General features: G+C 65.3%; 52 protein-coding genes (2 of these 52 cut by a window edge). 29 read left to right on the forward strand and 23 right to left on the reverse strand.

Annotated elements, in window-relative coordinates; genetic code table 11:
- A protein-coding gene (gene ftsE, locus EAH75_RS12130) for a cell division ATP-binding protein FtsE (protein ID WP_140648955.1) crosses the window boundary here: on the reverse strand, positions 1-330 show its beginning. Its footprint begins 348 nt before the window's first position; only the first 330 of its 678 coding nucleotides appear in the window; its start codon is at positions 328-330; its stop codon lies off the left edge, out of view.
- Positions 331-564: 234 nt separating this feature from the next.
- Positions 565-2,325, reverse strand: a complete 1,761-nt coding sequence (gene rhlB / locus EAH75_RS12135) for an ATP-dependent RNA helicase RhlB (RefSeq protein ID WP_140805579.1) — start codon at positions 2,323-2,325, stop codon at positions 565-567.
- Between the two features lie 394 nt (positions 2,326-2,719).
- Between rhlB and trxA the strand changes: the two genes are divergently transcribed.
- From trxA to EAH75_RS12160, 5 genes are all read left to right on the forward strand, one after another.
- Complete coding sequence (gene trxA, locus EAH75_RS12140; RefSeq protein WP_077515629.1) at positions 2,720-3,046, forward strand: thioredoxin TrxA; 327 nt, start codon at positions 2,720-2,722, stop codon at positions 3,044-3,046.
- Positions 3,047-3,233: 187 nt separating this feature from the next.
- Positions 3,234-5,099: a transcription termination factor Rho gene (gene rho / locus EAH75_RS12145; RefSeq protein WP_140648950.1), complete on the forward strand. Its 1,866-nt coding sequence runs from the start codon at positions 3,234-3,236 to the stop codon at positions 5,097-5,099.
- 116 nt (positions 5,100-5,215) lie between these two features.
- The gene (locus EAH75_RS12150) at positions 5,216-5,983 is read left to right on the forward strand and encodes an ankyrin repeat domain-containing protein (RefSeq protein WP_140648948.1); all 768 of its coding nucleotides are present in this window, start codon (positions 5,216-5,218) and stop codon (positions 5,981-5,983) included.
- A gap of 147 nt (positions 5,984-6,130) precedes the next feature.
- On the forward strand, positions 6,131-7,498 hold the full coding sequence (locus tag EAH75_RS12155) for a glutamate--cysteine ligase (RefSeq protein WP_140805581.1): 1,368 nt from the start codon (positions 6,131-6,133) through the stop codon (positions 7,496-7,498).
- A gap of 78 nt (positions 7,499-7,576) precedes the next feature.
- On the forward strand, positions 7,577-7,957 hold the full coding sequence (locus EAH75_RS12160) for a tautomerase family protein (RefSeq protein WP_140805583.1): 381 nt from the start codon (positions 7,577-7,579) through the stop codon (positions 7,955-7,957).
- Between the two features lie 171 nt (positions 7,958-8,128).
- Here EAH75_RS12160 and pyrC read toward each other — a convergent pair whose 3' ends face one another.
- The 3 genes from pyrC to hemB form a co-directional block, all read right to left on the reverse strand.
- Positions 8,129-9,181 (reverse strand): dihydroorotase, encoded by a 1,053-nt coding sequence (pyrC, locus tag EAH75_RS12165; RefSeq protein WP_140805585.1) that lies wholly within the window; start codon positions 9,179-9,181, stop codon positions 8,129-8,131.
- Positions 9,182-9,972: 791 nt separating this feature from the next.
- Positions 9,973-10,680, reverse strand: a complete 708-nt coding sequence (locus EAH75_RS12170; protein ID WP_140805587.1) for a hypothetical protein — start codon at positions 10,678-10,680, stop codon at positions 9,973-9,975.
- A 160-nt stretch (positions 10,681-10,840) separates the two neighbouring features.
- The gene (gene hemB, locus EAH75_RS12175; protein ID WP_140805589.1) at positions 10,841-11,833 is read right to left on the reverse strand and encodes a porphobilinogen synthase; all 993 of its coding nucleotides are present in this window, start codon (positions 11,831-11,833) and stop codon (positions 10,841-10,843) included.
- 198 nt (positions 11,834-12,031) lie between these two features.
- Here hemB and glk point away from each other — a divergent pair, with 198 nt between their 5' ends.
- The 4 genes from glk to EAH75_RS12195 all read left to right on the forward strand — a co-directional run bounded on the left by glk (position 12,032) and on the right by EAH75_RS12195 (position 15,535).
- The gene (glk, locus tag EAH75_RS12180; RefSeq protein ID WP_140648933.1) at positions 12,032-13,048 is read left to right on the forward strand and encodes a glucokinase; all 1,017 of its coding nucleotides are present in this window, start codon (positions 12,032-12,034) and stop codon (positions 13,046-13,048) included.
- 60 nt (positions 13,049-13,108) lie between these two features.
- A complete protein-coding gene (locus EAH75_RS12185) occupies positions 13,109-14,350 on the forward strand; it encodes a hypothetical protein (protein WP_140805591.1) in 1,242 nt (413 codons plus the stop codon).
- Positions 14,351-14,426: 76 nt separating this feature from the next.
- Positions 14,427-15,110 carry an HAD family hydrolase gene (locus EAH75_RS12190; RefSeq protein ID WP_140648929.1) on the forward strand — a complete coding sequence of 228 codons (684 nt, stop codon included), beginning with the start codon at positions 14,427-14,429 and terminating at the stop codon, positions 15,108-15,110.
- 107 nt (positions 15,111-15,217) lie between these two features.
- The gene (locus tag EAH75_RS12195; RefSeq protein WP_140805593.1) at positions 15,218-15,535 is read left to right on the forward strand and encodes a hypothetical protein; all 318 of its coding nucleotides are present in this window, start codon (positions 15,218-15,220) and stop codon (positions 15,533-15,535) included.
- A 50-nt stretch (positions 15,536-15,585) separates the two neighbouring features.
- On the opposite strand, the gene EAH75_RS12200 is transcribed toward EAH75_RS12195, so the two are convergent.
- From EAH75_RS12200 to secB, 3 genes are all read right to left on the reverse strand, one after another.
- The gene (locus tag EAH75_RS12200) at positions 15,586-18,603 is read right to left on the reverse strand and encodes a DEAD/DEAH box helicase (RefSeq protein WP_428993511.1); all 3,018 of its coding nucleotides are present in this window, start codon (positions 18,601-18,603) and stop codon (positions 15,586-15,588) included.
- Positions 18,604-18,712: 109 nt separating this feature from the next.
- Positions 18,713-19,738, reverse strand: a complete 1,026-nt coding sequence (locus EAH75_RS12205; protein ID WP_140648922.1) for an NAD(P)H-dependent glycerol-3-phosphate dehydrogenase — start codon at positions 19,736-19,738, stop codon at positions 18,713-18,715.
- Between the two features lie 8 nt (positions 19,739-19,746).
- The gene (gene secB / locus EAH75_RS12210; protein ID WP_140648920.1) at positions 19,747-20,253 is read right to left on the reverse strand and encodes a protein-export chaperone SecB; all 507 of its coding nucleotides are present in this window, start codon (positions 20,251-20,253) and stop codon (positions 19,747-19,749) included.
- 318 nt (positions 20,254-20,571) lie between these two features.
- On the opposite strand from secB, the gene rpmB reads away from it, so the two are divergent.
- The 4 genes from rpmB to EAH75_RS12230 all read left to right on the forward strand — a co-directional run bounded on the left by rpmB (position 20,572) and on the right by EAH75_RS12230 (position 22,145).
- Positions 20,572-20,808 (forward strand): 50S ribosomal protein L28, encoded by a 237-nt coding sequence (rpmB, locus tag EAH75_RS12215; RefSeq protein WP_140648917.1) that lies wholly within the window; start codon positions 20,572-20,574, stop codon positions 20,806-20,808.
- Positions 20,809-20,818: 10 nt separating this feature from the next.
- Positions 20,819-20,986 carry a 50S ribosomal protein L33 gene (gene rpmG / locus EAH75_RS12220; RefSeq protein WP_072759007.1) on the forward strand — a complete coding sequence of 56 codons (168 nt, stop codon included), beginning with the start codon at positions 20,819-20,821 and terminating at the stop codon, positions 20,984-20,986.
- A 210-nt stretch (positions 20,987-21,196) separates the two neighbouring features.
- Positions 21,197-21,745, forward strand: a complete 549-nt coding sequence (locus tag EAH75_RS12225; RefSeq protein WP_140649647.1) for a DUF4166 domain-containing protein — start codon at positions 21,197-21,199, stop codon at positions 21,743-21,745.
- Positions 21,735-22,145 (forward strand): thiol-disulfide oxidoreductase DCC family protein, encoded by a 411-nt coding sequence (locus EAH75_RS12230; RefSeq protein ID WP_140648915.1) that lies wholly within the window; start codon positions 21,735-21,737, stop codon positions 22,143-22,145. The genes EAH75_RS12225 and EAH75_RS12230 overlap by 11 nt, the downstream gene beginning before the upstream one ends.
- A gap of 6 nt (positions 22,146-22,151) precedes the next feature.
- Here the strand turns inward: EAH75_RS12230 and EAH75_RS12235 are convergent, their stop codons facing one another.
- Both EAH75_RS12235 and EAH75_RS12240 read right to left on the reverse strand, forming a co-directional pair.
- Complete coding sequence (locus EAH75_RS12235) at positions 22,152-23,261, reverse strand: saccharopine dehydrogenase family protein (protein ID WP_140648913.1); 1,110 nt, start codon at positions 23,259-23,261, stop codon at positions 22,152-22,154.
- 132 nt (positions 23,262-23,393) lie between these two features.
- The gene (locus tag EAH75_RS12240) at positions 23,394-24,587 is read right to left on the reverse strand and encodes a DesA family fatty acid desaturase (RefSeq protein ID WP_140648911.1); all 1,194 of its coding nucleotides are present in this window, start codon (positions 24,585-24,587) and stop codon (positions 23,394-23,396) included.
- Between the two features lie 175 nt (positions 24,588-24,762).
- Between EAH75_RS12240 and EAH75_RS12245 the strand changes: the two genes are divergently transcribed.
- From EAH75_RS12245 to mutM, 6 genes are all read left to right on the forward strand, one after another.
- On the forward strand, positions 24,763-25,527 hold the full coding sequence (locus tag EAH75_RS12245; RefSeq protein ID WP_140648909.1) for an ABC transporter ATP-binding protein: 765 nt from the start codon (positions 24,763-24,765) through the stop codon (positions 25,525-25,527).
- Entirely contained in the window at positions 25,524-26,294 is a 771-nt protein-coding gene (locus tag EAH75_RS12250; RefSeq protein WP_140648907.1) for an ABC transporter permease, read from the forward strand. Before EAH75_RS12245 ends, EAH75_RS12250 begins: the two co-directional genes overlap by 4 nt.
- On the forward strand, positions 26,294-27,649 hold the full coding sequence (locus EAH75_RS12255; RefSeq protein WP_140648904.1) for a GldG family protein: 1,356 nt from the start codon (positions 26,294-26,296) through the stop codon (positions 27,647-27,649). Before EAH75_RS12250 ends, EAH75_RS12255 begins: the two co-directional genes overlap by 1 nt.
- 4 nt (positions 27,650-27,653) lie before the next feature.
- A complete protein-coding gene (locus EAH75_RS12260; protein WP_140648902.1) occupies positions 27,654-28,145 on the forward strand; it encodes a hypothetical protein in 492 nt (163 codons plus the stop codon).
- 146 nt (positions 28,146-28,291) lie between these two features.
- Positions 28,292-29,701 carry an NADP-dependent phosphogluconate dehydrogenase gene (gene gndA / locus EAH75_RS12265; RefSeq protein WP_140648900.1) on the forward strand — a complete coding sequence of 470 codons (1,410 nt, stop codon included), beginning with the start codon at positions 28,292-28,294 and terminating at the stop codon, positions 29,699-29,701.
- 6 nt (positions 29,702-29,707) lie between these two features.
- Positions 29,708-30,535, forward strand: coding sequence for a bifunctional DNA-formamidopyrimidine glycosylase/DNA-(apurinic or apyrimidinic site) lyase (mutM, locus tag EAH75_RS12270; RefSeq protein WP_140648898.1), 828 nt, complete (start codon positions 29,708-29,710; stop codon positions 30,533-30,535).
- 95 nt (positions 30,536-30,630) lie between these two features.
- Here the strand turns inward: mutM and EAH75_RS12275 are convergent, their stop codons facing one another.
- The 3 genes from EAH75_RS12275 to EAH75_RS12285 all read right to left on the reverse strand — a co-directional run bounded on the left by EAH75_RS12275 (position 30,631) and on the right by EAH75_RS12285 (position 33,492).
- Positions 30,631-31,398, reverse strand: a complete 768-nt coding sequence (locus EAH75_RS12275; protein ID WP_140805595.1) for a hypothetical protein — start codon at positions 31,396-31,398, stop codon at positions 30,631-30,633.
- Between the two features lie 39 nt (positions 31,399-31,437).
- Positions 31,438-32,070 (reverse strand): thymidine kinase, encoded by a 633-nt coding sequence (locus EAH75_RS12280; protein ID WP_140648894.1) that lies wholly within the window; start codon positions 32,068-32,070, stop codon positions 31,438-31,440.
- Positions 32,071-32,151: 81 nt separating this feature from the next.
- The gene (locus EAH75_RS12285; RefSeq protein WP_140648892.1) at positions 32,152-33,492 is read right to left on the reverse strand and encodes an NAD(P)/FAD-dependent oxidoreductase; all 1,341 of its coding nucleotides are present in this window, start codon (positions 33,490-33,492) and stop codon (positions 32,152-32,154) included.
- 104 nt (positions 33,493-33,596) lie between these two features.
- Between EAH75_RS12285 and EAH75_RS12290 the strand changes: the two genes are divergently transcribed.
- Positions 33,597-35,579 carry a UvrD-helicase domain-containing protein gene (locus EAH75_RS12290; protein ID WP_140648890.1) on the forward strand — a complete coding sequence of 661 codons (1,983 nt, stop codon included), beginning with the start codon at positions 33,597-33,599 and terminating at the stop codon, positions 35,577-35,579.
- 69 nt (positions 35,580-35,648) lie between these two features.
- Here the strand turns inward: EAH75_RS12290 and gltS are convergent, their stop codons facing one another.
- The 8 genes from gltS to EAH75_RS12330 form a co-directional block, all read right to left on the reverse strand.
- Positions 35,649-36,869, reverse strand: a complete 1,221-nt coding sequence (gltS, locus tag EAH75_RS12295) for a sodium/glutamate symporter (RefSeq protein ID WP_140805597.1) — start codon at positions 36,867-36,869, stop codon at positions 35,649-35,651.
- 66 nt (positions 36,870-36,935) lie between these two features.
- Positions 36,936-37,922 (reverse strand): N-acetyl-D-Glu racemase DgcA, encoded by a 987-nt coding sequence (gene dgcA, locus EAH75_RS12300; RefSeq protein WP_140648886.1) that lies wholly within the window; start codon positions 37,920-37,922, stop codon positions 36,936-36,938.
- The gene (gene dgcN / locus EAH75_RS12305) at positions 37,907-38,950 is read right to left on the reverse strand and encodes an N-acetyltransferase DgcN (RefSeq protein ID WP_140648884.1); all 1,044 of its coding nucleotides are present in this window, start codon (positions 38,948-38,950) and stop codon (positions 37,907-37,909) included. Before dgcN ends, dgcA begins: the two co-directional genes overlap by 16 nt.
- Before the next feature lie 257 nt (positions 38,951-39,207).
- A complete protein-coding gene (gene ggt / locus EAH75_RS12310; protein WP_140648881.1) occupies positions 39,208-40,980 on the reverse strand; it encodes a gamma-glutamyltransferase in 1,773 nt (590 codons plus the stop codon).
- A gap of 199 nt (positions 40,981-41,179) precedes the next feature.
- The gene (locus tag EAH75_RS12315; protein WP_140648878.1) at positions 41,180-43,669 is read right to left on the reverse strand and encodes a TonB-dependent receptor plug domain-containing protein; all 2,490 of its coding nucleotides are present in this window, start codon (positions 43,667-43,669) and stop codon (positions 41,180-41,182) included.
- The gene (locus tag EAH75_RS12320) at positions 43,666-43,851 is read right to left on the reverse strand and encodes a hypothetical protein (RefSeq protein ID WP_140648876.1); all 186 of its coding nucleotides are present in this window, start codon (positions 43,849-43,851) and stop codon (positions 43,666-43,668) included. The genes EAH75_RS12315 and EAH75_RS12320 overlap by 4 nt, the downstream gene beginning before the upstream one ends.
- Before the next feature lie 223 nt (positions 43,852-44,074).
- A complete protein-coding gene (locus EAH75_RS12325; RefSeq protein WP_140648874.1) occupies positions 44,075-44,977 on the reverse strand; it encodes a LysR family transcriptional regulator in 903 nt (300 codons plus the stop codon).
- 196 nt (positions 44,978-45,173) lie between these two features.
- On the reverse strand, positions 45,174-46,205 hold the full coding sequence (locus tag EAH75_RS12330; protein ID WP_140648872.1) for an AI-2E family transporter: 1,032 nt from the start codon (positions 46,203-46,205) through the stop codon (positions 45,174-45,176).
- A gap of 124 nt (positions 46,206-46,329) precedes the next feature.
- On the opposite strand from EAH75_RS12330, the gene EAH75_RS12335 reads away from it, so the two are divergent.
- The 7 genes from EAH75_RS12335 to EAH75_RS12365 all read left to right on the forward strand — a co-directional run bounded on the left by EAH75_RS12335 (position 46,330) and on the right by EAH75_RS12365 (position 53,666).
- A complete protein-coding gene (locus tag EAH75_RS12335; RefSeq protein WP_140648870.1) occupies positions 46,330-47,232 on the forward strand; it encodes a 5'-nucleotidase, lipoprotein e(P4) family in 903 nt (300 codons plus the stop codon).
- Between the two features lie 282 nt (positions 47,233-47,514).
- Positions 47,515-48,438: a hypothetical protein gene (locus EAH75_RS12340; RefSeq protein ID WP_140648868.1), complete on the forward strand. Its 924-nt coding sequence runs from the start codon at positions 47,515-47,517 to the stop codon at positions 48,436-48,438.
- A gap of 25 nt (positions 48,439-48,463) precedes the next feature.
- The gene (plsB, locus tag EAH75_RS12345) at positions 48,464-51,175 is read left to right on the forward strand and encodes a glycerol-3-phosphate 1-O-acyltransferase PlsB (RefSeq protein WP_140648866.1); all 2,712 of its coding nucleotides are present in this window, start codon (positions 48,464-48,466) and stop codon (positions 51,173-51,175) included.
- Positions 51,176-51,205: 30 nt separating this feature from the next.
- A complete protein-coding gene (gene ubiE / locus EAH75_RS12350; protein WP_140648864.1) occupies positions 51,206-51,976 on the forward strand; it encodes a bifunctional demethylmenaquinone methyltransferase/2-methoxy-6-polyprenyl-1,4-benzoquinol methylase UbiE in 771 nt (256 codons plus the stop codon).
- A gap of 73 nt (positions 51,977-52,049) precedes the next feature.
- Positions 52,050-52,703, forward strand: coding sequence for a TMEM175 family protein (locus tag EAH75_RS12355; protein WP_140648862.1), 654 nt, complete (start codon positions 52,050-52,052; stop codon positions 52,701-52,703).
- A 68-nt stretch (positions 52,704-52,771) separates the two neighbouring features.
- Positions 52,772-53,038, forward strand: coding sequence for a DUF2249 domain-containing protein (locus EAH75_RS12360; RefSeq protein ID WP_140648860.1), 267 nt, complete (start codon positions 52,772-52,774; stop codon positions 53,036-53,038).
- 13 nt (positions 53,039-53,051) lie between these two features.
- On the forward strand, positions 53,052-53,666 hold the full coding sequence (locus EAH75_RS12365; protein ID WP_140648858.1) for an FmdE family protein: 615 nt from the start codon (positions 53,052-53,054) through the stop codon (positions 53,664-53,666).
- Between the two features lie 46 nt (positions 53,667-53,712).
- Here EAH75_RS12365 and EAH75_RS12370 read toward each other — a convergent pair whose 3' ends face one another.
- Both EAH75_RS12370 and EAH75_RS12375 read right to left on the reverse strand, forming a co-directional pair.
- A complete protein-coding gene (locus EAH75_RS12370) occupies positions 53,713-54,012 on the reverse strand; it encodes a cupin domain-containing protein (RefSeq protein ID WP_140648856.1) in 300 nt (99 codons plus the stop codon).
- Positions 54,013-54,022: 10 nt separating this feature from the next.
- Positions 54,023-54,943, reverse strand: coding sequence for a DMT family transporter (locus EAH75_RS12375; RefSeq protein ID WP_140648854.1), 921 nt, complete (start codon positions 54,941-54,943; stop codon positions 54,023-54,025).
- A gap of 82 nt (positions 54,944-55,025) precedes the next feature.
- Here EAH75_RS12375 and EAH75_RS12380 point away from each other — a divergent pair, with 82 nt between their 5' ends.
- Positions 55,026-55,577 carry an Lrp/AsnC family transcriptional regulator gene (locus EAH75_RS12380; protein WP_428993513.1) on the forward strand — a complete coding sequence of 184 codons (552 nt, stop codon included), beginning with the start codon at positions 55,026-55,028 and terminating at the stop codon, positions 55,575-55,577.
- A 191-nt stretch (positions 55,578-55,768) separates the two neighbouring features.
- A protein-coding gene (gene acpA, locus EAH75_RS12385) for an acid phosphatase (RefSeq protein ID WP_140648849.1) crosses the window boundary here: on the forward strand, positions 55,769-56,852 show its 5' portion. 623 nt of this gene lie beyond the right edge of the window; the window shows 1,084 of its 1,707 coding nt (coding positions 1-1,084); the start codon lies at positions 55,769-55,771; its stop codon lies off the right edge, out of view.

A 56,852-nucleotide genomic window follows, 5' to 3' on the forward strand; every position in this document is an offset into this window, starting at 1 on the left:
GGCGATGCCGCCAATCACCAACGGAAGTTCGACGTTCGCGAATACCGTGCGCTCCATCAGCAGCCGGTGATCCTGGAACACCATGCCGATCTGTCGGCGCCACTTGGGGATGCCGCTGCGGCGGATCTTCGCGAGACTCTTGCCATCCATGCTGATCAGGCCATGCGAGGGCCGCTCGATCAGTCCCAGCAGCTTGAGCAACGTGCTCTTGCCGGCACCGGAATGACCGGTGATGAAGGCCATCTCGCCAGTCGGCACTTCGAACGAAAGCTGCGAGAGCGCCTCATGGCCGCCCTCGTAGCGCTTGCTGACTTGATCAAACTGGATCACCGAGTATCCCCGAGCCTGCGTGCAGTCGTATCAACGGCAAGGATAAGGGAAGCCGGCATCAAGATGCGGACTTCGTGCGTCGCTCGATCGCGCCGATTCAGAACGTGGTGGGCGGGTCATGGATGATCCGCCGCGAATCAAGCACCCAAGTGCTTGATTCGGCGTAGCCGAGTCCGGACATGTGCCGGACTCGGCGCGATGAGAAAGTGCAGGACGCGCTTTCCCCACCGGCGGCTACCGGCCGGTGAACAACCGGGTCAGCCGACGGAACAGGCCGGGCTTCTTCGGATGGGCATGCTCGGTCTTGCCGGAGGTTACCGCCACCTGCCGCGATGGCCGGCTGTGGGTACTGCCGGTGGACTCGGCCGCGTTGCGTTCGCGCGGCGGGCGACGCTCGCCCCGCGGCGCGCGATTGCCCTCGGCAACGGCAGTGGTGTGACCGGTCGTCTCGACACCGTCGGTCGGAGCGCCTTCGCGACGGCGATTGCGACCGCCACGACGGCGACGCGGCTTGCGCGTACCTTCGGCGGTGTCGCTGCCATTCACGGCGGGCGCCGCTTCGGTCTTGTGCACAGCCACGGCAACTGGTTGCTCGACGGCGACTTCGACACCACTGTCGACGACGGGTACAAACGGTTTGCGCTCGCGCGGCGGACGCGAAGATCCGGTACGGCCAGCACCACTACGCTCGCCGCTGCGGCCGGCGGAACCACCCGAACGACGCGGCGCATCACCCGGACGCGGCGGCACCACGTCGCCGAAGGCGGCGCTGTCGGCGGCGGCGGCGGCAGCAAACTCCGCATCGATCGCGCGCGGCTTGGGCATGATCAGCAGATCCGGATCCATCTGCGCGACCGGGATGCTCTGGCCGATATAGGTTTCGATCTCCGGCAACGACATCGCATACAGATCGCAGGCGAAACTGATCGCATCACCCTCGGCACCGAGTCGCGCGGTACGGCCGATGCGGTGCACGTAATCCTCCGCCTCGTGCGGCAGGTCGTAGTTGAAGACGTGGCTGACCGCGGGAATATGCAGACCGCGCGCGGCCACGTCGGTGGCGACCAGGATGTCCAGCTGGCCGTCCTGGAAACGCTGAAGCAGCTTCTGCCGCTTCAGCTGGGGCACGTCGCCGGAGATCGCGCCGACGCGGCAACCGTGGCGCTTGACGCGCTCGGTGATGCGCTCGGCAGCGGCCTTGGTGTTGACGAAGATGATGCTGCGGCTGGGCTGGTGCCGATCGATCAGGTTGAGCAGCAGCGGCATCTTTTCTTCCTTGGCCGGGAAGTAGACCAGTTGGCGTACACGATCGGCGGTGACGTTGTCGCTCTCCACCACCAACTTTTCGGCCTCGTGCATGTGCTCGTAGGCCAGCTCCAACACGCGATGGCTCAGCGTGGCGGAGAACAGCAGCACCTGGCGCTGCTCGCGCGGCGGCAGTTTGCGGAAGATGAAGCGCACGTCCTTGATGAAGCCGAGGTCGAACATGCGGTCGGCCTCGTCGATCACCATCACCTCGACGCTGTTGAGGTTGAAAACCCCCTGCTTGTGGTAATCGAGCATGCGGCCGGGCGTGGCGATGATGATGTCGCAGCCATCCTTCAGCTGCTGGCGCTGCTTGTCGTAATCGACACCACCATAGATCAGTGCAGTCTTCAAACCCGTATGCCGCCCGATCGCCTGGGCATCCTTGTCGATCTGGATCGCCAGCTCGCGGGTCGGCGCGATGATCAGCGCGCGCGGATCGCTGTCCTTGCGCTCGGCCACGGCCGGCGTGGTCAGCAGGCGATTCATCAGCGCGACCAGGAATGCACAGGTCTTGCCGGTACCGGTCTGCGCCTGGCCGGCGACGTCACGTCCGGCCAGTGCCAGCGGCAGGGTCATTTCCTGGATCGGGGTGCAGCGGGTGAAACCGCTGTCGTCCAGGCCCTGCTGCAGCAGCGGATGCAAATCGAAGTTGGTGAAAAAGGTATCGGTGAGGACGGTTTGTGACATATGCGGATGGGTAACCTTGGCCTGACGGCGGCGTGATGCGCTGCACCTGCCTCACGCGCCGGATATCGGCACAGGGCGGTGCAGGACGGGTGCGCGATGCGCAGCGAAGCGGCTCAATGTCAGGGTCAACAAGGTCGCGCCGCGGCTGGCGACGCCGTATTTGCCGGCGGTCTGACGGGCGGCTGTGCAAGCCGCCCTTGAATCGTGCCCGGAGTTGCGCTGGAATGAAGGCCTGCCGCCAAGGCACAGCCCTCGTCCTGCTCAACCCGTGCTTCATGGGCGCCTGAGTGTAGCTGATGACGCACTATCAAGTCGCTATCTCCTTGTTTTCCCGCGTTTGCCACCCCATTGTTTTCACCCCCGCAGTTTTGCGCCCCAGCCACGGAGATCCCCGGTGAGCGACCTGATTACCCATGTGAATGACGACGCCTTCGACGAGCAGGTGCTCAAATCCGAAACCCCGGTGCTGCTGGATTTCTGGGCGGAATGGTGCGGCCCGTGCAAGGCCATCGCGCCGATGCTGGACGAGCTGGCCGTGCAATACGAAGGCAAGCTGCGCATCGTCAAGGTCAACATCGACCAGAACCAGCAGACCCCGCGAGCCTATGGCGTGCGCGGCATCCCGACCCTGATGGTGTTCAAGAACGGCAAGGTCGAGGCGACCCAGATCGGCGCCGTCAGCAAGGGTCAGCTGACCCAGATGATCGACAAGGCCATCTGATCCATCGTTGCAAACCCGCTGCGCGGAGCCGGTTCGGCTGAACACGACCGGCTCATAAAGGCTTTACGCCAGTACGCAGCGGGTGCTAGATTCATTGCGTCCGTCGGGACAGTCCTGTCCCCTTGCGCCTTCCGCGCGACGCACACCCTCCCTCCTGTAATTCAACGGCGCCCCGCGAGGATTGCCCGTGTCCGATACCGAAAACACCATGTCGAACGACGCCAAGAGCGCCGATACCAAGCCTGCAGCCGAAGGCAAGCCCGAGCCGCGCCCCCGCGCGCCGCGCCGCACGGCAGCAGCCATCGCAGCGGCAAATGCCGAAAAAGCCGCCCCTGCTGACCGGCCCGCAGCTGCCACACCGGCACCGGCCGAACGTCCAGCGCCGACGCCGCCCCCGGTACAGGCCAACCTGCCGGTGACATCGCCAACCCAAGGAGCCGAGTCGTCGTCTCCGCGTAATGGGCAGGAATCGCGTGAGTCTGGCGCACAGCCAGGCCCGCCTCAGGATCAAACGCCTGGCCAGGGCCAGGGCCAAGGTCAGGCGCAAAACCAGGGCCAAGGCCAGAATCAGGGCCAGGGCCAAAGCCAGCATCAGGGCCAAGGCCAGAATCAAGGCCAGAACGCCGGCGGCCGTGAGGGGCGCGACGGGCGCGGCCGGCGTCGACGCAACGAGCGCGGCGGCAATCCGCAGCCACAGCAGCCGCGTCCGCAGGGCGGCGGCAACCCGCGTCCCAATCCGAACGGCTTGCCGGTGGATGACGACAACGCCGATCCGGGCAGCAACGACCGGGTGATCAACCTCACCGAACTGAAGCGCATGAAGGCGCCGCAGCTGCTGGAATTTGCCGAGTCACTGGGCGTCTACGAAGGCGTGGCGCGCGCCCGCAAGCAGGACGTGATCTTCAACGTGCTCAAGGCGCACGCCCGCTCCGGCGGCGGCATCTGGGCCGAAGGCGTGCTGGAAATCCTGCAGGACGGCTTCGGCTTCCTGCGCTCGGCCGACGAGTCGTACCTCGCCGGCCCGGACGACATCTATGTGTCGCCCAGCCAGATCCGCCGCTTCAACCTGCGCACCGGCGACTACATCACCGGCCGCGTGCGTCACCCGAAGGAAGGCGAGCGTTACTTCGCGATGCTGCGCGTCGACGACATCAACGGCGATCCGCCGGAAGCGTCGAAGAACAAGATGCTGTTCGAGAACCTCACTCCGCTGTTTCCGCGCAAGGCGTTCAAGCTCGAGCGCGGCAACGGTTCCAGCGAGGACATCACCGGCCGCATCCTCGACCTGATCGCACCGATCGGCAAAGGCCAGCGCGGCCTGATCGTCTCCCAGCCGAAGTCCGGCAAGACGATGATGCTGCAGAACATCGCCCAGGCCATCCAGTACAACCATCCCGAAGCGCACCTGATCATGTTGCTGATCGACGAGCGCCCGGAGGAAGTCACCGAGATCGCCCGCACCGTGCGCGCCGAAGTCATTTCATCGACGTTCGACGAGCCCGCCGTGCGCCACGTGCAGGTCGCAGAGATGGTGATCGAGCGCGCCAAGCGCCTGGTCGAGCACAAGAAGGATGTGATCATCCTGCTCGACTCGATCACCCGCCTGGCGCGCGCCTACAACACCGTGATCCCCAGCTCCGGCAAGGTGCTCACCGGCGGTGTGGACGCGAACGCACTGCAGCGCCCGAAGCGCTTCTTCGGCGCCGCCCGCAACGTCGAGGAAGGCGGCAGCCTCACCATCATCGCCACCGCGCTGACCGAAACCGGCAGCAAGATGGACGAGGTGATCTACGAGGAGTTCAAGGGCACCGGCAACATGGAAGTGCACCTGTCCCGCCGCATCTCCGAGAAGCGCGTCTACCCGGCCATCGACATCAACCGCTCCGGCACCCGCCGAGAGGATCTGCTGATCGAACCGGACATGCTTTCCAAGATCTGGATCCTGCGCAAGCTGCTGCACCCGATGGACGAGCTCAGCGCAATGGAGTTCATGCTCGACAAGATGAAGAACACCAAGTCCAACGACGAGTTCTTCAATTCGATGAAGCGCTGACCACATCTGCATGCCCAGACAAAAAGGCCAGCATATCGCTGGCCTTTTTCTTGGCACTTGCGACGTAGTATCAGGTTTGTTGGAATGCCGAAACCTTCAAGGATGGGGTCCGCGCCATGTCATACCGCTTCGTCGCGCTCGCATTCGGATTGCTGCTGGCCACGTCGGCTACTGCCAGTGACGGACTCCCACTCGCCAATACTTGTCGCACGGCGCGCGCAACAGTGTCGGTGGATTCTCTGGTCGGGCAGTTGGCCACCTCTCCCGAACATGCATCGCTACTCGCTGACGCCGGCGATGGCCGGCTCGACTTAGTACGCCGCAAATTGAGCGCGATGCGGCTCGACGAAGCCACCCGATGGCGTCAGTCCGCAATGATGTTTGCCGTACAGGCTGGCCAGTCCGATATGGTGGCGGGCTTGCTGGATGACGGCGCCGATGCCAACGCAACCGCTCTGCTGCCAGGCTACAAAGAAGCATTCCTGAACCATGCGCTGGGTCCAGCGATGCGGAAAGCATTCGCCAGGAACGACATGCTCAACGATCACGACACCACGATCGGCCCCGCTCTGCCGATCGCGGCGTCCTGTGGTGATGTGGCCACGTTAGATGCCCTGCTGCGCCATCATGCCGACGTCATGGCGCGCGAGGCACCCAACATCTCCGATGCTCTGACGACCGCCGTCATACGAGGCAACACGGCCATCGTGCAGCGACTGCTCGATCATGGCGCCGACGCGTGCGCGGATGATCGTCACATGCACCAGCGTCAGCCTGAGATCAAACGCAGTTTCCATACGCTCGCGGAACTGGGCCAACGCGCCGGACTCCCCGCCAGCCTGACGACACGACTGACCTGCTCCGCCGTCGCCTCCGCACACTGAAGCATCCGTTGACGATCCACTCGATGCGGGTCGAGCAGGGCCCAGCGGCCGCATCTGTACCGCCACGTACAATTATTTCCCGCCACCCCCTTTTCGTTGTCACGCAACACCCCCATAGTGACTCGCTCACCCAGCGAGGCTTTGCCCGTGTCCATACCCAGTGCCGTCAAGAGCACCCCGATCCGGGACCGCCAGCAGCTCACCGACTACCTCGCCGCGGGCGAGAAGCCGCGCGAGGCATGGCGCATCGGCACCGAACACGAAAAGTTCGGCTTCCTCACCGACACTCTGCGCCCGCCGACCTTCGAGGGTGACCGCGGCATCAAGCTGTTGCTGGAAACGCTGGCCACCCGCTACGGCTGGGACGTGGCCCGCGAAGGTGAGAACCCGGTCGCGCTTTCACGCGAGATGGCCTCGATCACGCTGGAGCCGGCTGGTCAGCTGGAACTGTCGGGCGCTCCGCTGGAAACCGTGCACCAGACCTGCTGCGAAGTGAATCAGCATCTGGAGGAAGTGCGTTCGATCGCCGACGGCATGGGCTTGGGTTTCCTCGGCATGGGCTTCCAGCCCAAGTGGCGCCGCGACGAGATGCCGTGGATGCCGAAGGGCCGCTACAAGATCATGCGCGAGTACATGCCCAAGGTCGGTTCGCTCGGCCTGGACATGATGACGCGCACCTGCACCGTGCAGGTGAACCTGGATTTCTCGTCCGAAGCGGACATGATCAAGAAGTTCCGCGTGAGCCTGGCGCTACAGCCGATTGCTACCGCGCTGTTCGCCGATTCGCCGTTCACCGAAGGACGTCCAAACGGCTATCTGTCGTATCGCTCGCACATCTGGACCGATACCGATCCGGATCGCACCGGCATGCTCGACTTCGTGTTCGCCGATGGCTTCGGCTACGAGCGCTACGTCGACTACATCCTCGACGTGCCGATGTACTTCAGCTTCCAGGACGGCAAGTACATCGACCTGGCCGGCCAGGACTTCAAGAAGTTCATGGCCGGCGAACTGCCGATGCTGCCGGGTGCCAAGGCGAACATGAAGGACTTCGCCGACCACCTCACCACAGCCTTCCCGGAAGTGCGGCTGAAGCAGTACCTGGAAATGCGCGGCGCCGACGGCGGCCCGTGGAATCGCCTGTGCGCGCTGCCCGCGTTCTGGGTCGGCCTGCTCTACGACGACGAGGCGCTGGATGCCGCGTGGGATCTGGTCAAGGACTTCAGCCGCGAGGAACGACACGCGCTGCGCGACGGCGTGCCGAAGCACGCGCTGAAGCTGCCGTTCCGTGGTGGCACGGTGCGTGACCTCGCCGAGGAAGCGCTGAAGATCGCCGGCCACGGCCTCAGGCGCCGTGCCAAGCTCAACAAGAATGGCGCCGACGAAAGCATCTTCCTGGAACCGATGATCGAGATCGTGCAGGCCAACCAGACCCCCGCCGAACGCAAGCTGGAGCTGTTCCACGGCGCGTGGGGCGGCAGCGTGGATCCGGCGTTCCGCGAGTTTGCGTACTGAGTCCACGCGACCGCAGCAAGAGCGTCATCTCTTCCGTGACGTGCGCTGCCGACCTCCAACCCAGCTGGGAGTATCCCCATGCCACTCGTCCGCATAGCACTACGTCGCGGCAAATCGCCCGCCCATCTCGCTGCGCTGCGCAGTGGCGTGTACCAGGCCATGCGCGAAGCCTTCAACGTGCCGGAGAACGATCGCTTCATCCTGGTCAGCCAGCATGACGCCGAGGAATTCGACTATGACCCGAACTATCTCGGCATCGCCCGCAGCGACGACCTAGTGATCGTGCAGATCACCTGCAACAGCGGGCGCACGCTGCAACAGAAGCAGGCGCTGTATCAATCCATCGCGGAGAAATTCACCACCGACCCGGGCCTGCGTCCCGAGGATGTGTTCATCAACCTGGTCGAGGTGGTGAAGGAGAACTGGTCGTTCGGGAATGGAGTCGCGCAGTACGCGTGAGCGACTGTTCCGGCTCCATCCCGTTAAAGCGGACACCTCCAGTAACGCCGATGGCCATGACGCACCAGTCTTCCTCGGCCGGGGCAACTTTGATCGCCGGCACCCCGTTGCCACGACGTCAAACCTGCCGAGGACTTCCGGCGGGAGCGAAAGAGCTTCGCACCGGGCGGATCAGGAAGACATCGCATCCACCACCGCCCAGGCGACCGACTCGCCTGCGCGCATCGGCTTGCAGGTGGCTCCCGCCAGCGGATAGTCGTCCGGCACGACCCACGGCGTGCGTTCCAGCGCGATGCGCTCGTGATTGCGCGGCAGGCGGTAGAAGTCCGGGCCATGGAAGCTGGCAAATGCTTCCAGCCGATCCAGGCGACCCGCCTGCTCGAACGCCTCGGCATAGAGCTCCAGCGCCGCATGGGCCGTATATAGCCCCGCGCACCCGCAATCCGCTTCCTTCGCTTCGCGAGGATGCGGCGCGCTGTCCGTACCGAGGAAGAAGTGCGGATCGCCGCTGGTGGCAGCTTGCAGCAACGCGGCGCGATGCGTTTCGCGCTTGAGGATCGGCGCGCAGTAGTTGTGCGGGCGGATGCCACCCTCGAACAGCGCGTTGCGGTTGAGCAGCAGATGATGCGCGGTGATCGTGGCTGCCACGTTCGCCGGAGCGCCACGGACGAACTCGACCGCATCGCTGGTAGTGATGTGCTCCAGCACCATGCGCAAGGCCGGGAACCGTGCCTGCAGCGGCATCAGGTGGCGCTCGATGAAAACGCGTTCGCGGTCGAAGATGTCGATGTCCGGATCGGTGACCTCGCCGTGCAGCAGCAAGGGCAGTTCGTGCTTCTCCATCGCTTCAAGCACGTGATACACCCGCGACAGCTCGCGCACGCCGGACTGTGAATTGGTGGTGGCGCCAGCAGGGTAATACTTGACCGCGAAAACGCTGTCGCTTTCTTTGGCGCGAACGATCTCCTCGGCCGGGGTGTCCTCGGTGAGGTACAGCGTCATCAGCGGCTGGAAGCCCATACCCGCCGGCAAACTCGCGAGAATCCGTCGCCGATAGTCTTCCGCCTGCACGACCGTCGTCACCGGCGGCTTCAGGTTCGGCATCACGATGGCCCGCGCAAATCGCTGCGCGGTGTGAGCGATCACCGAAGCCAGCGCATCGCCATCGCGGAGGTGCAGATGCCAGTCATCGGGGCGGGTGATTTCAAGACGCGTAGGTGTCATGGTCTGCTGGCTCGATACAACCTGGATTGCACATGGTATCGCGTCGCTACGGTCGGGTCGTCTGGCCCGCCAGCAAGTGACGACCCAGAAGCAGAGCTTTCACCCTCCTTCGGAGGGCGAGTCACTTCTCGTTTGCTTGTCCAAACGAGAAGTAACCAAGAGGAAAGGACACCCCGCTTACGCGCCTTGCGGGCATCCCTGCCCGCAAGGTCCGCGGTCGGGTTGCGGGGTTTGTCGACAGTCCATCCATGGACTGACGCCAAACTGGTTCGCATCCCTGCGAACCACCCTGCGGGCTTTTCCTCCACCCGCCCGCCGCTTCAGAGGGGCCCCGGGTAAAGCAACGCGCATCCTGCGCGTACTTTTTAGAAGAGCCAGATCAAAAGCAGAGCAAGAACAAAGCCGCGGCAGAGCATGCGTCGCTCTTGCGCTAGCTTTTCAGCTTTTCACCGAGTGCGGGCCACGAAGGCCCGCCGCTCTACCCGGGGCCCCTGTGCGGCGGTGAGATGGGGACGACAGGCCCGCAGGGGAGTCGACAAGGATGTCGACTCCTTTTCGCCAGGACAGGAGTCCTGTCGAAAAGCCCGGCCCCAGCTCACGGACTTGCCGCCCAGGGATGGGCGGCAAGCGCCAAGCGGGGTGGCCTTTCTCTTTGGTTAGCTTTCTCTTTGGCCACGCAAAGAGAAAGTAACTCGGCTGCCGAAGGCAGACGAAGGCCCTTGCTTCTACGAGATGCGGACGTCAGCACGTGTTTGTCGCGAAAACGGAACCTCACCCGTCCTATAAAGCAGCTATTTGCTGCCAGAGGATTTGGTTTTATTTCTCTTGTCAAGGCGACACTGAACCGTCGGCTGATGTGGATTAACGTCAAAAACAGTCAATTTCGTAACTTTGCCACACGTATACAGACCATAATCCCACCCAGCGGAAGCGGCGTCACACTCCCGCACGAACAAGTATGGATTCCCCTCGATCATCACCACGGGCGACCATTCATCAGAGATTTTCTGCCCGTGAGCAAGCAGCTTCGAAAACGCGTCTGCATTTGTGTTCTTGGGAACCCGAATTTGCGACCCGTTCTTTCCAATCATTGGCCCAGGTGGTAGAGCCAGAATCTGAGTGAGATCGTCAGCGCCCACTTTCCAGGTTTCAATCAACCTTGGATGCGAATCTCCTTGGAATTCCTGAACATAGACAATCGCTACACCGTCACGCGCTCGAATCCCTGGACGAACGATTTGGGTAAAGCCGTATTCATTTACTGCAAGTTCCTCATACGAACCACCTGGATCAGCACCCATTCCCGATGCCGCGGACGTCCCACACGTTCCTTCGTCGAATGGCCGACAACTTGGGTCACTACTTAGAATTCTCTTGGCTTTATTGCAAACGCTCGCATTGTGCGAGTAAGTCAGCTCCAGACCACGCCCTCCTGGGGCTGCGAGCACTGTAAATGTAAAGGACAGCAGTAAAAGCCCATAGAGCGTGCTCTGCTTCATCGTCTGTCTCCTGGACTGCCCATTGAGCAGTTCGAAGTGAACCTACTTCATCACTGGTCATTATGAATGGTCGCTCAAGCCAGTCTGTCTAAAGCACCCGGAAAGGCAGTGACCTTTGAATGTCCACTTTGGATTGTGGACATTGCAAAGCTTGATGTACCTATTTCCCCCGCAACCACCGCGCCGCATCAATCGCGTAGTAAGTAAGAATCGCATCCGCCCCCGCCCGCTTCATCGCCGTCAGCGACTCCAGCACCACCGCCCTCTCATCCAGCCACCCATTCTGCGATGCCGCCTTCAGCATCGCGTACTCACCGCTGACCTGATACACGAAGGTCGGCACGCCGAACGTGTCCTTCACCCGGCGCACGATGTCGAGATACGGCAGGCCCGGCTTCACCATCACGGCGTCGGCGCCTTCGTTGATATCCAGCTCGACTTCGTGCAGCGCCTCGTCGCTGTTGCCCACGTCCATCTGGTAGGTATGCTTGTTGCCCTTGCCCAGGTTCGCCGACGAACCGACCGCGTCGCGGAACGGGCCGTAGAACGCGGAAGCGTATTTCGCCGAGTAGGCGAGGATGCGCGTGTGAATGTGACCGGCGTCTTCCAGCGCGTCGCGGATGGCGCCGATGCGGCCGTCCATCATGTCCGAGGGCGCCACGAAATCCATGCCGGCTTCGGCCTGCGCCAGCGACATCTTGATCAGTGCCTCGACGGTCGGCTCGTTCATCACGTAGCCGCTCGCGTCGATCAGCCCGTCCTGGCCGTGGGTGGTGTAGGGATCGAGCGCCACGTCGCCGATCAGGCCAAGCTCGGGATACTTCGCCTTCAGCGCGCGGGTGGCGCGCTGCATCAGGGCGTCGGGGTTCCACGCTTCGGCGGCATCCTCACTCTTCACCGCCGAACCGGGCGACGGGAACAAGGCCAGTGCGGGGATGCCGAGTCGCACGCATTCACCGGCCAGCTTCGACAGTTCGTCGATGGAAAGGCGATCCACGCCCGGCATCGACGGCACCGCTTCGCGCTGGCCTTCACCCTCGATCACGAACGCGACCATGATCAGATCGCTGGCCAGCAAGGTGTGCTCGCGCATCAACGCGCGGGAGAAGGCGTCGCGGCGCATGCGGCGCATGCGGATGGCGGGGAAGCTCATGGCGGACACTCGTGGGCGATATCCGCGCATTTTACGCCGCCAGGCAGCCGCATCGCCGAAACCGGGCACTTTGCCGCGGCGCATGCGAAGCAACCCGGCTCATGCCATCGCCATTCCACGCCGTACGGAGCAGCGAAAGGACTGGACGAACGGGCGTTACGTCGGCAGGCTTGGCGTTCCACGCCGTCAGGAAGTTTCATGAGCCAGCCCAGCAGCGCCCCCACCTTGCTCGTCGATCTCGGTGGCACCAATGTCCGTTTCGGGGTGGCCGATCCTGCGCGCGACAAACCGTTGCTCACCGACAGCATCCGGCGCTACCGCGTGGCCGAGCACGACTCGCTGGTTTCGACCGCGAAGCAGTATCTCGCCGACACCGGCCTGCAGGTGCACCGCGCCATCGTGGCCGCTGCTGGCCGCATCGTCGATGGCGAGACGGTCAAGGTCACCAACAATCCCTGGGCGATCTCGGCACACCAGACGGCCAGCGCGCTCGGCCTTGAATACGTGCATCTGGTCAACGATTTCGCGGCGCAGAGCATGGCGGTGATCCTGCTGCAGGGCGACGACCTGGTCGACGTGGGCAAGGCGACGCGACCAGTCATCGGCGCCGATGACGAGCAGACCTTTGCTGTCGTCGGGCCTGGCACCGGCCTTGGCGTCGGCGGCCTGCTCGTGCGCGGCGGTCACTGCAGCGTGCTGCAGACCGAAGGCGGCCACGCCGGCTTCGCCGCCCATTCGCCCGAAGACATCGCCATCCTCGACTACCTCAACCACAAGTACGGGCGTGTCTCCAACGAGCGGCTGATCTGCGGCCAGGGCCTGGTGAACCTCTACGACGCGATCTGCCACATGGTCGGCGCCCAGCCCGAGGACCTCAAACCCGAGGACATCACCGCGCGCGCCAAGGACAACAGCTGTCCGTTGTGCATCCGCACGGTGGAAACCTTCGCCGGCATCTTCGGCAGCGTCGCCGGCGACCTCGTGCTCACGCTCGGAGCCTGGAACGGCGTCTACCTCACCGGTGGCCTGATCCCGATCCTGCTGCCGTGGCTGGAACGTGGCCGCTTCCGCGAGCGCTTCGAAGCCAAGGGCCGCTTCCGCGACATCATGGAAAAGGTGCCGACCCAGGCAATCATGAACCCCGAGCCGGGCCTGCTCGGCGCGGCGGCGCTGGCGGTGGTGGAATCGGGGCGGTCGCTGCTGCAACATCGCTAGCTGGCAGCGTCGCAGCCCACGGCAATGCTGGTTCTTCCGACGGGAAAACGAGGGACACGTATGCCGTACACCGCGATCGTCCGGGTGCTGCTCCTGCTGACAGGGATCCTTCCATCCGCCGTGCTGGCGTCGGCATCGCCGACCGTTGGCGTCACCGCCAGCACTGCGCTGGTCATTCCCGCAAAACCCATCACCACGCGCGCGCAGCTGGATGCCTATCGGCGCGACACGCCATCAGCCCGCTCGCCGCTGAGCTGGCTAACGCCGGGCGCACGACAACGATTTCTCGACGGGCTGGTGTTCGGCGACCGCGGCGTCGGCGGCATGGACATCGGCGACCTGCGCTATGAGCTCACCCGTGAACAGGCCTATACGCTGTTGCGCCTGTTCGGCGAGGAAAGCTACGCACTCGACCTGGATGCACGCACCACGCCGCGCCCGACCGGCGACGACAGCGCGGCAAGCACGCTGGAACCCCGTTACGAAAAGTTGATCGCGGCAGCCGCATCGGGCGACGACCGCGCCAGCCAGATGCAAGCCATCACGTCCATCTACACGGAAGGCTTCGCGCCTTTCCAGACCGATGCGCAGCGGCGCATGTTGGGCAGCCGTGACGTGGAGTTTCTGTTCCGCTCGGCGACGCTGGCGTTCCGCTTGACCAGCCAGTCGGCGTACCTGGCGGACATGCGTGCCGACTTCGCCGAACTGGCGCGCCGCCACCGCGTCGACCGCGCCCATGCCGGCGATCTCCACGACGCGCTGATCCTTGCACACCGCACCGACGAGGCCCGCGCGCTGCTCGCTGCGTACCCGCTGCTGGAGCGCAGCCCGGCTCCGATCATGCGCTCACCCATGCGCATCCGCAGCGGCCAACCCAGCCTGTGGATCGCCACTCCCGGCACACGCAGGCGCGAGCTGGTGCGCTTTCGTTTCAACATCCGCGTCCCCGCACAAGTGGTGGTGCTGGCGTCCACCAGCTGTCACTTCTCGGAGAATGCCGCACGCGACATCGAGGCCGACCCGCTGCTCAGCGGCGTGTTCCGCGAATACGCGCAGTGGGTAGTGCCCGCCGACGAGGTCACCGCCTTCGATGCGGTGCAGGCGTGGAATCGTGCGCACCCGGCGTTGCGACTTGGCATCGCCTACGACAGTGCCACGCTGCCGATGGTCCAGCAAATCGAGACGCCGACGTTCTATTTTCTCGACCACGGCACCGTGGTCGACAAGGTGGTGGGCTGGCCCGCCGCGGGCAACCTCGACGCGATCCGGCGCGGGTTGCGCAAGATCAACCTGATGCATTGAGGCGATGCGGCCACCCGTGCAGCATGGGTACGTATCGGCGACACTCAGATCTTCAGGCTGCTGATGGAGAACGCACATGCCCCGCCGTGATACCGCCTTCCTGTTCGATCTCGATGGCACCCTCGTCGACAGCGTCTATCAGCACGTGCTGGCGTGGAAGGAAGCGCTGGACCGCGAGGGCGTGGAGCTGTCGGTGTGGCGCATCCACCGCAAGATCGGCATGAGCGGCGGCCTGTTCGCGAACATCCTGTTGCGCGAGACCGGGCTGGAGATCAACCAGGAACGCCTGGCGCGATTGAGCCAGTGGCATGCCGAGGCTTTCAATCGCCTGCACGCGCAAGGCTCGGTGCGGCCACTGCCGGGCGCGCGCGAACTGCTGGATTATCTGACCGCACAGGACATCCCCTGGGCCATCGCGACCAGTGGACGGATGCAGACGGCGGCGGCCAATCTGGAAGCGCTCGGGGTCGATCCCTCGAAAGTACCGGTGGTGACGCGCGATCAGGTACGCCATGCCAAGCCGGACCCGGATCTGTTCCTCGCGGCTGCCGCACGCCTGGGTGTGGACATCCATCAATCGCTGGTGATCGGCGACAGCGTGTGGGACATGCTCGCGGCACAGCGTGCGCGCGCCCTGGGCGTGGGCGTGCTGTCCGGCGGGTACGGCCAGGCCGAGTTGCAGCAGTCCGGTGCATTCCGCGTCTATGACGACCCGGCCGATCTGCTGCGCCATGTCGACGAGATTGCCGCGCGCGACTGAACGGGGTCGTGCCATGGTGCTGCAAACTCGTCGGACGTCATGAAAAATTAATCCCCTGCATTCGCGCAAGCGGTAGGCTGAATACTTCACTGCCCACGGAGCCGCCCATGCGCCGACTCGTCGCCAGCCTTCCCCTTGCCCTGCTGCTCGCCGCGTGCTCACCTGCGCCGACACCCCCGCAGACCGCCGCCGGCCAGGCCGCGCCGGCCGATGCCACGCTCGGTTCAGCGCAGTGGTATGCGTGGGTCGATCAATCGCTGGGCATCGACGACGGCAACGGTCACGGCCCCGACCGTGGATCAGCCGAATGGAACCAGACGGTGCAGCGCAAGCTGGGCCAGGAAGCACCGCAATCGGAACCCGGCTCGCCCGAGTGGCAGCAGTCGGTGGACGCGCTGCTGCGCACGCGCATGCCGTCGTCCTGAACCATGCGTCGTTCCGGCAATGAGCTTGCGGCGCATCGCGGCGGCTGACCTCAGCCCGGTGCCAGCAACGTATCCAGATCGACCTGATCGAAGCTGAGCTTCTCGCGGCTGCCGCCGCCTTCCAGTACTGCAGCTGCCAGTTCGGCCTTGCGCGCCTTCAGCTCCTCGATGCGCTCTTCCACCGTGCCCGAGGTGATCAGGCGGAACACGAACACCGGCTTGTCCTGGCCGATGCGATGCGCGCGGTCGCTGGCCTGCGCCTCGGCGGCAGGGTTCCACCATGGGTCGTAGTGGATCACGGTGTCGGCCGCCGTGAGGTTGAGGCCGACGCCGCCGGCCTTCAGCGAAAGCAGGAACAACGGCACCTCGCCGTTCTGGAAACGTTGCACCGGCTCGGCACGATCGCGCGTCTCGCCGGTGAGGGTGACGTAGCGGATGCGCCGGCGATCGAGTTCGGCGGCGATCAGTTTCAGCATGCCGGTGAACTGCGAGAACAGCAGTACCTTGCGCCCCTCATCGAGCAGCGCCGGCAGCATGTCCATCAGCAATTCGAACTTGGCCGACTCGTTCACCCCGCGCGCCACCTCCAGCTTCACCAGTCGCGGATCGCAACAGACCTGGCGCAGCTTGAGCAAGGCGTCCAGCACCACGATGCCCGAGTGCGCGATGCCGCGCTGGGCGATCACCTCGCGCAACTCTTCGGCCAGCGACAGGCGCAGGCCTTCGTACAGTTCGCGCTGGCGACCCTCCAACACTACCCGGCGGGTGATCTCGGTTTTCGGCGGCAGCTCTTTCGCTACCTGCGCCTTGGTCCGGCGCAGGATGAACGGCGCGAGGCGCAGGTTCAGTCGTTGCTGGCATTCCTCGTCGTGCTGTTTCTCGATCGGCACGCGGTAGTAGCGACGGAACGCGCCTTCGTCGCCGAGCAGGCCGGGCACCGAAAGGTCGATCTGCGACCACAGCTCGCCCAGATGGTTTTCCAGCGGCGTGCCGGTGAGGCAGACATAGCGCGGCGTGCGCAGGCTGAGCAGCGCGCGGCGTGCCTGCGTGCGCGGGTTTTTCACCTGTTGCGCCTCGTCCAGCACGATCAGCGCGAACGGTTGCTTGCGCAGTGCAATCACATCGCGTGGCAGCAGTGCATAGCTGGTCAGCACGATGTCCTGTGCGCCGAGCTGGGCAAATTCCTCGGCGCGCTGGGGACCATGCAGGGTCAGCACCTGCAGCATCGGCGCGAAGCGGGCAATCTCCGACTGCCAGTTCGGGATCAGGCTGGTCGGCACCACGATCAGCGCCGGCTGGGTCAGCGCGCCACCCTGCTTCAGCGACAGCAGGTGGGTAATCAGCTGCAGCGTCTTGCCCAGGCCCATGTCGTCGGCCAGCACGCCGCCGACGCCGGCCTCGGCCAGCGCGTTCAACCAGCGCAGGCCTTCGCGTTGATACGGCCGCAACTCGACGGTGAGGCCTTCGGGCACCACGTCGCTGGCGCGTTCGGCGGCATCGCGCAGGCGCGCGGCAAAACCGAGCAGCGGTTCGGCCGCTTCCAGCGTGCTGCCGCCGGGCATCGCCGCCACCAGCTCCTCCAGCCGGCCGGCCTGCACCCGCGGCAGATGGAGCGTCTTGCGCGGCTTCTCCAGATATTCGGCCAGCGGCGCCAGCAATCCGCGCAGCTCCTTCAGGCGCACCGGCACGCGGCGGCGCGCATCGACCGGCGCATACCACACGGCGTCTTCCGGCTCGTTCGGCGCCGGGCTCAGGTTCAACTGATGCTCGGCCAGCGCCTGTGCCACCGCGGGCAGCAGGTTGTGCCGCTGGCCGTCCAGCTCGATGCCGATTTCCAGATCGAACGCGTGATCGTCGTGGTCTTCCACCGCCCGGCCGTACCAGCGCACCGGACCCTCCAGCACTTCGAACGGAAAGCTCGGCGCGTACTCGACCTGGAAGTTTTCCGCTTCGAGTTTCGGGCGCAGTGCCAGCCAGCGCGCGGGCGTGTTGACCTCCAGCGCACCGGCGTAACCGGTGCCGGGAAACAGCCACGCGTCCTCGGGCAGGGTTTCGGCGACGTCCCACGGCAGGCCTTCGGTGTCCACACCCGGAGTGAGGCCAGCGCGTTCGAGCTGCTCCATCGCGGTGAGTTCTTCGGCGCGGCGGCGGGTGATCTCGACCAGTTGGCCATTGCGCACGCGCCGCACCAGCGGCTCGCCGCCACGCCCGGGCAGGCGTTCGCCAGCGTAGTCGAAGGCGAGCCGTGCATAACCCAGCGGCGGCGTGCCGGCAGCCAGCCGCGCATGCCGGGTCAAGGCGTGCAGGGTCAACACCGGCTTGGGCGCCAGTTCGGAGCGACGCACCTCGCCAAACACCTGCGGCAGCGGCACGCGCGTGGCCAGCCGGCTGCCCGGCAGGCGACTGCGCAACCGGCGGCCGTGCTCATGCTTCAGCGGCGGCAACTCCAGCCAGCGGGTTTCCTCGGCGTCGGCATCGAACGGACCCACCGTGGCGCGTTCGGCGTCGAGGTACCACAGGCTGTCGATGCGCAGCAGGCGCTGGCTGTGCGGCATCAACGGCAACAAACGCTGGCTGCCGTCCGGCTCCATCTGCCAATGCCAGTTGAGCTGATGCGCCTTGCCGCGCGAAAGCCGCAGTCCGGCCAGGCCGCCGAGGAAACACGGCGCGGTGTCGAGGATCTCGGCCAGCAAGGTGTCGCCGACATGGCCACTGAGCCGCGCATAGCTGCGACCCTTGCGCACGTTCTGCGGCAATCCCAGCATGGTGGCCGCGAGCCGCTGTTCGTGCGGCTGCAGCGGCGATTGCGCCAGGTGCCGGCTGTCCAGCGGCACCGGCCGCGCGTAGCGGCCGTGCTCGGCCACCGCCAGCAACACCGGCGCCACATCGAGCCGCGCAAACGCGGCGCCGTCTTCGGGCATTACTTCCAGAAAGAAACCGAGCACGCCGTGATCGTCGACCGCTGCCGGCTTGGGCGCGGCGAGCAGCCGTCGCCATGCCAGCGGCAAACTTTCCTCCTCGCCGGAGGGCGGCGTGACGTCGCGTTGTTTCTCGTCCGGTTGCTGCATGCGCATGCGATCCGTGGCGACAACCAAAACATTGAGCTTAGCAGCGCGGAGGCACGATGCGACTGTCCTCGTGCAGGCCGGCGACGCGTCCGCACCAGTGCCCGATGAATCAGGCGGCGCCGAACAGTCCTTGCGGATATTCCGGTTTCTGTTCGCGCGCCATCAAGGCCTTGAGCCCGTCGACCGGAGTGACCTCGCCGTGCAGCACGGCGCGCACGCCGGCACTGATCGGCAGATCCAGTCCATGCTTGTCGGCCAGCCGCGCAACCTCGTCGGCGGTGAATACGCTCTCCACCACCTGACCAATCTGTCGCACCGCCTCGTCGATCGCCACACCGCGGCCGAGCGCCAGCCCGAGCCGGCGGTTGCGCGACAGGTCACCGGTGCAGGTCAGCACCAGGTCGCCGAGGCCGGACAGCCCGATCAACGTTTCCGGCCGCGCGCCCAGCGCCACGCCCAGCCGCAGCATCTCGTTCATGCCGCGAGTGATCAGGCCGGCGCGGGCATTCAGGCCCAGCTCCATGCCGTCGGCAATGCCGGTGGCGACCGCCAGCACGTTCTTCATCGCACCGCCAAGCTCGGCACCGAGCACGTCGCTGCCGGAATACGCGCGAAGGTTCGGCGCGTGCAGCAAGGTCGCCAGCTGCTGTGCAAAAGCATCATCGTCCGAATGCACGGTGACGGCGCTGGGCAGGCCGGCGGCGACTTCCTTCGCGAACGACGGCCCGGTGACCACTGCCGCGGCGCGACCGGGCAGCCGTTCGGCCACCAGTTCGTGCAGGAAGCGGCCGGTGCCCGGCTCAAAGCCCTTGGTCGCCCACGCGATCGCGGTACCGGGGTCGAGCAGCGGCGCCAGCTCGGCCAGCATCGCGGCGAAGGCATGACTGGGCACCACGATCAGCACGATGGCGGCACCACGCACGGCAGTGGCCAGATCCGCTTCGTAGACCAGCTCGGCAGGCAGTTCGATGTCGGGCAGATAGCGCTGGTTGCAGCGGCTTGCCGCCATCGCCGCCAGCGCCGCGCGATCGCGGCCCCACAGTCGGGTCGGTACCCCGTTGCGCGCGGTCAGCGCCGCCAGTGCGGTACCCCAGGAGCCGGCACCGAGGACGGTCAGCATCGGGTTTTCAGCCATGAGTCGACTCAGCTGTTGAGCGTGGCCGGAGCCTCGTCACCACCGCCCATCGCGCGACGCTGCTGTTCGGCGAACAGCGCATCGAAATTGATCGGCTGCAGCAGGAACGGCGGAAAACCACCTTCCAGCACCAGCGACGAGATCACCTGGCGGGCGTACGGAAACAGCAGGTTGGGGCAGTAGCTACCGATGATGCCGGCGTGGTCCATCTCGTTGAAGCCGGCGATGCCGAACAGGCCGGCCTGCTCCACTTCAGCCAGATAGGCGGTGCGCTGGCCGACCGTGCAGGTCAGCGTGAGGCTGAGCACCACTTCATACAAGTTGTTGCCCAGATCGGTGGCCTTCTGGCCGAGATTCAACTGCACCTGCGGCTGATCCTTTTCGTCGATATCCTGGAAGATCTGCGGCGCATTCGGCGCCTCGAAGGAGACATCCTTCACATAGATCTTCTGCAGCATCAGCTGCGGCTGACTGGCCTGACCGTTGGCCTGGTCGTTGGTGATCTCTTGCGCCATCGGGAGTTCCTCGAGTCTGGACGTATCAAAAAAGAGGACGATTGTTCCATACATCCCCTCGGCGCGCACGCCGACGGGCATCCGATCGGTCGGCAAAGATTGCGCACGGCCTTGTTTTTCTGCGAGAATACGCGGCTCGCCTCTATCGACCCGGTGTTTCCGGGCGGTCTGCCACGCGGTACGGACCTTACGAAATGCGTTGCTACAACCTCCAGCATCGCGTGGCGCACAGCGCCGCTGGGCCGATGTCACCCTGGCTAACGGGTGTTTACCGACTTTCAAAGCCACGGCTTCTGAAGTCATTCAACGGAGGTCGTCATGGCCCGTGTATGTCAAGTCACCGGTAAAGGTGTGCAGAGCGGCAACAACGTCTCGCACGCCAACAACCGTACCCGTCGCCGCTGGTTGCCGAACCTGCATGAGCGTCGTTTCTGGGTGGCCAGCGAAAACCGCTGGATCAAGCTGCGTGTGTCCAACAACGCACTGCGCACGATCGACAAGAATGGCATCGAAGCCGTGATTGCCCAGATGCGTGCCCGCGGCGACAAGGTCTGAGGATCAAACCATGGCAAACAAGACCCAAGACAAGATCCGCATGATCTCCTCGGCCGGCACCGGCCACTTCTACACCACGCAGAAGAACAAGAAGAACACGCCGGAAAAGTTCGAGTTCAAGAAGTACGATCCGGTCGTGCGCAAGCACGTGATCTACAAGGAAGGCAAGATCAAGTGATGTGACGGCCCGCTCGCGCCAGGCGCAAGCGGCTTTGCCGGAACATCATCCCGGTGCAGGCCGGAGGTGCTTTTCAACAGCGAAGCTGGTCATCGCTTTTGCTTCTACATCTGCAACAGCGACACTGATGCCTCCAAGAAAACCCGCCCACGTGGCGGGTTTTCTTTTGCCCGCTTGCCGTCAGTGCAACGCAGCCGGCATCATCCCGTGATGACCTCAAATCTGGCCCTGTTCCCCGCCTTGCTCGGCGAGCGCTGGCATCAGCTGGTCACCCCCGTACAACAGATGCATGGCAACGCACCGCACGTACTGGCCCGCGGCGCAGTCGACGTGGAAGGCGCCACGAACCTGCCCATACGCTGGTTGCGACATCTGCTGGGACTGCCTGAGCCCGGCCTGCAACAACCGCTGGAAGTCACCATCGAACGTCGCGATACGTGTGAGATATGGACACGCCGCTTCGCCAGCAAGCAAATGCGCTCAGTACTCGATCGTGTGACCAACTCACCACTGCTGAGCGAGCGATTGGGCCCGATCACCCTGCATTTTGAGTTGCTCCGCGATGACACGGTCATCGACTGGCAGCTGCGCAGTGTGCGCATGTTCGGTTTGCGATTGCCACGCGCACTGTTCGGCAACGTGCTGTCGCGCAGTGGTGCGCAGGACGACCGCTACGCCTTCCACATCGACACCCGGCTGCCATTGCTCGGCCGCTTGGTCGCCTATCGCGGCTGGCTGGAGATCGTTGATGGCGACTGAAGCTGCTCCGGTGATCGTGTTCGACGGCGTCTGCCTGCTCTGCAGCCGTTGGGTCGACTTCATCCTGCGGCACGATCGCGACGGCCGTTTCCGGCTTGCCGCGATGCAGGGCGATCACGGCAGCAGCTTGCTGCGAGCACACGGCTTGTCGCCGGACGACCCGACATCGTTCCTGCTGGTGCAGGACGGCCACGGCTATACCGATACCGACGCGATTGCGCGCGTGCTCGGTCAGCTAGGCCGTGGCTGGGCGCTGGTCGGCGGTTTGCTGCGTGCCGTACCGAAGTTTCTGCGCGACCCCGCGTACCGTTGGGTCGCACGGCATCGCTACCGACTGTTCGGGCGACGCGAGCAATGTCGCGTGCCTGATGCCGTGCATGCGGCACGGTTTCTGGACTGATCCCGCTCAATCCAGCACATCCAACCCCGTGCTTAGCGCATAACCAGCAAAGCCATTCACCAGCTGATCCAGTGTGAGCAGACCCATGCATGGCTGCGCACCTTTCGCCGCCACCAAGCCATCAGCCAGTCGCTGCGCGAGGACCACCGCAGGTGTCACCGGCACCTGTGGGCCATCGCCTGCTGCCGCATCGAGCCACCAGCGCAGCCGCAACGGCGCACCATCGATACCGGAGCCGGCAAGTTCCACCACCATGCCACCGACATCCGAACCGAAGCGCATGAAGCGCTCGCTGAAGCGGCGCAAACGTGGCGCATACGCTGCGAGATTACGGACCAATCCCAGCCGCACCAGCCATGCGGCACACCAGGTGCCGCTCTGTAACAGCGGCAGTTCCAGTCCAGCGCGAAACATCACCGTGCGCACCTGCGGGTAACGTAACGGGAACAACTCCAGATCCGGCACCTCGCAAACGCCGACGCGACGGCGCCCGAATGAAAACGACTGCTGCTTGCCGGACATCCAGCCGTAGACGCGCTGCCAGCGGCCCTCGCGCCATACCCGGATCGGTCGCCCGCAATAGCCGAGGATCGAGGCCACCGTGGCATCACCACGCGGCGTGCGATTGCCGGGATTGATCGCGTGCTCGATCGACTGCAAGGCACCGAAGCGCGGCAGCAATGCGTCGACCACGGCACTACTCAATGCCGGGACGCTTGACGCGCCGCTCACCAGCAGTCGACCGGCTTCGCGCGCACGCTCATTCAAACGCCCGATCCCGCTGACGAAATCGCGACCATCTGCGAGGTCAATATAGTCGCTGCCGCAGGCCAGACAGGCCTCGGCAACACGATAGTCCTGGCTCTGGAACGGGCCGGCGGTATGGATCGCAAGCTGCGGTGCTAACCGCGCCAACGTTGTGGACGGCTCGACGCCAGTGACGTCGAGCGTGGCGACTTCCACCGAGGCATCCCCGAGCTCTTCACGCAACGCTTCCAGCGCGGACCGCTGCCGACCGGCCAGTACCAGCATGAAGCGTGAATCGCCCGCCAGCCGCCGCGCGATGCGTGAACCGAATACGCCCGTCGCACCGATCAAGACCACCCGCAAAGCCATACCCGCTCCCTGAGAAAGGTCCGCCAAGCGCTATCCGCTGGCGCCCCACAACTCTCGCACGCCTGTAGCCAAGCACAAAAGAAAAGCCCGCCATGCGGCGGGCTTGTTCCAATTGCTTTGGTGGTTACGCGATCAGGCGGTCGCGACGGAATAGCCCTTGAGCCGTGCCGCGAAATCCTGCAACGCACGGATACCGCTTTCTTCCGCTTCATGGATCCACTGCTGCAACCCCTTCAAGGCCTGCTCGGCGCCACGCTGTTCCATCAGGGCCGCGAGGCGATTGCGGAAATCGCACACGGTGCTCAGCGTCGGGCGCTTGGCGAGCACGGCCTGCATGCGATCGCGCCCCTCGTTGTCCAGCCAGCGACCGCCATCAGCCATCGCCAGACGGATGCGGCGCGGCATCGACTTGAGGCTTTCGCCGGCATGCTGCGCTTCGTCGGTGAGGGTGGGGATGATGACGCCGCGGTAATAGTCGGTCATCGCCTGGAAGCGATGGGTGAGCACTGCTTTCAGCGTCTCGGCATCGGGCAGGCGCACGTTCGGACGCACGTCCAGCGATGGCGCCACACGCAGCACCTTGGCCAGGCCGACCGCGCGGAACATGCAGATGGCCGCCCAGCCGATGTCGAATTCCCACTTGCGCAGCGCGAACTTGGCCGAGCTGGGGAACGCGTGATGATTGTTGTGCAGCTCTTCACCGCCGATCCAGAAGCCCCACGGGATCAGGTTGCGCGCGGTGTCGGCGCTCTCGAAATTGCGGTAGCCGGCCCAGTGGCCGATGCCATTGACGAAGCCGGCGGCCCAGAACGGGATCCATACCATCTGCACGGCCCACAGCGCGGCGCCGATCACGCCGAACAGCGCGATGCTGATCAGCAGCATCAGGGTCGGGCCCCAGTACGGGTGCGCGCCATAGATCTTGTGCTCGACCCAGTCGTCCGGGGTGCCGCGGCCGTACTGTTCCATGTCCTGCTTCGACTCGCAGGCATCGCGGTACAGCGAGACGCCGTCCCAGAACACCTTCTTGATGCCGTAGATCATCGGGCTGTGCGGATCTTCCTCGGTCTCCACCTTGGCGTGATGCTTGCGATGCACCGCCACCCATTCGCGGGTGACCATGCCGGTGGTCAGCCAGCCCCAGAAACGGAAGAAATGCGCCAGCACCGGGTGGAAATCCACGCCGCGATGGGTCTGGCTCCGATGCAGATACAGCGTCACCGTGAAGATGGTGAGCTGGGTCACGACCAGCATGTAAACCACGATCTGCCCCCAGCTCGCGCCGGTGAGACCGTTGTTCAGGAAATTGAGTACTGCATCGAGCATGGAAAGCACCGGGTAGGGGACGAGTTCAGTCTAGTCGAGGGGTTTCCATACCCGCCAGCATGGCTGGGCCCACATTAGTAACAGGCCGTCAAGAGGGAGAAGCTAATCGGGCGTTAGTTCGCGGGTCGCGCAATCGCCTGTTGTCTAACAGTGGGGGCGCCGTGACAATCAGACAATGACCTCGATCATCCCCGCATCACCGAAAACCGTTCTGCAACTGGACGGGCTCAGCCGCCGCCGTGCCGGCCGCCAGGCCGTGCAGGACCTCAGCCTTACCCTGCACGCTGGCCAGGTCATGGGCCTGCTCGGTGTGAACGGAGCCGGCAAGTCGACCACCTTGTCGATGATCGCTGGCGCGCTGCGGCCGGACACTGGCGGCATCCGGCTGAACGGCGAGGATTTCCTGGAGCATCCCGGGCTGGCGCGCAAACACATCGGCTGGTTGCCGGAACGTGCGCCGGTATGGGCCGAACTCAGCGTCAACGAACACCTCGATGCGCATGGTCGCCTGCGCGGACTGCACGGTGCCGCATTGCGCGCGGCGCGCACGGCGATCATCGAACGACTGGAACTGCAGCCGCTGGCCCGACGCCTGGCCGGCGTGCTGTCGCAAGGCCAGCGCCAGCGACTGGGGCTGGCCTGTGCGCTGCTGCATCACCCCGCCCTGCTGGTGCTGGACGAGCCGGCCAACGCGCTGGATCCGGTGCAGGTGGCCGCGTTGCGTACGCTGATCCGTGAGCAGTCTGCCGCCGGTACAGCCGTGATCCTCTCCACTCACCTGCTTGCCGAAGTCACCGCCGTATGCGATCGGGTGGCCATCCTGCACGAGGGTGGCTTGCGCCACGATGGCCCGGTTCACAGCGACGACCATGCCGCGCTGGAGCGGACTTTCTTCGAGATCGCGATGAACGGCAATAACAGCGCGGCGCGCGCCGCATGAGCGCAGCTTTCGTGAGCCCTGTTGCCGTGACACGGCTGGAATGGCGCCGCCTGCTGGTGCGCCCGTTGGCGTGGGTGCTGGCAGCGCTGACGCTGGCCTGGCTGGCGTGGAACTTCACCCTGCTGCTGGGCAGTTTTCTGGCCGGCCAGATCCAGCGCGCCGGCTTGCCGGACGGCCCCGGCTTCACCGATCTCGTGGCCGTGCCGCTGCTGGGCCAGCTCGCCCAGCTGGCGTTTCTGGTGGTGCCGCTGCTGACCATGTCGATGATCGCCGGTGATCGCCGCAACGGCACGTTGCCGCTGCTGTTCGCCACTGGCGTGCCCGCCTCGCGCATCGTGCTCGGCAAATACCTGGCCGTGCTGGGCTGGTTGCTGCTGTGGCTGGCGCTCACTCTGGCCATGCCGCTGGCGCTGACGCACGCCACCCATCTTGATTGGGGCAAGCTGGCCGCCGCCACACTGGGGCTGGGGCTGATGCTGGCTACGCTGGGTGCGGTGGGTATGGCGTGCTCAGCGTTTGCCTCGCATCCTGCGATCGCCGCCGCTGCCGCACTGGTCATCGCGCTGGCGCTGTGGGGCGTGAACCTTGGCGCACAGATGGCCGGCATCAATGGCGGCGTCATCAATTGGCTCGCCATGAGCACGCACCTGCAGCCGCTGCTGCGCGGACTGGTGTCGAGCACCGATATCGTGTGGTTCTTGCTGCTGACCGTGCTGGCACTGGCGTTGGCCACGCGCCGGCTGAACGCCGACAGGGAGCGTGGCTGATGCGCCATCTATTCAGACGTCTGGACGGCTGGCTCTTCGCACTTCTGCTGCTGCTGGCGGTGGGCGCGCTCGGCTACCTCAGCACGCGCTATGCGCATGAGGCCGACTGGACCGCCAACGGCCGCACCAGCCTGTCGGCCGAAAGCCGCGCCGTACTGGCGGAGCTGAACGGCCCGGTGGACATCGTCAGCTATGCCAATCCGCAAGGCGACCTGCGCCAGACCGTGGCCGGCTTCCTGCAGCGCTACCAGGCCGTGAAGCCCGACCTGAGCCTGCGCTTCGTCGACCCGCAACTCGATCCGGCGAAAATGCGCGAGCTGGGCATCACGGTCGATGGCGCACTGATCCTGCATTACAAGGATCACGAGCAGCGGCTGGACGAGCTGTCCGAACGCAGCCTCACCAATGCACTGGAGCGGCTGGTGCGCGGCAGCGATCGCATCGTCGCGTTCGTCACCGGCGATGGCGAGCGTCGCGCCGACGGTCAGGCGAACGCCGATCTCGGCACCTTCATGACGCAGCTGGAAGCGCGCGGCATGCGCGCGGTGCCGCTGAACTTCGCCCAGGTCAATGCGGTGCCCGAACACACCGACCTGGTGGTGCTGTCCAGCCCCACCCTGGCGCTGGCGCCGGGCGCCGTGCAGGCACTGGTCGGCTACGTGCAGAACGGCGGCAACCTGCTGTGGCTTACCGAACCGGCGAACGACGATCTCGGCCTCAATCCGCTGGCCGATGCGCTCGGCGTGCATGTCTTGCCGGGCGTGCTGGTGGATGGCTCGGGTACCGCGCTGGGCCTGCATGACCCGCGGATGATTGCGCTGGGTGACTACCCGCCGCAGTCGATCACCCGCGGCTTCACGCTGACCACGCTGTTTCCGCAGGCGTCCGCACTGGCACAGGTGGCAAAAGCGGGCTGGGCAGTCAAACCGTTCCTGCGTTCGGGTGCGCAAAGCTGGACCGAATTCCAGCCGATCGACAACGACAAGCCTTCGGACATCCGCTTCGACGCGAACGCCGGCGAGCTCAAGGGTCCGCTGGATTTCGGCTTCGCGCTGAGCCGGCTGGCGCCAAGTCCGGACAAGAGCGAGCAGCGCGCGGTGGTGATCGGCGACGGCGATTTCCTGTCCAACACTTTCCTGGGCAACGGCGGCAATCGCGCACTGGGCGAGCGCGTGTTCGACTGGCTGCTCGGTGACGACAAGCTGGTGGAGCTGCCGCCGCGCGGCGCGCCGGATCGGCTGCTGGAGATCTCGCAGACCGGGCTGAATCTCCTGAGCATGGGCTTCCTGATCGCGCTGCCACTGCTGCTGCTGCTGGTCGGCGGGCTGATCGTGTGGCGCCGGCGGCGGCGCTGAACCGATGAAACGTGCCGCTCGTCAGCGTCTGATCCTGCTGCTCGCCGCGCTGGCACTGATGCTGCTGGCCAGCTGGCAGCTGCGCCGCGATGCGCGCAACGACACCGGCGCGCTGACCTCGCTCGATCCGGGTGCGATCAGCCGCATCGCACTGACCCTGTCCGGCGCGCAAACCATGCACTACGAAAAACGCGGAGGCCACTGGTGGCGTACCGACGGCACGCCGGCGCGCGCCATCGATGCCCGTCTGGGCGACCTGGCCGACACCGCCGCGGCGCACGTGCTCAGCTGGCGACCAGCCAGCGATTTCGATGCCGCGAAAATCGGCCTGTCACCACCCGGGGCGGTGTTGCGTCTGGACGGCCAAACGCTCGAATTCGGCGAGACCTCGGCCACCGGCCCGCAGCATTACGTGCGCGTCGGCACGCGGGTGGCGCTGGTGTCCTCCCGCTACATGCCGCGATCACCGGCCACCGCGACCACCGAACTGCATTGAGCCGGCTCCTCATCGTGGCGTAACGCGGCCGGATCGAACATGGACCGAAACCACCGCCGCGAACCGCCAGCGGGTGCGGCCGTCACCTTGCCCGACGCGGGGCTCGCCCCATATCGGGCGTACGTAAAGCTCAAGGAGTTCAGGCGATGAACAAGCAAGCGATCGGCGTGGTCGGCATGGCCGTGATGGGCCGCAACCTGGCGCTCAACATTGAGAGCCGCGGCCACGCGGTGTCGATCTTCAACCGCAGCCGCGAAAAGACCGACGAGGTGGTCGCCGAACACCCGGATCGGCGGCTCGTGCCGACCTACACGCTGCAGGAGTTCGTCGACTCGCTGGAAAAACCCCGCCGCATCCTGCTGATGGTGAAGGCCGGCGCGCCCACCGACGACACCATCGCCCAGCTCAGGCCGCTGCTCGACGCGGGCGACATCCTGATCGATGGCGGCAACACGAACTTCAAGGACACCATCCGGCGCAACCAGGAACTGGCGAAGGCCGGCTTGCACTTCATCGGCACCGGCGTCTCCGGCGGCGAGGAGGGTGCGCTGCACGGCCCCTCGATCATGCCGGGCGGCCCGCGCGATGCGTACGAGCTGGTCGCGCCGATCCTCACCGAGATCGCGGCTAAGGCCAAGGATGGCGCGCCGTGCGTCGCCTGGATGGGCCCCGACGGCGCCGGCCATTTCGTCAAGATGGTGCACAACGGCATCGAGTACGGCGACATGCAACTGATCGCCGAGAGCTACGCCGTGCTCAAGCAGGTGCTCGGCCTCTCCAACGACGAACTGGCCGCCGTCTACACGCGCTGGAACCAGGGCGAGCTGGACAGCTACCTGATCGAGATCACCGCGCAGATCTTCGGCAGGCGCGATGCGGACACCGGCAAGGCGCTGGTCGATGTGATTCTCGATCGCGCGGCACAGAAGGGCACCGGCAAGTGGACCAGCCAGAGCGCGCTGGATCTGGGCGTGCCGCTGCCGCTGATCACCGAATCGGTGTTCGCGCGCGTGCTCTCCTCGCTGAAGGAGCAGCGCGTGGCGGCCAGCAGCCAGCTGCCCGGACCGGCCGCCAGCGCGTTCACCGGCGACCGCCAGGCGTTCATCGATGCGGTGGGCCGCGCGCTGTACCTCAGCAAGATCATTTCCTATGCGCAGGGCTTCGCCCAGCTGCGCGCTGCCTCGGACGAATACGACTGGCAGCTGGACTACGGCAGCATCGCGCGGATCTGGCGCGCCGGCTGCATCATCCGCGCGCGCTTCCTGCAGAACATCACCGACGCCTATGCGCAGGATCGCCAGCTCGCCAACCTGCTGCTGGCGCCTTGCTTCCGCGACATCGCGACGAACTACCACGCCGCCCTGCGCGAGGTGGTGGGCGCCGCCGTGCGAGCGGGCGTGCCGGTGCCGTGCTTCTCCTCGGCGATCGCCTATTACGACGGCTATCGCGCCGAGCGGCTGCCGGCCAACCTGATCCAGGCGCAGCGTGACCTGTTCGGCGCGCACACCTTCGAGCGCATCGATCGGCCGGGCAGCTTCCACGCGGACTGGAACTGAGGGGCCATGCCCGAACTGCCCGAAGTCGAAACCACCCGCCGCGGCATCGAGCCATATCTGGTCGGCCGACGCGTTGCCGGCGTGATCCTGCGCCGGCCCGACCTGCGCTGGCCGATCCCGCCGCAGATCAGCACGCTGCTGCCGGGACAGCGCATCGACGCGGTCGAGCGCCGGGCAAAGTACCTGCTGCTGCATACGCGCGCCGGCAGCGCGCTGCTGCACCTGGGCATGTCCGGCGTGCTGCGCGTGCTGCCGCCGGACACGCCGGTGGGAAGGCACGATCATGTCGACATCGCGCTGGAGCGAACGAGCGCGCAGGCACCGCGCATCCTGCGTTTCACCGACCCGCGCCGCTTCGGCTGCCTGCTGTGGCAGGCGCCCGGCGAGACGCACGAACTGCTGGCGAAGCTCGGCCCGGAGCCGCTGACCGACGCCTTCGACGGCGACCTGCTGTGGCATCGCTCGCGCGGCCGCAAGGCGGCGGTGAAACTGTTCCTGATGGACAACGCGATCGTGGTCGGCGTCGGCAACATCTACGCCAGCGAAGCGCTGTTCGCCGCCGGCATCGATCCGCGCCGTGCGGCCGGTTCGATCTCGTGCGCGCGTTATGCGCGGCTTGCCAACGAGGTGAAACGCATACTGGCGTGGGCGATCGAACGTGGTGGCACCACCTTGCGCGATTTCCTCAATCCCGATGGAGCGCCGGGTTACTTCTTCCGCGAGCTCAACGTGTATGGCCGTGCGGGCGAAGCATGCCGGGCATGCGGCACGCCGATCCGGCAGGTCGTGCTGGGGCAGCGCTCGACATTCTGGTGCCCGCACTGCCAGCGTTGAATCGCCAGGTTTGTGGGAGCGACTTCAGTCGCGATGCTCTTCCACACGAAAGACAGAAGCATCGCGACTGAAGTCGCTCCCACAGAGATCACCACTCACGCCGACCAGTTGAACTCGACATAGGTGTTGTTGAACTGCGGATCGTCCAGTCCGCCGCCGAGATGCACCACGACACCGCTGGGAACGCCCTCGATATCCAGTCTCTGCCCTTCGCTGAAATGCGCGCCGAGCGCCTCCAGTTCGACCAGCTTTTCGCACAACAGGCCGGCACGGTCGACGGCGCGATCCGGCACCTGGCGGATGCTGATGTCGGGGCGGCCGAACTTGCGCATGCCGCGGGTATGGATCCATGAGTGATCCGGCGTGGGCTCGCCGTCGCGCAGGATCAGCAAGTGGTTGCGGATCGGCGCGCCGTCGCGGATCAGGTACTTCCGGCGCCACGCGTCGGCATCCAGCAAGCTGAGGATCTGCGGATCGAGGATCGCGGTGCCGCCGATGTCGAGCATGCCCGCCAGCACGCCCAGCGTGTCGCGCAGGTAACCGGTGGCCGGGCTGTCCTTGAGCGTGCCGCGCACGACCATGACTTCGGGTGCATCGAAGGCAAGCTGCCACGCCTCCGGTGCATCGGCCTTGAACATGCGGCCCATCGCGCCTTTCAGCGGATAGCCTTCCCATTGGCGCAACGCGCTGTGGTAATGACTGACCGCCTCGATGCCGGCCGGCAGGCCCGGACTGCCGTAATCGGCGGACGGCACGCGCACTGCGTCGAACTTGCCGAACACGTAGAACTGCAGCAGGACCTCCTCGTCGCTGGCCTGCCAGTGCGGGCGCTGCCGCGCGGGGATGGTGATCGGGTTGCTCATGACATTCCTTGATGGTGAATCTCGGTCAGCACTGCTCGATCAGCGATGCTCGCCGAGCGGCAGCACCGATTGCTGCAATTCGATGCGGCCGCTGCCTTCGCTGATCTTCTTGAACTCGGCGCGACTCACCGAGACATAGCGGTCGTTGCCGCCGATCTCAACCTGCGGCCCTTCGGTGACAGCGCGGCCGTGCTCATCCACGCGCACCACCATGGTGGCCTTGCGACCGGTGTGGCAGATCGTCTTGATCTCTTCCAGGTTGTCCGCCCAGGCTAGCAGGTAGCGGCTGCCCTCGAACAATTCGCCGCGAAAATCCGTGCGCAGGCCGAACGCCAGCACCGGGATGTTGAGCTTGTCGACCACGTCGCTGATCTGCCACACCTGTGACCTGGTCAGGAACTGCGCCTCGTCGACAAACACACAGTGCAACGCGCCATGCGCAGCGATGTCGGCCTCGACCAGTGCTAGCAGATTCTCGTCGCCGCCGAAGCGGCGCGCGTTCGCCTTCAGGCCGATGCGCGAGGCGACCACACCGTCGCCGTAGCGGTTGTCCAGCGCCGGCGTGAGGATCAGCGTGCGCATGCCGCGCTCGTGATAGTTGTACGCACTCTGCAGCAGCGTAGTGGTCTTGCCGGCGTTCATTGCCGAGTAATAGAAATAGAGCTTGGCCATGGGGGTACGTTCGAGTCGTGACCGTGCATGGTAGCGCGACAGCTGGTCGACCCACCTCTTGCGCGCAAGGGGTGGGTTCGATCAACCCTTGTCCAGCGGGGTGTTGCCGCCGGTGAACTGCAAACGCGCCTGGGCGAGTCTGTACTTGTGCTCGGCGCGGCTGCGGCGCCAGTCGCGCAGCACGCTGATCGCATAGACCAGCTTGAACAGGCCCAGCTTGCGCAATACCACCGGCGTGTCGAACAGGTCGCCGGCGAGCATCGAGATCACGCCCTGTTCCAGTTGCCAGGTATTGCGCGGCGAGCGGAACATCTGCTGCATCACCGGGCCGTTGAAGCGGTAGATGAAGAACGAGAAGCGCGCCATGCCGGCACGCTGGCGCTTCTCCAGCTTGCGCAGCAAGGCCGGCTCACGGGCTGGCTCGCGCAGAGCCTGATCGACGACCTCGGCCGCCTGCTCGGCGCCACTCATCGCCAGGTACACGCCGGAGGAGAACACCGGGTCGAGGAACGCGAACGCATCGCCGACCAGCACCCAGCCCGGGCCACCCATTCGCGTCGAGTCGTAGGAATAGTTGCCGGTGACGCGTACCTCCTCGTCGATCAGCTCCGCGTGCTCGAGGCGTCGCCACAAAGCCGGGCTGAGCTTCAGCGTGTCGAGCAGGAATTCGGCCGTGCGGCCCCTGCGCTGCTTCAGATACTCCGGTCGGCATACCGCACCCACGCTCATCACGCCATCGGGCAGCGGGATCATCCACATCCAGCCATGCTCGAAACAGTAGATGCTGATGTTGCCGGCATCCTCGCCGGCGCGACGCTCAGCGCCACGATAGTGGCCGAAGATCGCCGCGCTCTGATGCTGCTCGTTCTTGCGGCGCAATTTCCTTTTTGCGGAAAGGAAGGCGTCGCGACCACTCGCGTCGACCACGTAACGCGCCTGGATGCAGTAGCTGCGGCCGTCGTCGGTTTTCACGTCCAGCAAGCTCGCGCGTGGGCCGCGCTGCTCGACCTGCACTACCTCATGTCCTTCGCGCGCATCCGCGCCGCGTTCGCGCGCATGGTCGTAGAGCATCTTGTCGAAATCCTGCCGCCATACCTGGTACGCATGCGGCGGGCTTTGCCCGATCGCGCGCGCAAATGCGTAGGTGTTGTAGCCGCGCTCGTTGTCCGCCTCGAAATCCGCGCCGGGCTTGAACACGCCCAGCGCGCGCACCTTGTCCAGCACGCCGAGCCGCTCGAACACCGGCAGGTTCATCGGCAGCAGCGATTCACCGATATGGAAGCGCGGGTGATGCGCCTTTTCCAGCGCAATCACCTTGTAGCCGCGCCGCGCCAGCAGCGTCGCCGCGGTACTGCCGCCCGGACCGCCACCGATCACCACCACGTCACACAGCTCTGTCGTCGTTTCCGCCTGATCCGCCATGCCTCTTCCCTGCGACTGTTGTGTGTCGATTATGGCCGAAGCCGGCGGGCGCGCCAGCGGTGCTCTGTTACCATCGACCACCGCCTCATCCCGTCTTTCGATCCATGCTCAATCCGCAACAACTGGCCGCCGTCGAACATTGCGACAGCCCGCTGCTGGTGCTCGCTGGTGCCGGTTCCGGCAAGACCAGCGTGATCACCCAGAAGATCGCGTACCTGATCGCGCGCAAGCATCTGGCGCCGTCGAAGATCGCCGCGATCACCTTCACCAACAAGGCCGCGCGCGAGATGCGCGAGCGCGTGGCCAAGCTGGTCAGCACGGAGGACGCCGCCGCGCTGACCGTGTGCACGTTCCACGCGCTGGGCCTGAAATTCCTGCAGATCGAACATGCGCGCGCCGGTCTGCGCCGCGGATTTTCAGTGATGGATGCGGACGACAGCGCCGGCATCGTCAAGGAACTGTCGCCCAAGGGCGCCAAGAACGATGTGCTGTTCGGCATCCGCAACCTGCTCAGCCGCGCCAAGAACGGCGGACTCTCGCCGGAGGAAGCACTGGCCGCCGCACGCAGCCCGCGCGAGCTGGAAGCGGCGACGATCTACGACATGTACCAGCAACGCCTGGCCGCGTTCAACGCGGTCGACTTCGACGACTTGATCCGGCTGCCGCTGCGCATTCTCGAAGCGGACAGCGAGTGCCGCGATGCCTGGCGCGAGCGCCTGCGCTATCTGCTGGTGGACGAATACCAGGACACCAACGACGCGCAGTACCGTCTGCTGAAAGTGCTGACCGGCGATCGTGGCGGCATCACCTGCGTGGGCGACGACGACCAGTCGATCTACGCCTGGCGCGGTGCGAACCCGGAGAACATCGACCAGCTCGGTCGCGACTGGCCAAGCCTGCGCGTGATCAAGCTGGAACAGAACTACCGCTGCGGCAAGCGCATCCTGCGCGCGGCGAACCAGTTGATCGCGAACAACCCGCACCTGCACGAGAAGAAGCTGTGGAGCGAGCACCCGGAAGGCGCGCCGATCCGCGTGCTGGAATGCAAGGAAGCCGAGCACGAGGCCGAACACATCGCCGCGATCGCCACCACGCTGGCCGAGAAGCACAAGGCGCGCTGGCACGACATCGCGATCCTGTACCGCGGCAATTTCCAGGCGCGCCCGCTGGAGAAGGCGCTGCGACTGGCGCGGATTCCGTATCACCTCACCGGCGCACTGAGCTTCCTCGATCGCGCCGAGGTGAAGGATCTGCTGTGCTATCTGCGCCTGTTGACCAACCCCAGCGACGACGCCGCGTTCCTGCGCGTGGTCAACGTGCCCAAGCGCGAGATCGGCTCGACCACGCTGGAGAAGCTCGGCCAGCTGGCGCAGAGCCGGCACAGCTCTCTGCTCGATGCCACCCGCAGCGATGGCGTACTGCGCCAGCTCACCCCGCGTCCGGCCGCCGCGCTGGCCTCATTCTCCGACCTGCTCGACGAGCTGCGCAGCGCCTCGCTGCACCAGAGCGCGGCCGACCTGGTCGAGCTGATCCTCAAGCGCACCGGCTACGCCGCACAGATCGCCGCCGGCACGCCCGATGCCAGCGTGCGCGAGCGCAAGCTGGGCAATCTCAAGGAACTCGCCGACTGGTTCCGCGCCATGCAGAAGGGCGGCAACTCGGCCGGCGACCTCGCCTCGCAGCTAGCCCTGCTCAGCCACGCCGACCGCGACGAACCCGGCAACGCCGTGCGCATGATGACCCTGCACGCGGCGAAAGGTCTGGAGTTCCGCTTTGTCTTCATCGTCGGCTGCGAGGACGGCACGCTGCCGCACGAGGGCGCGATCGACGAGGGCCGCATCGACGAGGAACGCCGGCTGATGTACGTCGGCATCACCCGCGCGAAAGAGCTGCTCACGCTGTCGTGGTCATCGAAGACCAAACGCTACGGCGAAGTGCACACCAACCAGCCCAGCCGCTTCCTGCACGAGCTGCCGCAGGCCGACCTACACTGGCAGGGCAAGGATCCGGAAGCGGACAAGGAAATCACCCGCGAGACTGCGCAATCGCACATGGCGAAAATCGCGGCGATGCTGGCGGGCAACTGAACGCGTTGCGCTGCTGCAGCCGCCCAAGGCGGCAGACAGGCCGGGCAGCACCACTTCGACATGGCGGCGTCATTTCCAGACATTGATGAAGACCGTGATGACGATGGCGTTGGTGAAGTCGATGAGGAACGCACCCACGATGGGGGCCACCAGGAAAGCCCGCGGCGCGGGGCCGAAGCGCTCGGTCAGCGAACTCATCACCGCCACGGCGTTGGCCGTCGTGCCCAGCATGAAGCCGACGAAGCCGCTGGCCATGACGGCGGCATCGTAATCGCGGCCCATCAAGCGCAACAGCGGCCAGCAACAGACGGCCATGACCACGATCGATTGCACGCCCAGGATGACCAACAAGGGCATCGCCAGTCCGGCGAGGTCCCACAGGTGCAGATCCATCAGGGCGACGACGAGAAACAGCGAGAGTGCGGCGTTGCCGATGATGTCGATGCTGCGCGGTGACAGGCCGAACCAGCCGAGGTGGTCGTCGAGGTTGCGGATCAGCGCGCCCACCAGCATGGCGCCGATGTAGCTGGGCAGAGTCAGCCCCAGCGCGCCCAGCCCACCACTGATCCAGGCACCGATGCCCATGGCCAGCAGGATGAACACGAAACTCTTGAGCCCGGCGTAGGCCTGCGCTTCGGCGCCGTCGACGCTTGTTGCGGCGGGAACCGGCACCGCCTGCGGGCTCGCCTGGGCGCCGTCGGCCATGTCCAGCGACCGCGGCGTGCGCAGCTTGAGGCGCTCGATCAGCATTGTCGCCAGTGGCGCGCCGATCACCGAGGCAAAAACGATACCGGCCATCGCGTTGGCCAGCGCCACACTCGGCGCGCCCTGCACGCCGTCTGCCGTGAACAGCGGCGCAAACGCGAGGCCGGTGGCAGGACCTCCGGCCAGCGTGACCGAGCCGGTGATCACGCCGAACAGCGGCGGCAGCCCGAACGCCGTGGCCAGTGCGATGCCCACCACGTTCTGCACCACGGCCAGTCCGGTGGCGAGACCGAGGAGCAGCACGATCTGGCGGCCACCGACCTTGAGCAGGGACGTGCTCGCGTTGAAGCCGATGGCGGTGAAGAACGCGATCATCAGCGGCTGCTTGAGTGCCGTATCGAAGCGTACCGGGGTGACGTTCCACTGGCGGCAGGCGAGCAGCGCCAGTGCCACCAGCAAGCCGCCGATCACCGGCGCCGGGATGCTGAAGCGCGACAGCAATGGCACTCGCCCGCGGATCGCGTACCCGGCGATCAGGAACACGCCGCCGCAGGCCAGTGTCTGGATCGGATCAAGTGTCAGCAAGCAGATGCCCTCCCCTTGACCGTCGTACCGTGGCGGCGGCCGTGCATGCGCACGCGACGACCATCCTCATCCGCCCCAGAATGCCGGCGATGGCGGCAGCAGGAAGCCGCCCTGCAGACTCACGCCGTCGGGGTAGTCGTCCTGCAGCCAGAGCGGGCCGTCCAGGTCGATGAACTCCGCTTCGCGCGCGATCTCCAGCGCCGGCGTGATGCCGAGCGAGGAACACACCATGCAGCCGGCCATGATCTTGAAACCGTCGACGCGCGCGGCCCGCAGCAGACGCCAAGCCTCGGTCAAGCCGCCGGTCTTGTCCAGCTTGATGTTGACCGCCTGATAGCGATCGCGCAGTCGCGGCAGGTCCGACGTCACATGGCAGGCTTCATCGGCGCAAATCGGAATGCGGCTGGAGAAACCCAGCAAGGCATCGTCCGCGTCCGCGGGCAGCGGTTGCTCCAGCAATTCGACACCGGCGCGCTCCAGCATCGGTTGCATGTCGCGCAATAGTTCGATCGTCCAGCTTTCATTGGGATCGACCATGAGATGGGCGAGAGGTGCCGCCCGCCGCACGGCCTCGATCCGCGCCGCGGGGTCGTCGGCGTCGACCTTGATCTTGATCAGTCCGGCGCCGGCGATGCGGGACGCCGCCGCCGCCATTCGCTCTGGCGTGTCGATGCCGATGGTGATCGCACTGACCAGCGCGGACCGTGGTGGGCGCCCCAGTTGCACCCACACCGGCACCGAGCTGAGTTGCGACTCGAGATCCCACATCGCCGCGTCCAATGCATTGCGCGCGGCTCCCGGCGGCAGCCGTGCCTGCAACTCATCGCGCCCCATGCCGGCGACGAGTTCGGCGCGCAACGCCTCCATCTCCTCGATCACCGACGCCACCGATTCGCCATAGCGCGCGTAGGGAACGGATTCGCCACGCCCGATTCGGCCCGCCTGGTGCAGCTCGACCGTCACCACGTCGGCGGCGTACTTGACCCCGCGTGCGATGCGGAAAGGCGCCACCAGCGGGAAGCTGCGCTGCGTGATACTCAGTTCGCGAAGCATGCGAGCAAGTTGTCCACGATGGACTCGACACCCATGATGACCGGGTCCTGACAGGGCAGCTGGAGTAGATCACTGATCTGCCGGCAGGTCGCCAGCGCTTCCGGCGCCGACAGGCTGGAGGTGTTGAGTGCGACACCGACCGCCTTGACGGCCGGGTTGGTCAGGCGCGCGGCGACGAGGTTGGCTTCGAGGCAACGCTTAAGCTCGGGCACCGGATAACCGGGCAGGCCGCGCATGTGACGTCGAGTGGGTTCGTGGCACAACACCAGCGCATCAGGCTGGGCGCCATGCAGCAAGCCGAGTGACACGCCGGCGTAGGAAGGATGGAACAGCGAACCCTGGCCTTCGATCAAGTCCCAGCCGTCGTCGCTGCGTGCCGGCGAAATCCATTCGGCGCCGCCGGAGATGAAATCGGCGACCACTGCATCGATCGGCACGCCGGAACCGGCGATGAAAATGCCGGTCTGGCCGGTGGCGCGAAAATCCGCCGCACAGCCGCGCTGGCGCATGGCACGCTCCAGCGCGAGTGTGGTGTACATCTTGCCGACCGAGCAGTCCGTACCCACCGTAAGCAGCCGTCGACCGGCGCGCGGGCGACCGTTGCCGACCGGTATGCCCGGCGCGGGGTCGCGGGCATCGAACAGCACGCGACCATTGCGCCGGGCGGCCGCCACGATCTCCGGATTCTCGCGCAGCTTCTGGTGCAGCCCGGCGACCACGTTGAGGCCGGCGTCCAGCGCCGCGATGGTGTCGGCGATGATCTCCGGCGCCATCATGCCACCGGCGTTCGCGGTGCCGATCATCATGGTGTTCGCGCCTTTGGCCTTGGCCTGGGCCATGCTGATGTCGGGCAGACCGAGCGTGGGCTTGCAGTCGCGGTGACGGTACTGGCCGACACACCACTCCGGGCGCCAGTAGGCCACGCCCCTGGCCGTCTTGATGGCCAAATCATCGGCCGGGTTGCCCAGGTACAGCAGGTAAGGCGGGCCCCAGTGGCCAGGCAGGGTCGCATCGCCATGATTTGACATGAAAGGGTTACTCCACTTGACGGACACGCCGTCGACCAGATGAAGGGTGCCCGCGCTGACCGCTTTCCAACCGGTGGCGACGGATCGTCCGGATGGGCAGCCGCGGGTGACGCTGAAATGCACGAACCTTGCGGGAATATCCAGTGTGTCGGGCGGACCTGTGCCGCGCAGGCCACCCCATCAGCGCGAGGGTTGGCCGGCGATCCCTCTGTTCGCCCTGGCCACGCCGCTCTTTCCCGGCAACGCCGGCGCATGACTCAATGGATGGTTTCGACCTTGCCCAGCCCGTTGGGGTTGCGCGGATCGCTGGCCGCCGACTTGACGTTGGTCGTCTTGTCCCAGACCACCACATTCATGTTGCCCCACGAATCCTTGTCGTTGATTTCGTAGCCCATCGCTTTCAGCTTTGCGAGCACGTCGGCCGGGATATCGCTACCGGATTCGATGTCGACGCGGTCGGGCATGAACTGGTGATGGATGCGCTTTTGCGCGGTGATCTCGCCGGCATTCTTGCCGTCGATGAAGGCGAGGATGCCTTCGAACACCTGGGTGATGATGGTCGAGCCGCCGGGCGAGCCGATCACCGCCAGGCGATCCTTGCCGATGACGAAACTGGGTGTCATCGACGACAGCATCCGCTTACCGCCGACCGGTGCGTTGGCGGAGCCGCCGATCAGGCCGAACGCGTTGGGCTGGCCGGACACCAGGGCGAAGTCGTCCATCTCGTTGTTCAGCAGCACACCGGTTTTTCCGGCGACGAAACCGGAGCCCAGCGTGGTGTTGACCGTGGCGGTCATCGACACCATGTTGCCGTCCTTGTCGATGATCGAGTAGTGCGTGGTATGCATGCCCGGATCCTTCGCATGCACCGACGGCAGCCACGCCGACTTGGTGGCCTGCTCGGGCAGGATGCTCTGGCGTAACCCGTCGGCGTAGTAAGGCGAAAGCAGCATGTCCAGCGGCATCTTCACGAAATCGGGATCGCCCAGGTATTCGTTGTGATCGCGGAAGGCGCGGCGCATCGCCTCGACGAGGTAATGGATGCGGTGGGCCTCATCCATGCTCTTGAGATCGATCGGCGCGAGGATGTTCAGCATCTCGGCGAGCGCCACGCCGCCGGAAGACGGCGGTGGTGCCGTGACGATCTTGTAGCCGGCGTAAGTCAGCTCGATCGGTGACCGCTCCTTCGCCTGATAGCTCGCCAGATCGGCGAGCGTCCAGGTGCCGCCGGACGCCTTGACCGCCCTGACCAGCTCCTTCGCCACGGCACCCTTGTAGAAACCGTCCGCGCCTCTTTCGGCGATGGCTTTCAGCGTCGCGGCCTGACCCGGATCGCGGAAGATATCGGTCGTCTGCGGTGCCTTGCCACCGGGAAAGAATTTGCCAGCCGAGGCCGGGTACCGACGCAACACCTCGGCCTCGCGCCCGATGGAGCGGACCAGCGGACTGCTGGGATGGAACCCTTTGTCAGCCAGCCGGATCGCCGGACGCAACGACACGGCAAGCGGCACTTTTCCGTACTTGCCGGCCATGTAGGCCAGGCCTGCCGGCATGCCGGGAATGCCGGCAGCGAGTGGGCCGTGGAGCGACGTGTCGCGGTTGGGGGTACCGTCGGCCTTGCGATAATCAGCTTCGCGCACCGCCTGCGGCGCCATCTCGCGCGCGTCGATGAAGGTGTCCTTGCCGGTGGCCGCATCATGAATCAGGGCAAGAAAGCCGCCGCCCAGGCCCGAGGCTTCCGGCTGCACCACCGACAGCGACGTGGCCACGGCAATCGCGGCATCGACCGCGTTGCCACCCTGGGCGAGGGTTTCGAAACCGGCTTCGGTGGCCAGGGCATTGGCGCTGGCGATCGCGGCGGTGGTGGTTGTCGCGGTCCGGGGCGCCGCGGTGTCTTGCGCATACGCCAGCACGCCGAATGTGGCTATCGCCACCACCAGGACGGGTTGGTACCAGCGCAAGGTGCGGCGGCTCAGTGTCGCCCGGCAGGCTGGCTTTGCATGGGATCGCGGTGTGTTTCGGTCGGACATTCGTTCACCCTCCAGAGTATGGGTCGAGCATAGTCACAGGCAGGCAGATGCCACCAATGAAAAGACCGCTGCGTTGCATAACTGACGGTTGTGGATGTCATCACACTGCAAGATGACGACGGGACCGTGCCGCGCAGGTTCCGGCAAACAAAAGCCCCGACATGGGCCGGGGCTTTTGTCGCGTCAGAGCAAACCGGATCTACCAGTGGTACTGGACTTTGCCGTATACGAACGCGCCCTGGAAGCCGAATGGCGAGCTCGACGAATACGGAAACGCGCCGTTCTGATCGCTGTCCTGGCGGGTCTTTTCCGGATAGGTGTTGAGCACGTTGTCGCTGCCCACGGTGAACGTCCATTGATCCAGGCTGTAGCTCACCGCAAGATCGATGAGCCATTTGTGCGGGTACACCTGATCGTCCAGGTAGCTCGTCGAACCGTATGAAGTGATACGGCCATAGCGGGTCGCGGTGCCCGTCACCCCCCAGCGCCCCAGGTTGTACGTCTCGGTCAGAATCACCTTGCTGCGCGGCGCGGTGTCGGCAAGCAGGCCCTTCGTGGCGCTGCGGTTGAGGCGCAGGAAGATGGCGCCCAGCGAGTCGAGCACGGCGGGGTTCGGACGGACGCCGGTGACCTTGTTCTTGTTGTAGGTCGCAGACAGTGTCGTCATCAACGTGCCGCCGTTGCTGAAGTCACTGCGGTAGCTGGATACCCAGTCGACGCCCTGGCTGCGCACGTCCCCCGCGTTGGTGAAGTAGGCGACGCCGCTGTACTGCAGGTTGCTGACGCCGTTGGCGGCCAGGTAGGCCTTCACGGCCGGGGTCGAAGTGGAAATCGAGCTCGACAGTGCGATGCGGTCGCTGACGCTGATCTGGTAGGCGTCGATGCTCAAACTGAGCGCATCGGTCGGATTCCACACCATGCCGAACGTGTAATTGCGGGATTTTTCCGGCTTCAACGGTTCACTGCCAAGCAACATGGCGATGGGGTTGCCTACCGGCACCAGTCCGCGCAGGTAGATGCCTGGTGGCAGGCCCAGTGAATTGCCGGCGCCAAAAGATGCCGACGTGGTTTCCGAGTAATGCTGCTGGCCCAGTGTCGGCGCGCGAAATCCGGTCGAGGCGCTGCCGCGCAGGGCGAACGTATCGGTGAAATCGAAGCGCGCCGACAGCGCGCCGGACGTGGTGGTGCCGAAGTCCGAATAGTCCTCGTGGCGCGCTGCCAGGGAAACGCCCAACTTGTCCGTGAGATTGGTTTCCAGCTGGACGTATTCGGCCAGATCCTTGCGCGCCACCGACATCGCGTCCTGCGGTCCCCAGCCGGCAAAGCCCTGGGCGCCGCCGCGCACGCCGGAGGTGCCGACATAGTACGAACCCGGCTCGCCCGCCTCGACGTTGTAGGCCTGGCGCAGCCATTGCGTACCGAAGGAGACGGTCACCGGATTGGGCAACCAGCCGACGTGCATCTCCTTGGAAATGTCGATATCGAACGTCTGCTGCGTTGCCGTCAGAGTGCCGTCGTGGAAGCCGGTCGGGCTGCTGCCGAAGTCGTTCAGCAGCGCGTAGTTGGTGGTGTTGAGGGTGCTGTAGAAAACCCGGTTGCCGCCGTAGTTCGCGCTGACGTCCCAGTGCCAGCCATTCGCCACGCCGCGCAGTCCGGCGACCAGCGAGCGGTCGATCGAGACGCCATGTTCCTTCGGCAGAAAGCCGTCCGGATAGACCAGCCCGATCAACGCGTTGTTCGGGCTCGGCGTATTGGTGCCGTAGCGGAAGAACCCGCGCGGCTCGCCGACGCGGCGCCCGTAATGTCCGAACGCGTAGAACTGCACGCCGGGGGTGATGTCGTATTGCGTGTTGAGCAGCAGGTTCTGGTTCTTGAACGATACCGCGCCGAACTGGAACTTCGCACCCAGCTGGGTGAAGCCGGGGCGGCGGTCCACGCCGGCGCGGTTGGTCGGACTCTGGTTGCTCTTCTCCATGGCGAAGCGCATCCAGCCCTTGTCGCCGCCCAGCGGAAAACCGAAATTGGCCGAGCCCTGCCATTGCCGTCCGTCGCCCGCCGAATACTGCCCGCCGGTGGCCTGCACGTCGCCGCCTTCGGCACCTTTTTTCAGGATGATGTTGATCACGCCGGCCAGCGCGTCCGAACCGTATTGCGCCGACGCACCGTCGCGCAGCACTTCGACATGGTCGATGGCAGACATCGGGATGGTGTTGAGGTCGATGCCCTGCGAGCCTTGGCCGATCTGGCCAAGGCTCAGCAACAGCGCACCGGAATGCCAGCGCTTGCCGTTCACCAACACCAGTACCTGGTCCGGCGAAAGCCCGCGCAACTGGAAGGGTCGCTGGAACGCAAAGGTGTCCGACGCCGGTGCAAACGGAAAATTCAGCGAGGGAATGGCTCGCGCGAGCGCCTGGGTCAGGTCGATCGTGCCGGTCTGTTTCAAGACATCGGCGGAGATCACGTCGATCGGCGTCAGCGACGAGCTTTCCGTGCGGTTGCCGGCACGCGTGCCGGTTACCACCACCGGGCCCAGGTTCTTTGCCTTGGCCGGTGTCGCGGTGGGTGTCGTGGCCATTGCATCGCTCGACGCCTGCGGGCTCGCATTCTGCGCCGCCGCCGTGTGGGTGAGTGCAAGCAATACCGCAGCAGTCAGCAGGGTCGGAGTGATCCGACCGGAACGCTTGTTCATGAAATTCCCCCCAAGTGTTTTACCGCAACAAAACCGCCGCAGGCCAAAGCGCTCGCATGGCTTTGCCAGTCAACGGATGTACCCCTGTAGATGTTCTCGAAGCCTGCTTCGATCGCGAACCTGTTCTCGCCGGCGATCGCGGCGGCACCGTCCTGCATACGGGGCGGCAGGCTGGTTGCCATCGAGAGCACAGGCCGGTGCGACCGCAAGGTGCTGCAGTACGGTTTCGCCCCCCAGGCCGACCCTGCATATTGTCGCGGCGTGTTTCGATCGGACATTCGCTCCCCCTCGCAGCACGAGGTTGAGCATAGACACAGGCAAGCGAAAGCCACCAATGAAAAGACCGGCACTTTGCATAACTGAAGGTTGTGGGCGCTTGGCCTCGAACGGGCGAGCGAGCTGTCTTCAGGCCGGCGCCAGCATGTGCTGGGCAAGCTGGCGCACCAGGCTGAGGAAATGTTTCTGCACCGGGTTCAGCGGACTGTCCAACCGGTAGACCGCATAAAGCACAACGTCCAGCTGCAGCTTCAGCGGACGCGTTTGCACGGCTTTCCCGCTACTGCGCGATGCCGTGAAGGGATCGACCAGTGCCAGGCCTTCGCCCTGCGCGACGAGTGCATACGCCAGCTGGTAGGTCTGTACCCAGACCGAGGTCTGTGGTGCCGGAACCACTTGGGTCAGGTGGCTTTGCAACATGCGGCCCAGCGCATCCTGCATGGCGATACCGATCATCGGCTGGCCGGCCAGCGCGGTGACCGGCAACGGTTGCGCGAGCTCCGCGGCCGACCACCAGCCGGGCGGAGCGATGACCATGACATGTCCGTGGCACAACGGCTCCTGGCGCAGTCCCTGGTGACCGGCGTCCTGCAGCGTGAGGCCGATGTCGGCCTCGTGGAGCATCAGCGATTCGCACATTTCCGCCGAGTGCTGGGTAAACAGTTCAGCGGTAGTGCCCGGGAAAGCCTTGCGCAACATTGTGGTCGCATCAGGCACCAGCGCCTGCGCCAGCGTCGGTGTGCAGGTCACCCGCAACGGATAGCTTTCCGGACGGCCGATGTTCGCGGTGAGACGCTGCAGGCCGTGCAGGTCCTGGATGATCTTCTCGACGCGGTGGCGCAGCAGCAGTGCTTCCTGCGTCGGCTGCAGACGTCCGCGCACGCGGCTGAACAAGGCGAAGCCGAGTTGGTGTTCGGCGTGCTGCAAGGCCTTGCTGGCGGCTGGCTGCGAAATGTTCAGCAGGTCGGCCGCACCGGTCAGGCTACCGGTGGTCAACACGGCATGGAACAGTTCGATATGGCGCAGACGCATGTCGGTTTCTCGCCCCTTGCGCCACGGCGGCGATGGTGCCCGAGTGCAGCATAGGAGCTGTTGCGACGCAAGCTTTCGCGATGAACGCCCGGGCAGGTACCCGCGGGTATTGCGGGCTATCTGGCAGGCCGAACGCCGGCTTCACCGTCTGGCGAAAAGATACCGGTCGCACGGTCTCTCCTGCCCATGAGTGGGCCTACAACAGGTGTTCGGCTTCCAGCTCGCTCTTCAGGTAGGCGTAGTAGATCGGCGCGGCGATCACGCCGGGCAAGCCGAACGCCGCTTCCATCAGCAGCATCGCGATCAGCAGCTCCCACGCGCGGGCGCGGATCTGGGTACCGACGATGCGTGCGTTGAGAAAATATTCCAGCTTGTGGATCAGGATCAGAAACACCAGCGCGGCGATGCCCACGCCCAGTGACACCGACAGGCCGGCGATCGCGATGGCCGTATTGGAAATCAGGTTGCCCAGCACCGGCAACAACCCGAACACGAAAGTCGCCACCACCAGCGTCTTGGCCAGCGGCACATGGATGCCCAGCAGCGGCAGCACGCCGAGCAGGAAGATCGCGGTGAACACGGTGTTGATGAGCGAGATCTTGATCTGCGCGAACACGATGTTGTGGAACGCCACGGCCAGGTGCTGGCAGCGCATACCCAGCGCCGCCGCCAGCGGGCCGACCTGGTGCGCTGGCCGGGCGCGACTGAGCGCGATGATGGCGCCCAGGATCAGGCCGATGATGATGTGCACGAACCCGCGCGCAGCTTCCTTGCCGGCCAGCTGCAGCGTGCCGGCATGCTTGCGCATCAGTTCCGCCGCACCCACCCGCAGGTCATCGACGCTGTCGGGCAGGTTGTTGACCAGCATCGGCGGCAGTTGCTGACGCGCCTTCTCCACCAGCGGCATCAGCTGCTGCTGCCACAACAGTTGGGGATTGCCGATCTCGTTGTGGAACAGGCTGATGGCGCCGAGGATCAGCAGAATCAGCAACCCGACCACGATCGCCCCCAGCAACGCCACCACCACCACCCGCGCGCGCGCGCCGGAAATGCGCCGGCCCAGCAATGGGGTCATCGCCCGCACCAGCTCGTAGACCAGCAGGCCGGCCAGCAATGCCGACAGCAGATGGATGCCGATGACCAGCCACAGGGCCACCGCGGCCAGGGCGTAACTCGCATAACGTATGGCTGGCGAAGGTTCGCCCGGGACGGGCTGGGGGAACTCCATGCGGGTCGAATCCGTGATGCGGGAGTCGCCAGTCTGTCAGCAGCGCGCGGCGGCGGCCAGCCCTGCCACATGGCTGTCGTAAACTCCGGTCATCGTCCTGATTCACCTGCTCAAGGATCACTGCATGTCATTACGCCTACCCGTGACCCTGCTCGCGTTTGCTCTGCTGGCCGGTTGTGCCAGCGCCCCATCGCGGCAGCCCGCCGCGGCGGCTCCGCCAGTGGCCGTCGCCGCGCAACCGGCACCCGCGACGGTGGCTGCCGCCAATGACAACCTCAATGCCGTCGTCTGGACCCAGACGGCGATCGAGCACGACCTGATCTACCTGCAGACCTACCGCGATGCCGAATCGCGGCTGCTGACCGCCCTGAAGAATCGCCACTGGGACGCGCTGGCCAAGGACGACCGCACGCCGTCGGGCAAGGGCCTCAAGCCGGCGGTGGTGCTGGATGTCGACGAGACCGTGCTGGACAACTCGCCGTACCAGGCCCGTCTGGTCAGGAGTGGCGGCGAGTACAACGAAGCCGACTGGGCTGCGTGGTGCAAGGAAGAAGCGGCCCGCGCGCTGCCCGGCGCCGTCGAGTTCACCCAATTCGCCGCAAAGCACGGCATCGCGGTGATCTACATCTCCAACCGCGCCAAGGATCTGGATCAGGCCACCCTGGCAAACCTGCGCAAGGCCGGCCTGCCGGTGTCTGGACCGGAGGCATTCCTGGGCCTGGGTACGTTTGTCGAAGGTTGCGAGCAGATCGGTACGGAAAAAGGCTGCCGACGCCAGCAGATCGCCCGCAAGTACCGCGTGCTGATGCAGTTCGGTGATCAGATCGGCGATTTTGTGACGGTGCTTGCCAACAACCCCGAGGGTCGTCGCAGGGCGATGGCACCCTATCTGGGCTGGATCGGGGTGCGCTGGTTCGTGCTGCCGAACGCCACCTATGGGTCATGGGAACCGGCACTGTTCAACAACGACTGGAGCGCGACACCCGAACTTCGGCGCCAGCAGAAAATCGATGCGCTGCGCTATTGAGAGCGCGCTCAACTCTATTAATTGAAATAAATCATATATTTACAACATAAAACAAAAGCATTGCCTTAGCTTTAACGAACAAGTAATATTTCGCCTGCCAACACCTGCTGACCAAACCTTTTGCAGGCAAGGCCATTTCCCTTCCGGCTTTGCCGGATTTCCCCGTGAGGCCCAGGCCCGCGGGGTTTTCTTTTTGCGGCTGCGTGAAATCCCGCACCCGGTCTTGTTTCCGTGCTGTCGCGCCGCTTACCCTGCGCGATCACGCCACCGCGAGAACTCTCCATGCGCCCTTTCTCCCTGCGCCACGCCATGTTGCCATTGCTCGCCGCGCTGCTGCTGAGCGCCTGCCACGGCAAGGACGAGGCCGCGCAGCCCGGCGGCAGTACGCCAGAGACGGCGCTGCAGGCTTCGGTCGACCTGCTCAAGGCCGGTGACTTCAACGGGCTGTGGAAGCACGCACTGCCGTCTGCCGATTACGCCAACCTGCGTGCCGACTGGAGCCATCACCAGCAGGACCCGCGGCCGATCACTGCCGAGGATCGCGCCCGGTTCAACGAGACGATGCAGAAGCTCACCGAACCGGACGCGGAGACCAAGCTGTACGCCGAATTGCAGCCGAAACTGGCCAGCATGCAGCAGCAGTACAAGGATCAATTGCCGGTACTGATCAGCGTAGGCGAGGCACTGGTGAAAAGCGGCGTCTCGCAAAGCAAGACCCTCAGCGACGCCCAGAAGACCCAGGCCAGCAACATGATCGATGTGCTCGCACCCTGGGCACAGAAGACGCCATGGTTCGACCAGGTCAAGGCGAAGCAGGCGGTCGGTGTGGCTGTGACGACGGCGCGCAAGCTGGATCTGAAGAGTCCAGAGCAACTGCGCACGATGGATTTCGACACCTCGATGGGCAAGTACTCGACGGGCTATGCCGGGCTCAAGCAGCTGCTGGCCATCTATGGCCTTTCGGTGGACGACGCGCTGAACTCGATCAAGCTCACGCCGGTATCCAGCAGCAATGGTCACGCTGTGGTGAGGGTCGACTACACCTTGCTCGGCAAGCCGCTGTCGACCGAATCGAAACTGGTGCAGCAGGATGGCCGCTGGTACAGCGAGGACATGCTGGACAACGCGCGCAAGGCCCACCTGCAGGCGAGCCAGCAGCCGGAAACGCCTGCCGGCAACGCCAGCAGCGCGGTCACGAAGGACTGAACGGCGCAACCGTTAGAATAGACGGATGCAAACTACTTCCACCGCGGATCCCACCGCCCGTCAACGCGCCCCCTGGTGGTTCAACCTGGCCGGCCAGCTGCTGCAGCCGTGGGTGCGCATCCGGCGCGACCCGGCGGAGCCGGCCACCTTGCTGCAGGCCGGCGTGCCGGTCTGCTATGTGATCGAGCGCGACGGTTTTTCCGATGCGCTGATCCTGCAGCGTGCCTGTCGCGAGGCCGGGCTGCCCAATCCGATGCAGCCGCTGGCCGGCACCCGTCGGCGCCGCTCGGTGTTTGCACTGGCACGGCGTGATGGCCGGTTGCTCGGTCGCAACCGCCAGCGCGCCCCGAACGAACCGCTGCGGCAGCTGGTGCGTTCGCTGGAAGGCATGCCCGAGCGTGACATCCAGATCGTGCCGGTGTCGATCTACGTCGGCCGCGCGCCGAGCCGCGACAGCGGCTGGTTCCGTGTGCTGTTCTCGGAAAACTGGGTCATGGTCGGCCGCTTCCGCCGGCTGCTGGCGCTGCTGCTGAATGGCCGCGACACCGTGGTGCATTTTTCCGCGCCGGTGTCGTTGCGCAGCGTGCTCACCGAATCCGGCGAGATCGCACCGGAGCGCTTCACGCGCAAGATCGCCCGGGTACTGCGCACCCACTTCCATCGCATTCGCGCCGCGGTGATCGGGCCGGATCTGTCGCACCGGCGCACCGTGGTCGATGCCGTGCTGAATGCCGAACCGGTGCGCGCCGCGATCGCCGCCAGCGCGGCCAAGGAAAAGATCAGCCACGCCAAAGCCTGGCGCAAGGCACACACGCTGGTCATGGAGATCTCCGCCGACTACTCGCACCCGGTGGTGCGTTCGGTCTCGTTCCTGCTGTCCAACTTCTGGAACAAACTGTACGACGGCATCGCCATGCATCATTTCGACAAGGCCCGCGCCGCCGCGCCCGGCCACGAGGTGGTCTACGTGCCCTGCCATCGTAGCCATGCCGACTACCTGCTGATGAGCTATCAGTTGCACGTGTCCGGTGTGGTGGTGCCGCACATCGCCGCTGGCGTGAACCTCAACCTGCCGATCATCGGACCGATCCTGCGCCGCGGCGGCGCGTTCTTCCTGCGCCGCAGCTTCAAGGGCAATGCGCTGTATTCAGTGGTGTTCAACGAGTACCTGGCCCAGCTGATCGACCGTGGCGTGCCGATCGAATACTTCATCGAAGGCGGCCGCTCGCGTACCGGTCGGCTGCTGGCGCCGCGCGCCGGCATGCTGGCGATGACCGTGCGCGCGTTCCTGCGTGCGCCACGCCGGCCGGTCCTGTTCCAGCCGGTCTACATCGGTTACGAGAAGCTGATGGAGGGCAAGTCGTACGCGGGCGAACTCAGCGGCCAGCCCAAGGAAAAGGAATCCCTGCTCGGCCTGCTGCGTGGACTGAAAGTGCTGCGCCAGCGCTACGGCCATGTGGCGCTGAATTTCGGCGAACCGATTGCGCTCACTCCGTTGCTCGATGCGGCCAGCACCGACTGGCGCGCAGCCAGCGCCGACCCGGATGCCAAGCCGGAGTGGCTCAACGGCGTGACCGATCAGCTGACCGAACAGATCCAGATCAACATCAACCGCGCCGCCGACGTCAATCCGATCAACCTGCTGGCCCTGGCCCTGCTGGCCACGCCCAAGCATGCGATGGCCGAGAGCGACCTACTGACCCAGCTCGAACTGAGCAAGACGCTGCTGGAGGAACTGCCGTATTCCGATCGCGTCACGCTGACCCCGATGAACCCGCCCGCGATCATCGCCTACGGTGAACAGATGGGCTGGATCCAGCGCGTGCAGCACCCACTGGGCGACGTGCTCACCGTCGGCGGCGAGCAAGCCGTGCTGCTCAGCTACTTCCGCAACAACGTGCTGCACCTGACCGCCACCGCGGCATGGGTCGCCTGCTGCTTCCTCAACAACCGGCGCATGGCGCGCGCCTCGGTGCTGCGGCTGGGCCGCATCATCTACCCGTTCATCCAGGGCGAACTTTTTCTGCCGTGGGATGGCGAGGGCTTTGCCGCCCAGCTGCAGGCCACCATCGACTTCTTCGTGCGCCGCGGTTTGCTCGAATCGGTCAATGACGGCCGCACCCTGGAACGCAGCGCCGGCCAGGAAGACAGCGCATTCCAGCTCAAGGTGATCGCGCGCAGCCTGATCCAGGCGTTCGAGCGCTACTACATCACCATCGCCGCACTGGCCAAGAACGGCCCGCACACGATGACTGGCGCCGAGCTCGAGAACGCCTGCACGCTCACCGCACAACGGCTGAGCCTGCTCAACGAACTGTCCGCGCCCGAGTTCTTCGACAAGGCGCTGTTTCGCGGCTTCATCCAGAAACTGCGCGAGCGGCGCATCGTGTGGACCGACGACGCCGGCAAGCTCGACTACGACAACGCGCTCGAAGGCATGGTGCACGATGCACGGGTGATCCTGTCGCGCGAGGTGCGCCATTCGATCCTCAAGATCACTCCCGGCAACCACGAGAAGGACACGGCAGCCGGCGACGCACCGGACAAGGACATGGCGCCTGCGATCCCGCCGCCGGAACCGGCGGCGCCCAAGAGCGATGGCGATGACCACCTGCCCACGGATGCGGCAGCCGCTGACCTGCACCGGCGCCACGTGGATGCCGAGCAGCACGAGCATGCCCATGGCGCCCGCGTTGAGCGCGCCAAGGACCCCGATCAACCCGAGCTTCCGCTCTAGCCCCCACGACCGATCCTGTAGCATGACCCCATGACCGAACAGCAGCCCAAGACGACTCCGGATTCCACCACCCACTTCGGTTTCCGCGACGTGCCGGTCGGTGACAAGCAGAAGCTGGTCGGCCAGGTATTCACCTCGGTCGCACGCAGCTACGACCTGATGAACGACCTGATGTCGTTCGGCGTGCATCGGTTGTGGAAGCGCCATTTCGTGGCAATCAGCGGCGTGCGCCGCGGCGACCGCGTGCTGGATCTGGCCGGTGGCACTGGCGACATTGCCGCGCTGCTGAAGCCGATCGTCGGCGACGAGGGCGACATCGTGGTCGGTGACATCAACGCCGCCATGCTCGGCGTTGGACGCGACCGCATGACCGATCGCGGCCTGGTCGCCGGCCTGCGCTGGGCACAGCTCAACGCCGAGGCGCTGCCGTTTCCGGACAACAGTTTCGATGCGGTGACCATGGCGTTTGGCCTGCGCAACGTCACCGACAAGGACAAGGCGCTGGCCGACATCTGCCGCGTGCTCAAGCCCGGCGGTCGCCTGCTGGTGCTTGAATTTTCCAAGGTGCAAAGCGAGACATTCGGCAAGCTGTACGACTTCCACTCGTTCAAGATCCTGCCCAGGCTCGGCCAGCTGTTCGCCGGCGACGCCGACAGCTACCAGTACCTGGCCGAATCGATCCGCAAGCATCCGGATCAGGAAACTCTCAAGGGCATGATGGAGCGCGCCGGCTTCGGCCGCGTCGAAGTGCGCAACCTGAGCAACGGCATCGTGGCGATCCATCGCGCGTACAAGTTCTGATCGGGTTGATCGGCTGGACAGCGCCTGGTCACTGCTGCAGCATCGCCGCATCAAACCTACCGCGAACGCAACGATGAGCACCAGCAACTCGCAGCTCGAGCGGCTCACTTTTTTCTCCGACGCGGTGTTTGCCATCGCGATCACCTTGCTCGTCATCGAGATCCACGTGCCCCGGCTGCGCACTGCCGATGACCATGCATACCTGGTCGCGCTGAGCGAACTGCAGCCCAGTTTCATGGGCTTCGTGTTGAGCTTTCTGGTGATTGGTGCGCTATGGGCTGCACACCACCGCGTGTTCGGAATGTTGTCCGACTACAGCGCGCGCGTGATGGCGCCCAATCTGTTGCTGTTGATGGTAGTGGCCTTCATGCCGTTCGCCACGGCGCTGATGAGTGCCAACCCGCTGGCGCGGGTACCGGAGATGTTCTATTCGGCCACGTTGTTGCTCGCCGGCCTGCTGCAACGCTGGCTGTTCGGCGTCGCCTTGCAGCCCGCCTGCGTGCGGCCCAGTGTCGCGGCGGTCGATGTCGCCGGCGTGCGTGCACGTGCCTGGGCACTTCCGCTGGCGGCGCTGTTGTCGCTGCTGCTGGCCTGGTCACATCCGGGCACGAATAATTTCGTGCTGCTGCTGATACCGGTGCTGACGCGGGTGTTCTCGCGCGTGGCCATTGCACGCGCGCGCAGGATCGTGTTGCCTGCGGCGACTGACGGAGACGATGCAGTCTGATCCAGATCAGTGGCCCACGACCTGGCGCGGCGTATGTTGGGACATCTTTCCCCGACGAGTCCCGCGCCATGTCCACCGACACCATGAACGATGCCAACGTCCACACTTTTGACGCGCGCGGCGTGGCGCGACGCTTCCGCCACTCGGCGATCTTCGGCGCGATCGGCGTGCTGCGTTCGGGCGAGACGATGCGCTTCGTCAACGATCACGATCCGCTCCCGCTGATCTCCCAGCTGCGCGAGCGGTTAGGCGAAAATCTCACGGTCACCTACCGTCAGCGCGATCCCGGTGCGATCGTGATCGACTTCGGCATCACCGGCCTGCCGGCCGAGTGATCCGGGTCTGCGCATGAACCATCCTGCGTTCTACGACCAGGCGCCACGCATCTTGATGCGCGACCCGTTGGCCGCTTTCCTCGGTGCCACCGACAACGGCATGCTGGAATACCGCTACATCGATGCGGTGCGGCTGGCCGGCCATTCCTGCCCCACGGTGGCCGGCGCCTACCTGATGGCACGTACTGCACTGCGCACGCTGTACCCGGACGAGGTTGCCGAACGCGGCAGCATCGCCGTACGCATGCCCGCCGCCGAGGACGAGGGCGTCACCGGCGTGATCGCGCAGGTGCTCACGTTGATCACCGGCGCTGCCGCCAGTAACGGCTTCCACGGCATCGGCGGGCGCTTCGCACGGCAGTCGCTGCTGAAGTTTTCGGACGCTGGAGGTACTGCCGCCGTGCAATTCCGTCGTCGCGACAACGGCAGCGCGGTAGCGGTGGAACTCGACCTGACCACGGTGCCGGCGCCAGCGAACCTGCGCGAGCTGATAGGTGCCGCACTCATGCCCGCTGCCACCGCCGAACAGCTCGCGGCGCTGGCGCAGGCGTGGCAGGGCCGCGTACGGCGCCTGCTGCTGGATCATGCCGACGACCCCATGGTGCTGCGGCTGACACGGCTGCGCTGATCCATACAACTCGTCCGCGACGGACGCGACGAGCGACGGCGCCCGCTCAGACGTCGAGGATCAGCAACGTGCCCTTGCTGCCCGGCGCCACCGCGTGCGTTACGCCCGCCGGCACCAGGTAGAACCCGCCCGCGCCGACCGTCACTGTCTGGCCGGCCACGTCCAGGCGCAGCTCGCCATCGAGCACAAGCAAGCCTTCTGCATAAGCGTGAATCTCGGCCGGATAGGGCTGTGCGTCCATACGCAACAGCCTGAGGTTGGCATCACCGATGCGCGCGACCAGCTTCGAACGCCATGCCTGGTCCAGCAGCGCAGCGCTCTGCTGCAAATCGATCGGGTTGGTCATCGCGTCGCCCTCAGCATCGTTCGCAAGCAGCGTCGACCTCCGCCACCGGCGCTGGTGCGGGTCGACGCCGCGTATTCGCCAGCACCACACCGCCCACGGTGATCGCACCGCCGACCAGGGTCAGCGCACCCGGCTGCTCGCCCAGCCACAGCCAGCCGATCAGCACCGCGATCGGCGGCGAGAAATAGATGAAGCTGGAGACCTGCGAAGCGGACGCCTGGCGCAATGCGGCGTTCCACGCGAGGTAGCCGATGAAGGTCGGCGCGATGCCAAGCCAGAACAGCGCGGCGATGTGCGCGCGTGGCGCGGCCTCCAGTGCCTGCGGCAGATGCAGTCCGAATGGCAGGGCGCCGAGCGTGCCAGCGAAGAACGTGAACGCGGTGACGCCAAGCATGCTGTTGCGTTCGAACAGCGGTTTCTGCCCCACCCAGTAGAACGCCGAGACCAGCACACTGATGAGCACCAGCCCCGCCATCGGTTCGAACCTCACCTGCTTGCCGCTGGCCAGCACCACCAGGATCACCCCGACCAGAGCGACGCCAAGGCCGGCCAGCATGCGCGGTGACAATCTCTCGCCCACCCACACTGCCGACACCGCCGCCGTGGCGGCCGGTATCAGCGAGATCAGGATCGACGCGGTGCCACTGGCGATGCGCGTTTCGGCGTAGTTGAGGCACAAGTGATACACGGTCAGGCCGGTTACGCCCAGCAACGCCAGTTGCGGCCAGTCGCGCCGGGCGGGCAACGGTATCCGTTTGACCACCATCAGCGCGGCAAAACACAACGAACCGATGCCAAGGCGCGCCAGGGCCACTTCACCGGGCGTGAAGGAAGTCAACGCGTAAGCGATCGCGGCATATGCCGACGACCAGGTAAGCAGGGCAATGCCGATGTAGGCGAGCGCGCGACCGTCGAGACGAGCGGTATCCATGGGGACGGATTCCTGAGGTGGGAAGTGCGCATCCTAGTCTTGCCGATCGCGCCGGGGAATAATGCATCGCATCGTTCTCATGATGCTTCGCCAACGATCGAAGCCTTTCACGAGTGAGCTCACCTTGGAATCGAAAGCGCAGGATTCGAAGCCCGAACTGGACGGCAAGGACTGGCAGCTGCTGGAAGCGCTGCAACGGGACGCCCGCCTGGGCTATGCCGAGCTGGGCCGCAAGGTACGGCTGTCCGCCCCGGCGGTGGCCGAGCGGGTGAAGCGACTGGAGGAAGCCGGCGTGATCAGCGGCTATCGCGCCACGGTCAATCCCAAACGACTGGGCTACGGCATCAGCGCGATGGTCCGGTTGCGTTGCGACGGCATCACCTGCGCGCGCATCGGCGCGCTGGTGGAGGACATCCCCGAGGTGCTCGAATGCCGCCGCCTGGCCGGCGAGGATTCGGCGCTGCTGCACGTGGTGGCGATGTCGATCAGCCACCTGGAATTCGTGCTCGATCGCCTGCTGAAAACCGGCGCCAGCAACAGCACCACCACCTTGATCGTGCTGCAGACACCGCATGAGCACCGGCCGCTGACCCGGGCGATGTGGAACGCGGCCGTGGCCATGTCGCGCGATTGAGCGTCATGCCGACATGGCATGCTCTGCGCCGGCCACCGCGGCGGCTGGAGTCCGGTTTTCATTCGGGCCTATCATCGGCCTCGATGCGATCGTGCTGGAGCGGGTCGCGACGTGCCCTTCGCTCCGCGATGAAGAGCCCGCACACCTTCGAACGGCAGGCTCAATACCCTTCCCCATTTTGATCGATTCCGATGACTGACCAACCCACCGACAAGCCAACCGCGCCATCCACCGATGCGCCGCTCAATCCGGAACGCCGCCGCCTTCTCGGCGGCATGGCGATGGCCGGTGCGGCACTCACCCTGGGCGCCTGCACACCACTCGATGGCAGCCGCGCGACCACGGCCGGCACACAGGAGCTGCCTGCCGCGGTGCTCGATGCCCTGCTGCGCCAGCACATCCAGCAGGTGGTCGTGCTGTACGCCGAGAACCGCAGCTTCAACAATCTGTTTGCGCAATTCCCGGGACTCGCCCAGCCGCTGGAAGATCTGCACTCGCCGAAGTACCTGCAGCGCGATCGCGACGGCACCGTGCTCACCACGCTGCCACCGATCTGGGGCGGCCTGGCACCGCATGCGCAAACCGTCGATGGCCGGCATTACCAGATCGACGAACATGCCATCAGCGGCCTGCCGAACCGGCCCTTTGCGTTGCACACGCCGGATGGTGCGCCGCTGCCGCACGGCGTGGTCACCCGCGACCTGGTGCATCGCTTCTACGAAAACCAGCTGCAGATCAACGGTGGCCGCAACGACGGCTTCGTCGCCTGGGGCAACACCGGCGCGATGGTGATGGGCCACTACGCCGACGGCGCCACGAACCTGCGCCTGTGGCAGCTCGCGCAGCAATACACCTTGTGCGACAACTTCTTCATGGGCGCCTTCGGCGGCTCGTTCCTCAACCATCATTACCTCGCTGCGGCGCAGCCGCCGTTCTATCCGAACGCTGATCAGGGCCCGGCGAAATTTCAGATCGCCGTGGTGGAGGGCGACGACCCCACCGGCATCCGTCCGAAGCTGGCTGACGACTCCCCGGCCAGCGCGATGCAGGGCCGCTCGAAATTTGCCGCGCCCGACGCGCTCACACCCGACTTCTGGGCGGTCAACACGATGGGCCCGGCCTATGCACCGGCGTTCACCCACGACAAGCACGATCCGTTGCGCGCCGACGTCACCAGTCCGACCACGCTGCCGCCGCAGGCGCATCAGACCATCGGCGACGCGCTGTCGCAGGCCGGTGTCGACTGGGCCTGGTACGCCGGTGGCTGGCAGCTTG

It is taken from the genome of Rhodanobacter glycinis, assembly GCF_006438785.1.
Lineage (GTDB): Bacteria > Pseudomonadota > Gammaproteobacteria > Xanthomonadales > Rhodanobacteraceae > Rhodanobacter > Rhodanobacter glycinis_A.

What these genes read in the sequence shown, in the direction of transcription:
- rhlB (WP_140805579.1), bottom strand. Translation starts at nt 2,325, where the DNA reads ATGTCACAAACCGTCCTCACCGATACCTTTTTCACCAACTTCGATTTG.
- EAH75_RS12150 (WP_140648948.1), top strand. Translation starts at nt 5,216, where the DNA reads ATGTCATACCGCTTCGTCGCGCTCGCATTCGGATTGCTGCTGGCCACG.
- EAH75_RS12160 (WP_140805583.1), top strand. Translation starts at nt 7,577, where the DNA reads ATGCCACTCGTCCGCATAGCACTACGTCGCGGCAAATCGCCCGCCCAT.
- pyrC (WP_140805585.1), bottom strand. Translation starts at nt 9,181, where the DNA reads ATGACACCTACGCGTCTTGAAATCACCCGCCCCGATGACTGGCATCTG.
- EAH75_RS12170 (WP_140805587.1), bottom strand. Translation starts at nt 10,680, where the DNA reads ATGAAGCAGAGCACGCTCTATGGGCTTTTACTGCTGTCCTTTACATTT.
- hemB (WP_140805589.1), bottom strand. Translation starts at nt 11,833, where the DNA reads ATGAGCTTCCCCGCCATCCGCATGCGCCGCATGCGCCGCGACGCCTTC.
- glk (WP_140648933.1), top strand. Translation starts at nt 12,032, where the DNA reads ATGAGCCAGCCCAGCAGCGCCCCCACCTTGCTCGTCGATCTCGGTGGC.
- EAH75_RS12185 (WP_140805591.1), top strand. Translation starts at nt 13,109, where the DNA reads ATGCCGTACACCGCGATCGTCCGGGTGCTGCTCCTGCTGACAGGGATC.
- EAH75_RS12190 (WP_140648929.1), top strand. Translation starts at nt 14,427, where the DNA reads ATGCCCCGCCGTGATACCGCCTTCCTGTTCGATCTCGATGGCACCCTC.
- EAH75_RS12195 (WP_140805593.1), top strand. Translation starts at nt 15,218, where the DNA reads ATGCGCCGACTCGTCGCCAGCCTTCCCCTTGCCCTGCTGCTCGCCGCG.
- EAH75_RS12200 (WP_428993511.1), bottom strand. Translation starts at nt 18,603, where the DNA reads ATGCAGCAACCGGACGAGAAACAACGCGACGTCACGCCGCCCTCCGGC.
- EAH75_RS12205 (WP_140648922.1), bottom strand. Translation starts at nt 19,738, where the DNA reads ATGGCTGAAAACCCGATGCTGACCGTCCTCGGTGCCGGCTCCTGGGGT.
- secB (WP_140648920.1), bottom strand. Translation starts at nt 20,253, where the DNA reads ATGGCGCAAGAGATCACCAACGACCAGGCCAACGGTCAGGCCAGTCAG.
- rpmB (WP_140648917.1), top strand. Translation starts at nt 20,572, where the DNA reads ATGGCCCGTGTATGTCAAGTCACCGGTAAAGGTGTGCAGAGCGGCAAC.
- rpmG (WP_072759007.1), top strand. Translation starts at nt 20,819, where the DNA reads ATGGCAAACAAGACCCAAGACAAGATCCGCATGATCTCCTCGGCCGGC.
- EAH75_RS12225 (WP_140649647.1), top strand. Translation starts at nt 21,197, where the DNA reads ATGACCTCAAATCTGGCCCTGTTCCCCGCCTTGCTCGGCGAGCGCTGG.
- EAH75_RS12230 (WP_140648915.1), top strand. Translation starts at nt 21,735, where the DNA reads ATGGCGACTGAAGCTGCTCCGGTGATCGTGTTCGACGGCGTCTGCCTG.
- EAH75_RS12235 (WP_140648913.1), bottom strand. Translation starts at nt 23,261, where the DNA reads ATGGCTTTGCGGGTGGTCTTGATCGGTGCGACGGGCGTATTCGGTTCA.
- EAH75_RS12240 (WP_140648911.1), bottom strand. Translation starts at nt 24,587, where the DNA reads ATGCTCGATGCAGTACTCAATTTCCTGAACAACGGTCTCACCGGCGCG.
- EAH75_RS12245 (WP_140648909.1), top strand. Translation starts at nt 24,763, where the DNA reads ATGACCTCGATCATCCCCGCATCACCGAAAACCGTTCTGCAACTGGAC.
- EAH75_RS12250 (WP_140648907.1), top strand. Translation starts at nt 25,524, where the DNA reads ATGAGCGCAGCTTTCGTGAGCCCTGTTGCCGTGACACGGCTGGAATGG.
- EAH75_RS12255 (WP_140648904.1), top strand. Translation starts at nt 26,294, where the DNA reads ATGCGCCATCTATTCAGACGTCTGGACGGCTGGCTCTTCGCACTTCTG.
- EAH75_RS12260 (WP_140648902.1), top strand. Translation starts at nt 27,654, where the DNA reads ATGAAACGTGCCGCTCGTCAGCGTCTGATCCTGCTGCTCGCCGCGCTG.
- gndA (WP_140648900.1), top strand. Translation starts at nt 28,292, where the DNA reads ATGAACAAGCAAGCGATCGGCGTGGTCGGCATGGCCGTGATGGGCCGC.
- mutM (WP_140648898.1), top strand. Translation starts at nt 29,708, where the DNA reads ATGCCCGAACTGCCCGAAGTCGAAACCACCCGCCGCGGCATCGAGCCA.
- EAH75_RS12275 (WP_140805595.1), bottom strand. Translation starts at nt 31,398, where the DNA reads ATGAGCAACCCGATCACCATCCCCGCGCGGCAGCGCCCGCACTGGCAG.
- EAH75_RS12280 (WP_140648894.1), bottom strand. Translation starts at nt 32,070, where the DNA reads ATGGCCAAGCTCTATTTCTATTACTCGGCAATGAACGCCGGCAAGACC.
- EAH75_RS12285 (WP_140648892.1), bottom strand. Translation starts at nt 33,492, where the DNA reads ATGGCGGATCAGGCGGAAACGACGACAGAGCTGTGTGACGTGGTGGTG.
- EAH75_RS12290 (WP_140648890.1), top strand. Translation starts at nt 33,597, where the DNA reads ATGCTCAATCCGCAACAACTGGCCGCCGTCGAACATTGCGACAGCCCG.
- dgcA (WP_140648886.1), bottom strand. Translation starts at nt 37,922, where the DNA reads ATGCTTCGCGAACTGAGTATCACGCAGCGCAGCTTCCCGCTGGTGGCG.
- dgcN (WP_140648884.1), bottom strand. Translation starts at nt 38,950, where the DNA reads ATGTCAAATCATGGCGATGCGACCCTGCCTGGCCACTGGGGCCCGCCT.
- ggt (WP_140648881.1), bottom strand. Translation starts at nt 40,980, where the DNA reads ATGTCCGACCGAAACACACCGCGATCCCATGCAAAGCCAGCCTGCCGG.
- EAH75_RS12315 (WP_140648878.1), bottom strand. Translation starts at nt 43,669, where the DNA reads ATGAACAAGCGTTCCGGTCGGATCACTCCGACCCTGCTGACTGCTGCG.
- EAH75_RS12320 (WP_140648876.1), bottom strand. Translation starts at nt 43,851, where the DNA reads ATGGCAACCAGCCTGCCGCCCCGTATGCAGGACGGTGCCGCCGCGATC.
- EAH75_RS12325 (WP_140648874.1), bottom strand. Translation starts at nt 44,977, where the DNA reads ATGCGTCTGCGCCATATCGAACTGTTCCATGCCGTGTTGACCACCGGT.
- EAH75_RS12330 (WP_140648872.1), bottom strand. Translation starts at nt 46,205, where the DNA reads ATGGAGTTCCCCCAGCCCGTCCCGGGCGAACCTTCGCCAGCCATACGT.
- EAH75_RS12335 (WP_140648870.1), top strand. Translation starts at nt 46,330, where the DNA reads ATGTCATTACGCCTACCCGTGACCCTGCTCGCGTTTGCTCTGCTGGCC.
- EAH75_RS12340 (WP_140648868.1), top strand. Translation starts at nt 47,515, where the DNA reads ATGCGCCCTTTCTCCCTGCGCCACGCCATGTTGCCATTGCTCGCCGCG.
- plsB (WP_140648866.1), top strand. Translation starts at nt 48,464, where the DNA reads ATGCAAACTACTTCCACCGCGGATCCCACCGCCCGTCAACGCGCCCCC.
- ubiE (WP_140648864.1), top strand. Translation starts at nt 51,206, where the DNA reads ATGACCGAACAGCAGCCCAAGACGACTCCGGATTCCACCACCCACTTC.
- EAH75_RS12355 (WP_140648862.1), top strand. Translation starts at nt 52,050, where the DNA reads ATGAGCACCAGCAACTCGCAGCTCGAGCGGCTCACTTTTTTCTCCGAC.
- EAH75_RS12360 (WP_140648860.1), top strand. Translation starts at nt 52,772, where the DNA reads ATGTCCACCGACACCATGAACGATGCCAACGTCCACACTTTTGACGCG.
- EAH75_RS12365 (WP_140648858.1), top strand. Translation starts at nt 53,052, where the DNA reads ATGAACCATCCTGCGTTCTACGACCAGGCGCCACGCATCTTGATGCGC.
- EAH75_RS12370 (WP_140648856.1), bottom strand. Translation starts at nt 54,012, where the DNA reads ATGACCAACCCGATCGATTTGCAGCAGAGCGCTGCGCTGCTGGACCAG.
- EAH75_RS12375 (WP_140648854.1), bottom strand. Translation starts at nt 54,943, where the DNA reads ATGGATACCGCTCGTCTCGACGGTCGCGCGCTCGCCTACATCGGCATT.
- EAH75_RS12380 (WP_428993513.1), top strand. Translation starts at nt 55,026, where the DNA reads ATGCTTCGCCAACGATCGAAGCCTTTCACGAGTGAGCTCACCTTGGAA.